Annotated in this window: 55 protein-coding genes, 1 tRNA gene and 1 pseudogene (1 of these 57 running past the window's edge); 23 read left to right on the top strand and 34 right to left on the bottom strand. The window is 35.4% G+C overall.

Features of this window, described 5'->3' with window-relative positions:
- A partial coding sequence (locus MHHB_RS06530; protein WP_131007053.1) for an S-layer protein occupies window positions 1–1279 on the bottom strand: 1279 nt, incomplete at its 3' end.
- A 45-nt stretch (window positions 1280–1324) separates the two neighbouring features.
- On the bottom strand, window positions 1325–2698 hold the full coding sequence (locus tag MHHB_RS02550) for an ABC transporter substrate-binding protein (protein WP_131007052.1): 1374 nt from the start codon (window positions 2696–2698) through the stop codon (window positions 1325–1327).
- A 130-nt stretch (window positions 2699–2828) separates the two neighbouring features.
- On the opposite strand from MHHB_RS02550, the gene MHHB_RS06455 reads away from it, so the two are divergent.
- The 4 genes from MHHB_RS06455 to MHHB_RS02535 all read left to right on the top strand — a co-directional run bounded on the left by MHHB_RS06455 (window position 2829) and on the right by MHHB_RS02535 (window position 5738).
- Window positions 2829–2984, top strand: a complete 156-nt coding sequence (locus MHHB_RS06455; protein WP_153801563.1) for a hypothetical protein — start codon at window positions 2829–2831, stop codon at window positions 2982–2984.
- A 115-nt stretch (window positions 2985–3099) separates the two neighbouring features.
- Window positions 3100–3405 carry a hypothetical protein gene (locus MHHB_RS02545; protein WP_131007051.1) on the top strand — a complete coding sequence of 102 codons (306 nt, stop codon included), beginning with the start codon at window positions 3100–3102 and terminating at the stop codon, window positions 3403–3405.
- Between the two features lie 153 nt (window positions 3406–3558).
- Window positions 3559–4608, top strand: coding sequence for a FecCD family ABC transporter permease (locus MHHB_RS02540; RefSeq protein ID WP_131007050.1), 1050 nt, complete (start codon window positions 3559–3561; stop codon window positions 4606–4608).
- Window positions 4608–5738 carry a FecCD family ABC transporter permease gene (locus tag MHHB_RS02535; RefSeq protein ID WP_131007049.1) on the top strand — a complete coding sequence of 377 codons (1131 nt, stop codon included), beginning with the start codon at window positions 4608–4610 and terminating at the stop codon, window positions 5736–5738. Before MHHB_RS02540 ends, MHHB_RS02535 begins: the two co-directional genes overlap by 1 nt.
- A 287-nt stretch (window positions 5739–6025) precedes the next feature.
- Here the strand turns inward: MHHB_RS02535 and asnB are convergent, their stop codons facing one another.
- The gene (asnB, locus tag MHHB_RS02530; RefSeq protein ID WP_131007048.1) at window positions 6026–7594 is read right to left on the bottom strand and encodes an asparagine synthase (glutamine-hydrolyzing); all 1569 of its coding nucleotides are present in this window, start codon (window positions 7592–7594) and stop codon (window positions 6026–6028) included.
- A gap of 52 nt (window positions 7595–7646) precedes the next feature.
- Window positions 7647–7826, bottom strand: coding sequence for a hypothetical protein (locus MHHB_RS02525; protein WP_131007047.1), 180 nt, complete (start codon window positions 7824–7826; stop codon window positions 7647–7649).
- A 268-nt stretch (window positions 7827–8094) separates the two neighbouring features.
- On the opposite strand from MHHB_RS02525, the gene MHHB_RS02520 reads away from it, so the two are divergent.
- On the top strand, window positions 8095–8598 hold the full coding sequence (locus MHHB_RS02520; RefSeq protein WP_131007046.1) for a UPF0254 family protein: 504 nt from the start codon (window positions 8095–8097) through the stop codon (window positions 8596–8598).
- A 118-nt stretch (window positions 8599–8716) separates the two neighbouring features.
- Here the strand turns inward: MHHB_RS02520 and MHHB_RS02515 are convergent.
- Window positions 8717–9420 (bottom strand): annotated as a pseudogene (locus MHHB_RS02515) (hypothetical protein).
- Window positions 9421–9511: 91 nt separating this feature from the next.
- Window positions 9512–10417, bottom strand: a complete 906-nt coding sequence (gene fhcD, locus MHHB_RS02510; protein ID WP_131007045.1) for a formylmethanofuran--tetrahydromethanopterin N-formyltransferase — start codon at window positions 10415–10417, stop codon at window positions 9512–9514.
- A gap of 246 nt (window positions 10418–10663) precedes the next feature.
- On the opposite strand from fhcD, the gene MHHB_RS02505 reads away from it, so the two are divergent.
- Window positions 10664–10779: transfer RNA gene (locus tag MHHB_RS02505), tRNA-Trp, on the top strand.
- Between the two features lie 29 nt (window positions 10780–10808).
- Here MHHB_RS02505 and MHHB_RS02500 read toward each other — a convergent pair.
- Window positions 10809–11723: a diadenylate cyclase gene (locus tag MHHB_RS02500; RefSeq protein WP_131007044.1), complete on the bottom strand. Its 915-nt coding sequence runs from the start codon at window positions 11721–11723 to the stop codon at window positions 10809–10811.
- A gap of 577 nt (window positions 11724–12300) precedes the next feature.
- On the opposite strand from MHHB_RS02500, the gene MHHB_RS02495 reads away from it, so the two are divergent.
- Both MHHB_RS02495 and MHHB_RS02490 read left to right on the top strand, forming a co-directional pair.
- Window positions 12301–12597 (top strand): DUF749 family protein, encoded by a 297-nt coding sequence (locus MHHB_RS02495; protein ID WP_131007043.1) that lies wholly within the window; start codon window positions 12301–12303, stop codon window positions 12595–12597.
- A 7-nt stretch (window positions 12598–12604) separates the two neighbouring features.
- Window positions 12605–13171, top strand: coding sequence for a DUF2096 family protein (locus MHHB_RS02490; RefSeq protein WP_131007042.1), 567 nt, complete (start codon window positions 12605–12607; stop codon window positions 13169–13171).
- On the opposite strand, the gene flaK is transcribed toward MHHB_RS02490, so the two are convergent.
- The 3 genes from flaK to surE all read right to left on the bottom strand — a co-directional run bounded on the left by flaK (window position 13139) and on the right by surE (window position 15382).
- Complete coding sequence (gene flaK, locus MHHB_RS02485) at window positions 13139–13861, bottom strand: preflagellin peptidase FlaK (RefSeq protein WP_131007041.1); 723 nt, start codon at window positions 13859–13861, stop codon at window positions 13139–13141. The two genes, MHHB_RS02490 and flaK, sit on opposite strands and share 33 nt — an antisense overlap.
- Before the next feature lie 14 nt (window positions 13862–13875).
- Window positions 13876–14511: a TIGR00288 family NYN domain-containing protein gene (locus tag MHHB_RS02480; protein WP_131007040.1), complete on the bottom strand. Its 636-nt coding sequence runs from the start codon at window positions 14509–14511 to the stop codon at window positions 13876–13878.
- A 73-nt stretch (window positions 14512–14584) separates the two neighbouring features.
- Window positions 14585–15382: a 5'/3'-nucleotidase SurE gene (gene surE / locus MHHB_RS02475; RefSeq protein ID WP_131007039.1), complete on the bottom strand. Its 798-nt coding sequence runs from the start codon at window positions 15380–15382 to the stop codon at window positions 14585–14587.
- 206 nt (window positions 15383–15588) lie between these two features.
- Here surE and MHHB_RS02470 point away from each other — a divergent pair, with 206 nt between their 5' ends.
- Window positions 15589–16374, top strand: coding sequence for a DUF7839 domain-containing protein (locus tag MHHB_RS02470; protein ID WP_131007038.1), 786 nt, complete (start codon window positions 15589–15591; stop codon window positions 16372–16374).
- Between the two features lie 470 nt (window positions 16375–16844).
- Here the strand turns inward: MHHB_RS02470 and MHHB_RS02465 are convergent, their stop codons facing one another.
- From MHHB_RS02465 to MHHB_RS02455, 3 genes are all read right to left on the bottom strand, one after another.
- Window positions 16845–18719 carry a molybdopterin biosynthesis protein gene (locus MHHB_RS02465; RefSeq protein WP_131007037.1) on the bottom strand — a complete coding sequence of 625 codons (1875 nt, stop codon included), beginning with the start codon at window positions 18717–18719 and terminating at the stop codon, window positions 16845–16847.
- A gap of 427 nt (window positions 18720–19146) precedes the next feature.
- A complete protein-coding gene (locus MHHB_RS02460; RefSeq protein WP_131007036.1) occupies window positions 19147–20325 on the bottom strand; it encodes a geranylgeranyl reductase family protein in 1179 nt (392 codons plus the stop codon).
- A 1-nt stretch (window position 20326) separates the two neighbouring features.
- Window positions 20327–20491 carry a 4Fe-4S binding protein gene (locus tag MHHB_RS02455; protein ID WP_131007035.1) on the bottom strand — a complete coding sequence of 55 codons (165 nt, stop codon included), beginning with the start codon at window positions 20489–20491 and terminating at the stop codon, window positions 20327–20329.
- Between the two features lie 263 nt (window positions 20492–20754).
- On the opposite strand from MHHB_RS02455, the gene MHHB_RS02450 reads away from it, so the two are divergent.
- Window positions 20755–21768, top strand: a complete 1014-nt coding sequence (locus tag MHHB_RS02450) for an adenylosuccinate synthetase (protein WP_131007034.1) — start codon at window positions 20755–20757, stop codon at window positions 21766–21768.
- Window positions 21769–21789: 21 nt separating this feature from the next.
- Entirely contained in the window at window positions 21790–23397 is a 1608-nt protein-coding gene (lysS, locus tag MHHB_RS02445; protein WP_131007033.1) for a lysine--tRNA ligase, read from the top strand.
- Between the two features lie 353 nt (window positions 23398–23750).
- Here the strand turns inward: lysS and MHHB_RS02440 are convergent, their stop codons facing one another.
- The 5 genes from MHHB_RS02440 to MHHB_RS02420 form a co-directional block, all read right to left on the bottom strand.
- Window positions 23751–24404: a DUF2258 domain-containing protein gene (locus MHHB_RS02440; protein ID WP_131007032.1), complete on the bottom strand. Its 654-nt coding sequence runs from the start codon at window positions 24402–24404 to the stop codon at window positions 23751–23753.
- Window positions 24405–24495: 91 nt separating this feature from the next.
- Window positions 24496–25041 carry a 2-oxoacid:ferredoxin oxidoreductase subunit gamma gene (locus tag MHHB_RS02435; RefSeq protein WP_131007031.1) on the bottom strand — a complete coding sequence of 182 codons (546 nt, stop codon included), beginning with the start codon at window positions 25039–25041 and terminating at the stop codon, window positions 24496–24498.
- A gap of 10 nt (window positions 25042–25051) precedes the next feature.
- The gene (locus tag MHHB_RS02430; RefSeq protein ID WP_131007069.1) at window positions 25052–25840 is read right to left on the bottom strand and encodes a 2-oxoacid:ferredoxin oxidoreductase subunit beta; all 789 of its coding nucleotides are present in this window, start codon (window positions 25838–25840) and stop codon (window positions 25052–25054) included.
- Between the two features lie 118 nt (window positions 25841–25958).
- Complete coding sequence (locus tag MHHB_RS02425; protein ID WP_131007030.1) at window positions 25959–26762, bottom strand: hypothetical protein; 804 nt, start codon at window positions 26760–26762, stop codon at window positions 25959–25961.
- Between the two features lie 12 nt (window positions 26763–26774).
- Entirely contained in the window at window positions 26775–27494 is a 720-nt protein-coding gene (locus MHHB_RS02420; protein ID WP_131007029.1) for a hypothetical protein, read from the bottom strand.
- Window positions 27495–27690: 196 nt separating this feature from the next.
- Between MHHB_RS02420 and MHHB_RS02415 the strand changes: the two genes are divergently transcribed.
- The 3 genes from MHHB_RS02415 to purE all read left to right on the top strand — a co-directional run bounded on the left by MHHB_RS02415 (window position 27691) and on the right by purE (window position 30989).
- The gene (locus tag MHHB_RS02415) at window positions 27691–28740 is read left to right on the top strand and encodes a bis-aminopropyl spermidine synthase family protein (protein WP_131007028.1); all 1050 of its coding nucleotides are present in this window, start codon (window positions 27691–27693) and stop codon (window positions 28738–28740) included.
- A gap of 364 nt (window positions 28741–29104) precedes the next feature.
- Window positions 29105–30400 carry a bifunctional L-myo-inositol-1-phosphate cytidylyltransferase/CDP-L-myo-inositol myo-inositolphosphotransferase gene (locus MHHB_RS02410; protein WP_131007027.1) on the top strand — a complete coding sequence of 432 codons (1296 nt, stop codon included), beginning with the start codon at window positions 29105–29107 and terminating at the stop codon, window positions 30398–30400.
- A 112-nt stretch (window positions 30401–30512) separates the two neighbouring features.
- Complete coding sequence (gene purE, locus MHHB_RS02405) at window positions 30513–30989, top strand: 5-(carboxyamino)imidazole ribonucleotide mutase (protein WP_131007026.1); 477 nt, start codon at window positions 30513–30515, stop codon at window positions 30987–30989.
- Here the strand turns inward: purE and MHHB_RS02400 are convergent.
- Window positions 30986–31597 carry a hypothetical protein gene (locus MHHB_RS02400; RefSeq protein ID WP_131007025.1) on the bottom strand — a complete coding sequence of 204 codons (612 nt, stop codon included), beginning with the start codon at window positions 31595–31597 and terminating at the stop codon, window positions 30986–30988. The two genes, purE and MHHB_RS02400, sit on opposite strands and share 4 nt — an antisense overlap.
- A 153-nt stretch (window positions 31598–31750) precedes the next feature.
- Window positions 31751–32719 carry a DNA repair and recombination protein RadA gene (gene radA / locus MHHB_RS02395; protein ID WP_131007024.1) on the bottom strand — a complete coding sequence of 323 codons (969 nt, stop codon included), beginning with the start codon at window positions 32717–32719 and terminating at the stop codon, window positions 31751–31753.
- 152 nt (window positions 32720–32871) lie between these two features.
- On the opposite strand from radA, the gene cbiT reads away from it, so the two are divergent.
- From cbiT to MHHB_RS02375, 4 genes are all read left to right on the top strand, one after another.
- Complete coding sequence (gene cbiT / locus MHHB_RS02390; RefSeq protein WP_131007023.1) at window positions 32872–33426, top strand: precorrin-6Y C5,15-methyltransferase (decarboxylating) subunit CbiT; 555 nt, start codon at window positions 32872–32874, stop codon at window positions 33424–33426.
- Between the two features lie 25 nt (window positions 33427–33451).
- Window positions 33452–35011, top strand: a complete 1560-nt coding sequence (glgP, locus tag MHHB_RS02385; RefSeq protein ID WP_131007022.1) for an alpha-glucan family phosphorylase — start codon at window positions 33452–33454, stop codon at window positions 35009–35011.
- Window positions 35012–35031: 20 nt separating this feature from the next.
- Window positions 35032–36264, top strand: a complete 1233-nt coding sequence (hmgA, locus tag MHHB_RS02380; RefSeq protein WP_131007021.1) for a hydroxymethylglutaryl-CoA reductase (NADPH) — start codon at window positions 35032–35034, stop codon at window positions 36262–36264.
- Window positions 36265–36674: 410 nt separating this feature from the next.
- On the top strand, window positions 36675–38885 hold the full coding sequence (locus MHHB_RS02375) for a DEAD/DEAH box helicase (RefSeq protein ID WP_131007020.1): 2211 nt from the start codon (window positions 36675–36677) through the stop codon (window positions 38883–38885).
- A gap of 308 nt (window positions 38886–39193) precedes the next feature.
- Here MHHB_RS02375 and MHHB_RS02370 read toward each other — a convergent pair whose 3' ends face one another.
- The 13 genes from MHHB_RS02370 to MHHB_RS02310 form a co-directional block, all read right to left on the bottom strand.
- Window positions 39194–40435: a methanogenesis marker 15 protein gene (locus tag MHHB_RS02370; RefSeq protein WP_131007019.1), complete on the bottom strand. Its 1242-nt coding sequence runs from the start codon at window positions 40433–40435 to the stop codon at window positions 39194–39196.
- Between the two features lie 174 nt (window positions 40436–40609).
- Window positions 40610–41047: a UPF0179 family protein gene (locus MHHB_RS02365; RefSeq protein WP_192893801.1), complete on the bottom strand. Its 438-nt coding sequence runs from the start codon at window positions 41045–41047 to the stop codon at window positions 40610–40612.
- 11 nt (window positions 41048–41058) lie between these two features.
- Complete coding sequence (locus MHHB_RS02360; protein WP_131007017.1) at window positions 41059–41376, bottom strand: UPF0058 family protein; 318 nt, start codon at window positions 41374–41376, stop codon at window positions 41059–41061.
- 347 nt (window positions 41377–41723) lie between these two features.
- Complete coding sequence (dnaG, locus tag MHHB_RS02355) at window positions 41724–43016, bottom strand: DNA primase DnaG (protein ID WP_131007016.1); 1293 nt, start codon at window positions 43014–43016, stop codon at window positions 41724–41726.
- Window positions 43017–43338: 322 nt separating this feature from the next.
- Window positions 43339–43590 (bottom strand): phosphoribosylformylglycinamidine synthase subunit PurS, encoded by a 252-nt coding sequence (gene purS, locus MHHB_RS02350; RefSeq protein WP_131007015.1) that lies wholly within the window; start codon window positions 43588–43590, stop codon window positions 43339–43341.
- A 24-nt stretch (window positions 43591–43614) separates the two neighbouring features.
- Entirely contained in the window at window positions 43615–44343 is a 729-nt protein-coding gene (purC, locus tag MHHB_RS02345; protein ID WP_131007014.1) for a phosphoribosylaminoimidazolesuccinocarboxamide synthase, read from the bottom strand.
- A 357-nt stretch (window positions 44344–44700) separates the two neighbouring features.
- Entirely contained in the window at window positions 44701–45747 is a 1047-nt protein-coding gene (gene asd, locus MHHB_RS02340) for an aspartate-semialdehyde dehydrogenase (RefSeq protein WP_131007013.1), read from the bottom strand.
- A gap of 19 nt (window positions 45748–45766) precedes the next feature.
- Window positions 45767–46276, bottom strand: a complete 510-nt coding sequence (gene comD, locus MHHB_RS02335) for a sulfopyruvate decarboxylase subunit alpha (RefSeq protein WP_131007012.1) — start codon at window positions 46274–46276, stop codon at window positions 45767–45769.
- 91 nt (window positions 46277–46367) lie between these two features.
- The gene (locus MHHB_RS02330) at window positions 46368–46550 is read right to left on the bottom strand and encodes a 30S ribosomal protein S27ae (RefSeq protein ID WP_131007011.1); all 183 of its coding nucleotides are present in this window, start codon (window positions 46548–46550) and stop codon (window positions 46368–46370) included.
- Window positions 46543–46854, bottom strand: coding sequence for a 30S ribosomal protein S24e (locus MHHB_RS02325; protein WP_131007010.1), 312 nt, complete (start codon window positions 46852–46854; stop codon window positions 46543–46545). The genes MHHB_RS02330 and MHHB_RS02325 overlap by 8 nt, the downstream gene beginning before the upstream one ends.
- A 14-nt stretch (window positions 46855–46868) precedes the next feature.
- Entirely contained in the window at window positions 46869–47345 is a 477-nt protein-coding gene (locus tag MHHB_RS02320) for a GTP-dependent dephospho-CoA kinase family protein (protein WP_131007009.1), read from the bottom strand.
- Window positions 47346–47358: 13 nt separating this feature from the next.
- A complete protein-coding gene (gene spt4 / locus MHHB_RS02315; RefSeq protein WP_131007008.1) occupies window positions 47359–47535 on the bottom strand; it encodes a transcription elongation factor subunit Spt4 in 177 nt (58 codons plus the stop codon).
- 19 nt (window positions 47536–47554) lie between these two features.
- Window positions 47555–48112 carry a DNA-directed RNA polymerase gene (locus tag MHHB_RS02310; protein ID WP_131007007.1) on the bottom strand — a complete coding sequence of 186 codons (558 nt, stop codon included), beginning with the start codon at window positions 48110–48112 and terminating at the stop codon, window positions 47555–47557.
- A 308-nt stretch (window positions 48113–48420) separates the two neighbouring features.
- On the opposite strand from MHHB_RS02310, the gene hmdC reads away from it, so the two are divergent.
- Window positions 48421–49959, top strand: a complete 1539-nt coding sequence (gene hmdC, locus MHHB_RS02305; protein ID WP_131007006.1) for a 5,10-methenyltetrahydromethanopterin hydrogenase cofactor biosynthesis protein HmdC — start codon at window positions 48421–48423, stop codon at window positions 49957–49959.
- Window positions 49960–50201: 242 nt separating this feature from the next.
- On the opposite strand, the gene MHHB_RS02300 is transcribed toward hmdC, so the two are convergent.
- Entirely contained in the window at window positions 50202–50426 is a 225-nt protein-coding gene (locus MHHB_RS02300) for a DUF167 domain-containing protein (protein WP_131007005.1), read from the bottom strand.
- Between the two features lie 636 nt (window positions 50427–51062).
- On the opposite strand from MHHB_RS02300, the gene MHHB_RS02295 reads away from it, so the two are divergent.
- From MHHB_RS02295 to cofD, 4 genes are all read left to right on the top strand, one after another.
- A complete protein-coding gene (locus MHHB_RS02295) occupies window positions 51063–51392 on the top strand; it encodes an MJ1244 family protein (protein ID WP_131007004.1) in 330 nt (109 codons plus the stop codon).
- 10 nt (window positions 51393–51402) lie between these two features.
- A complete protein-coding gene (locus MHHB_RS02290) occupies window positions 51403–51804 on the top strand; it encodes a DUF134 domain-containing protein (RefSeq protein ID WP_131007003.1) in 402 nt (133 codons plus the stop codon).
- Between the two features lie 13 nt (window positions 51805–51817).
- Window positions 51818–53419, top strand: coding sequence for a methyl coenzyme M reductase system, component A2 (atwA, locus tag MHHB_RS02285; protein ID WP_131007002.1), 1602 nt, complete (start codon window positions 51818–51820; stop codon window positions 53417–53419).
- Window positions 53420–54134: 715 nt separating this feature from the next.
- Window positions 54135–54555, top strand: the 5' end (the start) of a protein-coding gene (cofD, locus tag MHHB_RS02280) for a 2-phospho-L-lactate transferase (protein WP_131007001.1). It continues 536 nt past the right edge of the window; the window shows 421 of its 957 coding nt (coding positions 1–421); it begins with the start codon at window positions 54135–54137; its stop codon lies off the right edge, out of view.

Below are 54555 nucleotides of genomic sequence, written 5' to 3'. Positions count from 1 at the left end.
CCTCTAAGGTTTTAAAGTACTCCACTGCTGCCTTTGTACCCCACCTGTCTGAGCCTGCCAAAAGAACTACTGTATGGCCGTTGATCTTTGTCACCTCTATTACTCCTCTGTGCTTCCCTGGGTATTCGTTAGTTACCTTTACTGGAAAAATCTCTAAGTATTTTTTCACAATCGGGTTTGCCACCGGCCCTCCTATTAAGATACAATCTTCTTCTATATCGAGAGGTTTATTTGTTAGAACAAATGTTGTTTTTAAGTCCTTTGCTGACAGATTGACATCTATATTAGAACCTACTATTAATTTTGCTTTATGTACTATTTCTTTTATTTTTATTGATTTAATGTCTGGAGCTACATCTGGGTAAGGATTTTTAAATACTGGGGATCCGCCTCCTCCTGAGGATGATATACTACTTCCTGATGATGTGCTACTTGATAAGGTAACTACAGTGATGGTTGTGGTGTAGGTGTTATCACTTTCATTTGATTCATTTACGGTATCGTTTGAATCTACAACTGCTGTGATGTTGTAATCTCCAGTGTTGGTAGGAGTCCAGTTGAAGGTTAAGGTTATACTTTCATTCACATTTAATCCGCTTACATCTTGTGTTTTAGTATATACCTCATTTCCTGCGTCATCTTTAATGGTTACTTCCACTGGAAATGTGGTAGTTACGTTAGCAGTACCATCGTTGGCTATTGTTATGTTTATCTCAGTTGGGGTATTGTTGTATATTGGAGTGGTTGTAGTAATATTTTCTATTACTAGGTTTGGTGTAGGTACAGTTACAGTGATGGTTGTGGTGTAGGGTTTAATTACAACCGTTGCTGGATAAGTTGATACATTTTTATACTCGTATCCATCCTCTGTAGATATTACCACATTCTTCAGGGTTATATTTGTTTCTCCAGGATTTAACCCCTTGAAGGAGATAGTGGCTATTGTAAAATTACCATAAACTGGGTTAAAGAGCCATGCTAAGGATATGAATCCAGAGGAGAGATTTACCATTTTTAAATCAGCACTCTCTCCAATATTACTCAATTGAATATTACTTAAATTCAGGATATTGGAGTCATAACATATATAAGTTTCAAAACCTGCGCATTTCTCATGTTCAGCTTCAGGAACATTTTTTACAATTAAACTTAAGTTAAAAGTATCTCCAATATTTGCCTCTATATTGCTAGGTAGGAGTTCCACTGTGATGTTCTCCCCATAACAGATACCAACCAGTGACATTAGTAAAATTGGTATTAGTAAAAACTTCCACTTCATTCCTAATCACCTGATCGTTGTTTAATATAAAGTATTAAATTTAGCCTATTCTGCAGTGTAAGGTTTTGCAGTATTTGTATCTGGGTTGTATTTTAGGAAGAAGTGTGTAGTTCTTCCTTTGAATGCCTCAGGGTGTATTATAGTACCTAAATCCATCAGGACTTCGTCGGTGTTCATAAGCCCAAGTTGCCAGTAGTCATCACTTTCACAGAACAATCTACCATTTTTTACAGCCTTAAATGTCTCGTACCCTGGATGATCCTCCTTAAAGGTACTTAACCAGGTGGTTGATGATGGTACTATCCATACATCAGCGTTTTTTGCCCTCTCTGCAAAGGTTTCATAGTCTATCGTTGCACTACCTGTACCAGGATAGTCACTAAATATATATGATGCATGACAGAAGTCCGTTATTTCAGTGGCAACGTAGGATTGGGCCTCAGGTACGTAAGTACCTCCCCACTTTGGATAGTTTTCACCCCAGGCAACTAACACGTTTGGATCACAGTTATAGGTTTTTCTTTTAACATCGAAGGACCTCTTCTCAACTCTTGTAAAGTATCTCTTAGCAACATCCTCCTTGTTGTAGAATGCTGCAAACATCTTTACCCATTCACATCTTCCGAGACATGTTGGCTCCAAGTATTCAGCATCTGCTACATAGGTTATACCTAACTCTTTACACTTTTCAATTATTGCATCCCCATCGTATCCTGGATATACAAATATTACCTGGGGAGATATATTTACTATTTTATCCCAGTTTGGATTGTAAGTTGAACCAACGTCTATTATCGATCCATTCTCAAGGCTCCTGTTTATCTCCTCAAAGTACCATTTGTATCCACCACCCCACATAATCCCCTTTATTGAGGATATCACAGATTCACTGTCGTTTAGGGGCATCATAAGTGCAATCTCTGTTGAACTCATGACGACAACGTTCTTCAGTGGTACATTTATTACTATATCGTACTTCCCTTTAGCCCATTCGGGTATTGGTTCAGACTCGTTCTTCAGTAGAAATCTCTGACCTGTGGCATCTACAAATATCTTGTAGGCCCAACTATCCCCTTCGTAGGGATTTACTACATTGCCGTTCTTATCGTAGTAAGTTAAATTCATATGTTGAGCGTACTTTATGGGTTTTTTCAATTCATTGTAGTTTTTAAATAGATACACCACATCTGTAATGTCTATCTTATCATCGCAGTTTAAATCTCCATCTTCAAGAGATATATTTCTATGTTTAAATAGATACACCACATCTGTAATGTCTATCTTACCATCTTCATTTACATCTCCAAATCTGTAGTTGTAGTTACCTTCTGCAAATACAGGGGTTATTAATATTAGTACTAATAATAAAAATATTGCATTTAGTATTATTCTAGGACCAATATTTATACTTTTTGACATGCCACTCACCCAAAAATTTTTTATATTCTAATAATAGATAGTATATTCAATAACCATTTATATTTATATTTTACGGTTTATTTTACAATATTTAAAATTTATTTGGGTATAAAAATATAGGAGATAAGTTATGAAAAAAATATTCTATATACTCACATTATTTACGGTATTACTATTAACAGAAACAGTTTTGGCATTAGAAGATATTAGTTTAAACATAGATATGCCAAAAAAGGTACAGGTAGGTGAAAATTTTAAGATAGATATATATGTTAATTTAAATTAGGAATATCTCTGGTTTTGAGTGTAAAATCGACACTCCAATATACGGTGTAAAGTATATCAAATTTATAAATGCAACTGGGAACAGGGAAATAAAAGAAAAGGCTGGAACGTTCTATATGTTGGATTTAAAAAATAATTCAGTATTTATTTCATTTGCTATCTTTGATAAACCTTTAAATTCAGATTTTCATTTACTCACGGTAGAAGGAAAGGCATTAAAAGAAGGTATTGTACCTATTAAATTTGATGCAGTAGCTTCAGATGAAAATGGTAGAGCTATTACACTACCTTCTATAACCTATAACTTAGAGATAGTTAATAATAGTCAAAGTATCAACGAAAAAACAGAGAGTGGGAAAGGAAGTAATATACTTTCATGGATAATCGAGATTATATCGAACTTTTTAAAAAGGATCTTTTAATGATTAAAGGAAAGATAATTCATTTATCTTTTGCTGTTCTCTTATTATTTTAAAGGATCACTTCGAATCAATATATATTGTAAGTTGGAATTTTCGAAAAAGTAACTTTTATTTTTATTATCATTGTGATTACTAATATCAAAAGGTGAAATTTTGAAATACAAAAGATTTCTAATTGTATTTTTTATATCAGTAATTATACTCACTGTTTTATCCTATATTAGTATTAAAGAAGGTACTATTCCCATAAAGAATGATCAACTGGAAAAATATTTCTTAGAGGGAACTTCTAGAAATCCAATTGTTGATAAAATTATAGGGGAGTTGAGATTACCGAGAACAGTTGGGGCAATTGTTGTTGGAATGGGTATTGCAGTTGCAGGGATACTTATGCAGGGATATTTTAGGAATCCCTTAGCAGATCCCTATTTGATGGGTGTGGCAAGTGGAGCTTCCTTAGGTGTTGTGTTGTATATATTTACATCCCTACTTTTTAACTTAGGTTTTCCCCACTCACTATACGGCTTTATCCTTGCAGCCTATCTTGGTTCTCTGATTACTATGTTTGTAGTTATCAACATTGCAAGGGTTGTTAAACAGACTGCAACTTTACTGATAAGCGGTATTATGATAGGTGCCATAGCCTCTGGATTTACCACCATAGTAGTATATACTGCAGACTTTCTCGGTGAAGAGAGATCTGAACTCTCTGAGTATCTTATGTGGGGTATGGGATCTCTAAATAATTTAACTTGGGATCAGATATACATTATGACTGTGATAATCATCCCTGTAGTTATTTTAGCTTATGTATTGCTATCAAAAAAACTTGATGCTAACCTCCTTGGTGAGATGTACGCCCAGAGTGTAGGGGCGGATATTAAGAGTTTAAGAAGGTGGTTGGTAATACTCTCCTCCATATTAACTGCAACGGTGGTGGCCTTTACTGGACCTATAGCCTTTGTGGGGATAGTATGTCCTATAGTAAGTAGGATGATAGTGGGAACTTCAAAGCACCTCTATGTAATACCTACAACTGCTATCTTAGGTTCTATATTTGTAATATTTGCAGATATACTCACAAGGCCTGGAGTTCTAATACCTACATCCTCTAACAACCTACCTCTCTTATGTCCTCTATCCATAATAGGAGCACCTATAGCTATACTGATATACTTAAAGGTAAAACGTATGGGGATATAATGGAGTATTACAGACCCTTTATAGTATTTATTCTACTTATCTCCGTTGTAATACTTGTTATACTAGGTATGTATTATGGAGGGAATGCCAGATCTATTACCTTGGAAGATACTACAGATTTTATCCTATATCAAATGAAGGTTACATTAAACAGTATATACCATAAAATCACTGGAGAAGATCTGTTTTATATACCTCCTCTAAGTGAAAAGAAGAAATTTAAATATATACTATTAAAAGAAATACGTTTTCCCCAAATTTTCGGAGCCATCATCGTGGGGATAACCCTATCTGCATGTGGTTTAATGCTTCAGACACTCTTTAAAAATTTACTAGCTTCTCCCTATACCACAGGTATATCCAGTGGTGTACTATTTGCAGTTACCTTAGTAATATTTGTAAACAGTATTGCAAATCTCTTCAAAATTTTCAACATAGATGAGAAGATAGTTGCTGGTTGGTGTGGAGGTATACTATCTCTAATAATCCTTATCATAATAGCACTCAGGGTTAAAGATGTAAATGGTGTTCTAATCGTTGCCCTCCTCTTCAGTTATCTATTTAGAGGTATAAGTTCCTATCTAATAGCAAATGGGAAAGAACTCTCTATTCTGGAATACTATATGTTTATAGTTGGAAGTTTAACACGAGTCAATCTAAATAACCTTCCATCTCTTACTATAATTACTCTAATCTTTGTAATAAGTAGTGTATTTTTAATAAAACCTCTAAACGCCTTACTCTTTGGAGAATCTTATGCTAGGAGTTTTGGATTAGATGTAAAAAAGGTTAGGATAGCGATACTACTACTAACATCTTTTGTTGTTGGAGCCATAGTTCCTTACCTTGGACTTATGGCATTTGTAGGAATAGCTGCTCCTTATATGGCAAGGTCTGTAATAAAAACTTCAGATCATAGGTGGCTATTACCTACAACGATGCTCCTTGGGGTTATCTTGATGCTCATTGCTCATATAATATCTGTGAAATATTGGGTACCTATCTATTATCTCTATGGTATAAACCATCCTGCCCAGATTTTACCTGTAGGTTCTATCTTAGATATAGTAGGAGGGTTGTTGGTAATATACTTAGTATACAAGGGGGAGAAGAGTATAAAGATACAGTAGTCATAATGTAAGAATTGGTAAAGATAACTAGATTTCTGTTAATCTTTATTTATTAAAAATGTTATAAAAAAGAATGAATATACAGTCATTAACAGTTGTTATCTTCATTAGTCTACCCTAGATACAGGGAGAGAAGAGTATAACTTTGTTAATTCCTTCTCTTTAATAGCATAGAACCTCTATTAATGGAGATTTTTCGATATTTTTATTATTAGTTCTAATTTCCATTAGAAAATATTCCTGATTATTATTGTAATTAATATTATTTTTTTAATATATACAGCAACCTAGGTATGTATATCTTCCATCTTCTTTAAAATCACATCTCTGAGGAATATATTTATTTTTCTCTTCGAGTAGCCGTAACTTTTACCTACTGCATATATCATCTTCTCACTGCCACTGCCATATTGAGCCGCCTTCTTAGGCCTATTGGCAATATACTCTGGGATGTACTTCTTGGCAATATCCCTTAGGATTATCTTTCTCTCCCTTTCGTTTACCTTGTATTGTACAGGGAGGGAGAGCCCAACTTCAACTACACTCTTGTCTAAGAAGGGTACTCTCAACTCCACACTGTTTGCCATTGTACAGTGATCATCTCTTTCGAGGTTCATCCTGTAGATGTTCATCACATCTTTATAAAGTACCTTCTTAACTTCTTCCTCTCCCTTTGTAATAAGTATCCTCTGATACCTCTTATACCCTGCGAAGAGTTCATCTGCTCCCTGCCCAGATAGTACTACTTTTATTCCATCCCTTTTAGCCATCTCCGATGCCACGTATATAGGTACCCCCACTGAGAGTTTCATTAGATCTATTTCATCTATTGCATAGGCCACCTTCAGGAGATACTCCTCGTATTCTTCCTTATCTATTATTTTCTTTCTAAGTTTTAGTCCCAAATCTTCAGCTACCCTTTCGGCATACTCTACATCTTCACTGCCTTCTAAACCTGTAGTATAGAGGATCACATTGCAGTATTCTGACGCCATCTTTGCCACAAGGGTGCTATCTACTCCTCCAGAAAACACAACCCCTACCTTATCCAGTCCTCTTACCCTCTTTATCACCCCATTCCATAGGACTCTCTCCACCTCTTTTTTATATATCTCGTACTCCCTGTTGTCGTCACCATTTTTATACCTGTTGAAGTAATTTACCCTTATCTTTTGGACATCTCTAACTATGTAGTATCTGTTTTCGTCTAAGTCGTATATCATATGGCTGTTTGGATGGAGTGATACTACAGGATAGTTATATATTTCCTCAAAGGATAGATTATCTATACTTTTCAGTAGATACCACAGTCCCTTTTTCTCAGAGGCAAAGGCAAAGTATTTCTCAGTATCTATGTAAAAGAGAGGTTTTACTCCAAAGGTATCTCTCCCTAGTAGCAGTTTATTCTCTTCCTTGTCATATATACAGTATGCATACTCCCCATCTAACTCTTGAAGTATCATCTCCTCGTAGCAATGTACTATAATCTCACTGTCAGTATCAGTGTAGAAGTTATGTCTATCTTCCAAATCCTCCATAAGTTCGTAGTAGTTGTATATCTCTCCGTTGCAGATAACCCATACATTCTCATCTTCATTGGGAATAGGTTGACTTGCATTACCTACGATGGCTAACCTGTTATGTCCCAATCCAAGCCTGTTAGGTTTTCTAAGATTAGAACTTAGAGTATCCTCAAAATCCCTAAAGTATACAACTTCATCATCGAGCATCATTCCAGAACTATCTGGTCCTCTATGTTTTAGAATCTTCATAATATTAATGAGATGCTCTCTTAATCTGTCTCTAATACTAGAGCCTTCATCATCTTTTATAATAATTCCACTTATAGAGCACATATACACCCCTTAGGGTGTTAGATGTTTTAATATTGTAAAAAAGAAATAGAGATTATTTTAAACCTATCTCCTTTATTAATACTCCAATTTTTGAAGGATCTATAATATTTATATCTATTTTTTTATCTTTCACTGTGATCTCCAAGGTTTTTTGACCTCCAACCGATAGTTGAATACCGACGTTATTCTTCTCAAAGGTTTCTATTATATCTATTATTATCTCCTTGTTCATAGATACACCCCTTATTATTCACTTAGCTTTTATATTTAATATGTATAACTCATATTTAATTCTTTAGTAATTTGGAGGAATATTCACATTATTTTAATACTTATTTTTCACATTCAAAGTATAAAATTCCATCTGTACTAACTTTCCCTGAATATATAGTCGAATACCTAAAAAATAGTTTTCTCTAGGACCATAATTTATTATTTAAATTATTAGTATAAATAGAGAGTTAGATAATTAATAACTTTAGTCCCAGAGGGATAATACTATGCTCTCTGTTGCCACTGCAGAGTGTTTTACACATGGAAAAATAGGAGTTATTCTACATAAGATGGCTATGGGATACGAAGATGTAAAAGGACATCCTTATTACCCTATTTTTAATAAAAATATATATGTTATAGCATCGATGTTTCTACCTCAGAAGGATGTTATAGAAAGTATTCTAAATATAAAACTACCACCTTCAGATTACACATACAGATACGCCAAAGTATACAATGAAAAAAAGGACATTGAAGTAGCATATCTAATGGCAAAGGGATTGAAAAACAAGTTAAGGTGTAATATAGCAATAGGAACTACAGCAGGCATTGGCAGAGGAGGTATATGTATCCTTACAGATAACAGGAGGTATCTATTTACAACTGATATATATGGAGATATACTAACTGGGAAAAATTTAGTTGAAAGATCAGAAAATGGTGTATCTAAAACCTTAAATAAACTTGTCGAGATTTTAAGTAATGAATATAGTATAAGATTATTATAACCCCAATCCACATCAAAGTGATAGTTAAAAAATAAAAAAATAATAATGAAATAATAAAAATAAAACTAAATGTCTTCTTTTTAATCACTACTCTAATGGGAACTAAGGGTTTATAATTTTAATTTTGACAGATATAATCCTGTTCTTTATAAAAGTAGAGACCATGCCTCTTTAGGACAGTCTCTATATGTCTCTTTAAATCTTCATCCTTTGAAACTACACCATAGGGATATACATACGCCCTGTTATCTATATTTATACGAGGATACATCGGTTCTAAAAATACCTCCTCCAAGAGGGATTTCTTTAGATACTGAGTAGTTTTTGTTAAGTTTACAAGTACCGGTGGCACATATGGGGGATTATTTCTAGGGATAATCCACTCGGTACCGTAATATATAAAATAGTCAGGGTTTATCAATAGGTATATTTCCCCATGAATTTCCAGGGCGAGAGTCCAGGAAAAAACCCCCTTGTAAATCCTAAGAGTCTTCCCAAATAAGCTGTTTTAGGATTATTGTATCCAACCTTTAAGGTTCTACCTACTATCCTTGAAAGTGCTTCCTTGACATGGATATTTTTTGGATTTGTAGGGAGGGAAGTTTTAGGTAAGATATTTGTAGGTATATGATTTTCAGGTTTTATCATATGGAGGGCTCTTAAGGGATAAAAATAATAATGATTTTTCTTATTCAACATTACAACTCCTTCCAAAGGTCCGTTGAAATCAAACTTTATCAACTTACCTCTATAGGTATTAAAGGATTTATTCAGTGTAAATTCTCCGTAGGTGTTATTTTTTAACAGGTACTTCACCTTCAAATTAAATCCCCTATAAAATTTTTTTAAAATAATAAAAAATAAGAATAAAACAACTATTATGAAAAATTAGTATTAATAATAATTATTATAGTTATTCAAATAACTCCCTTAACTTTATCTGGTACTTACCTAACTTACCTCCGTAGTTACCTGCAGTTATCTTCTTAACACCTTTCACAGTTGTTGCCGCCAAGATACCTACCTTCATAGCCTTCTTAACAGACTCCTCATCTACTCCATCTATTACGATCTCGTATACCCCATTTACATCTTCTGGAACTTCAGAGTCCTCTACAACATCCCTGAGTGTTGGGCACATCTTATGGTTTGTAGTAGCAGTCATAAATTTATACTTTGGATTGGAAGCACCTACCTTACTACCAGAAGCAACTATTCCTCCTGGGAATGGAGTTATCACCTTCTCCACAGATCTGATGGCATTCACTGCAGCCTCTGCCGCCACCAGTGCAGTCATATTACTGTCTGCCATTATGAAGAAGTTCCCCCCTGCAACTCCTTTTTTAATACCGAACTTATCCTCTACTATGAATTCCCCTCCCATTATAGGTATCCTATATACTGTCCTATCTCCTAACTTATCCTTCTTCTCGTAACCGTCTCCAAAGAACTTCAACTTAAACCCTACCTTGACATGCTCTTCTGCATCCTCGCCCATAGCATCGAATACTGCAGTTGTAGGTGCAGTTAAGACACACTGTCCCAGTCTCTCCAAGAGTTGCTTTTCCAACTCTGATTTCTTAGGATGACATATCTCTATTATAAAACCAGGTCTTCCATCTGGAGTCTTTGTTGGAGGTACGTATTTCTCAATCCCTGCTTCTGCAGGGCACATTATCACTGAACATCCAAACCCTGTAGCCTCTGTTGCCGCTATCTTTGCAAGTCTCTTTGTAGCTGCAGTTATTAAAACCCTTGAAACCCATATAGGAAATGCCTCGGCAAAGGTGTCTTCTATATATACTCCATTTATTTCCATTCTACCACCTTATCTATTTTGTTATGTTATAATAATACTTTTTAATATTATTTAAATTTTTATTTAAATTTTTATTTTACTTCTATGGGCCATCAATATAACAACGTATTAAAAAGATGTTATAGAATATTTTGATAACTACTTTATAGGATCAGTGATGGATAAACATTGTTGCTTATATCAAAAACTTCATGAATCCGAAAGATATATATACTACTAATTCCTATTCTTTTAAGGGATGTTGGTGGGGATATGGTGTAGTCTGGCCTATCATCGGGGACTCCAAGTGCCTATATGGGCTTGGACCAACCCCGAGCAGGAGAAATCCCCGGACCTGGGTTCAAATCCCAGTATCCCCACCATTTTTTAATATCAAGGTATATCTATATATTTAGATACATGGAATGAAACATTCACGATCCAACCTGTTGGGATCAATCTCGACAACCATCTCTCCATCTTTAAATATCCTAACAATACCTCCAGAGTCAGAGACTGTAATAGCTACTGCTTCTGTGTGTTTTGAAATTGCTGCAGCAGTGTAATGCCTGGCTCCAAGACCTAGAGGTAGATTTAAGGTACAACTTAAGGGCTCCAAATACCTACCTGCAGATATAACTTCCCCTCTATCACCGATTATAAAGGCACCATCTATACCTGCAAGTTCCTTTATTGTGCCCCTTACCCTTTTATCGAATATTATAGCATCATGTCCCTTAAAAGGGTTGAGTATAAGTTGGCTGGACATTTTAAGGACCTTTTCACTATCTCCTACTACAAACATGGCTCCAACAGGTTTTCCTTCCTTTCCCTCAATGGATAGCTCCATGGCTATATCCAATACCTCGCTAACTACCAACCTCTTGATACTTTCCAGGGAGTTGATAAACCTGTAGAATCTCAGTAGGAAATCGTTAGAAGATACCTCTATTAGAGAGATAGTATCTATATTACCAGATGCTCTGGGAGTTCCTAGTATAGCTACTACAGTATCTCTCTCTTTAACGAGGCTGTTCTCAAAGAGTTTTATCATGGCCTGTTTTATCATTGCGGATTTGTATTTGTTTCTATACTTTAGAAGTATTGGTATGATCTCCTTCTCATTTTTTAAATAGGAGTAGGTATCTTCATTTGGTGTAGTTACAACTACTTTTAAGTTTTTTCCCTCATTTTTTCCACATTCTTTATTTAGATATTTTTTAAGTACTTTATAAGTTCGACCTGTCTCGGTAAATACCAGTAGAACATCTCCTATTTCCCGAGCTAAAGAGAAACCGTGTTTTACAATAGACTCGATTTTATCCATGGAACCACCGTACTTCGATTTCACCTAAATTTCAACTTCGTAATTAAAGATTTGCGTATATTCTTATAACTGTAGTATAAAAACTACACTAATTTTATTTTGAAATTTTATTTCAACCTAATATTAATGGTAGATCTCTTCTAACTGACTTAATAACAATAACTTTTAATATTGTTTAAATATTTAACATCATTTTATATGATAGACTATATAATCCACTATTTTTATATTTTAATTATTTTAATAGGAATGGTTTTAAGACGATTAATTAAAAAGGAGGAGAATTATGAAAAGATGGTTATATCTTTTTTATTTTTCTGTTATTACTCTTAGTATCTCTCAGTGGCTGTATCCAAAAATCAGATAGATAAGGTAATCAGTCTAACTGATGAAAGAGGAATTTTCGTTAATCCTTTCTATTAAATGATTTTTAATAACTCTTTTTCTTTTTATTATTATAATTTTTTATATAATTTTATTCGATTATGTGGTTTTTTGATTAATTTTTTATAATCTCCATTAGTATTAATTAATTAGGATTTTTGAAATAATATTAATAATCTTGTAGGTGTGAGGTATGGACGAGTATATGCATACAGCAAAACTTATAACTATTCTCTCTGTTGAGGAAGGGCTAAAGACAGAGTTAGCACATAATATAAGAGTTAGGGCCAGTTTAGAAAATAGAGTGTTAAAAAAAGAAGATACTATAGCAGTACTCAATATAGTAGGTACTACAAGCTATCAGGTTTTCTTCATAGATGACAGGAACAGTTTAGATGTTATAAAGTCAGAATTAGATAAAATGGGTGTATTGCTGAACTACGATTCAGAGAAGATTCTACAGAGATATATCCAAAAAAAGATGAAATAGTGATACTATGGAGAATAAAAGAAGTGCTTATGGTGTAGATAAACAGTGGGTAGTGTTAAATGAACTCGCCTTCCTTCTTGTCCGCCAAGGTAAAAAAGTGCCTGAGGAAGTTTTTTCCATACTGAGAAATGCAAAGAATATAATCTCCTACTATCTTTTAGATGAACACACCTCTTTTAACACACTGCTAAAAGCTAACAACGAACTAGCAAAGGTACAGTCTATACTCTTTACACTCTGTGAGGAAGATACAATAAAGGAATACATGGAAAAGCTTACTCAGGCTATGATGGATAAGTTAGATGTAGAGTTTCCCCTCGATAGAAATCTATTCAATACAGAGGTTAAAAAAAGAAATAACATCCAATCTATAAGAATAAGATTAGATGGAGAACTTCAGCCAGAGATTCTAAGCAACTTCAGTGAGTGGTACGGTGTAATATTCGAGTACAGTAAGGAATTTGAAAACTATATAGTAATCGAAGGGGAGGAAAATAGGGTAAAAAATGCACTGAAGAATTTCTCCACTGTTTGGAAATTTTTAAGGAATAATTCTACAGCAGGGAAGTATTAGATAGATTATATAATCCCCAATGTAAGGAGTTATTATATAAGATATAGTAACAGGTACTATAAAAGGTATCATAGGTGTTACATATATCTCTTCTTCGTCATCATACTTCGAAAAGTCATCCTCCTCAGAAGATGGGAAAAGTTTAATGTCGTCTTCCTTTCCCATTATCAGTCTATTTTTACCTCTAATATCTTTGACTTTAACCTTCTCACCAAAGGAGAGTGCAATTAAGTGTCTAATGTCCTTAGGTTTATGTCCTCTTATAAGATTTTTTATAAGTATTATTATAGGCAAAAATACCATCAAAAACATCCCGTTGATAAATACCATTATAGGGAAGGAAGGAATATATCCTATATTTAATACACTTCCAAAGGCTGTGTGTATCGGTGTAGTATATTTAGGTACTAGGGCTCCCATTCCTGCCAACAATTTACCATCTCCCCCTCCAACTCCAAATAGAAACATTATATACCCCAATATAAAACAGAGGATAAATCCACAGAGAGAACGTAATATATAAGTAATATCTCCACTAACTACAGTTAGATAAAGATGGGACATTACTCCAACAATAGACATAAATATCCAGAGGTGATCTTCAACCTCTCTACTTCTAAGATCTTGGATAGCTCCTATTACAAGACATATTAAGCCAATGAGATAGTTGTAAAATATTAAATCTACCATAAATCCCATCTTTATTATTTTTTAGTATTTTTTAAAATCTTGTCTATTATACCTTTAGAATCTTCATTATCAGTCTTTATTTCATCATCTTCCTTCTCCACTTTTTTCTTCTCCTCTAAGTTATCCTCCTCATTGCTCAATCTCTTCTCCTTTTTTTTCACTACTTTCTCTCTGTCAAATGTGAAGTCATCCTCTATTTTAATTACATGATCCGCAATATTCTGAATCGCTAAACTGAAACCAGGTTCTGCACCGATTACTATAATTTTTTTACCATGTTCTTTAGCCTTTCTCATGGCTGGGAGAAAATCTGCATCTCTTGTCATATAGGCGATAGTATCTATATTCTTGTTGAATATCAACTCTGTACCTTCTACAGCCATTTCAACATCTACATCTCCAGCAGTAACTCTTGGTTCAAAACCTTGATTTGCAACAGCCTCAATTAACTTATCAGATGCATACTGGTTTAGATAGACTCTACCTATTACAATTTTACCAAATTTACTTAAAACCTCTCGTATCTTATCTAAATCAATGTTGAACTCCTTTCTTAACATATTGGGCCCGTCTATCAACAGTGCTATTCTATCTTTACCCTCACTCTCACTACTTTTTTTAATACAGATCTTTTTCAACTTCCCCCACATAGTATCACGCACTGTATTTTTAATTCACATGTATATAATAAAATGTAATAGATTAATGATTAAAACTTGCAATCTACGGGAAGTTTAATATTCTTTCGTACTTTCTTTTAAAATCTTCAAGATTCTTTATTGTGGTATCTAAGGTTAGGGGAGTTAATGATATATGCCTCTTCTTCCTTAAAACATAGACATCTGTACCTTCTTCGTCATCTTCTACAGGATCTCCTCCTATCCAGTAGTACTCTCTACCTCTAGGATCTTCCCTCTCCTCTATACGTGTGGTATACATCTTCCTTCCCAACCTTGTGATCTCAATAGGTGTATTTTCAGTAGCGTTCTCTGGAATATTTAGGTTTATCACATCACAGGGGAAGTCATTTTCAAAGTACTTTTTAACTACTTTAACCACTATCTTAGAGGGAGTTATAAAATCTATTGGTATCTCTCCCTCTTTAAACTTTAGATGGTCTTTTGTAATCTGGAGAGAGCATGCCAATGCCTTTGCCCCATGGTGGGCCCCTTCAAATGCAGCCCCTAAGGTCCCCGAAGTTGTTATTTCTGTACCTAAGTTTTCCCCCACGTTTATACCCGAGATAACTATATCTGGCACCTTCTTCAATATCTTGTAGATACCTAAAATGACACAGTCTGTAGGGGTACCTGATACTGCATACCCATAATCCCCATCTGCCAGTTTTGTTTTGGTAATTCTTAGAGGTACAAAGAGACTTATAGCCCTACCTATACCACTCTGCTGATTTGTAGGTGCCACTATAGTAACCTTGGCATCTAACTCCTCAGATAATACAGACTTTAAGGCCAATAAACCGTTAGAATATATACCATCGTCGTTAACTAAGAGTATATCCATACGATCACCGTGATAATTTTTGCTTTATTTAACAATCTCGCATTCCGTATGATATATCTCTCTCCTGTTAGTAACTTAGATAAAAAGAGTGGATGGTAAAAATCTATACGCGTTAGATAATTAAATTTTATATATTTTTATAAATAGTATTAAGTACTATAAAAATTTTTATCGTTCTTTTTTAGTCTTCTATAGACGGTGGTTCTATGAAAAAAAGGAATATTACAGAGCTTCAGATACTCTCAGAGATTGTAAGAAAACAACCCCACATAAAACAGAAAGAGATATCAGATGCCTTAGGGATAACTGTTCAAGGAGTATCTGAGCATATAAGAAATCTACTTAAGAAAGGATATATAAAATCTAGAGGTAGAGGAGAGTACATCCTTACCGATAAGGGTATGAGGGTATTAAAAACCTGGATATCCCAATTTAAGAATTACCTCGAGGAGATTAATAGGGAGATATACAGGTACAAGGATATATGGCCTGCTATCGCCTATGAAGACATAGAAGACGGTGATAAAGTATATTTATTTATGAAAAAGGGCCTACTTCACGCCTCAAAGACTGTTAAAACCTCATCTACAGCAAAAGTTGTAGAAGGAGGTAAAAAAGGAGAAGACATTGCCGTAACTAACATAGAAGGTATAATAGAGATGAATAAAGGAAAGGTAATAGTCTTAAAAATACCTCCTCGGATAAGTGGTGGTTCTAGAAATGTAAATTACGATCTCATAAGAAAAGTTTTAGATAATAATAAGGATGCTATAGTGGCAAGTATGGGAACAGTTTCCTACGTAGTATCTCAGAAGTTAAATATAAAACCTGATATAAGGTTTGCAGTACCAGAAGGTATTGTTAAGGCCTGTGAGAGAGGCTGTGATGTTGTATGTTTAATAACAGGAAAGATGACGGAAAAAGTTGTTAAAATTTTAGATGACAACAGAGTAAAATATACGGTATTAGATGTTACAAAAAGCAGTGATTAAACAATAATTTTAATTATAACATAAAGATAATCAAAATTATTATTATAATATATGTAAAAAAGGATTAACAGAAATCCCACTCTGTTTCCCCAGTACTCTGATATAAAGACTATATTTTTACCCTTAGTCTCTATATTTCCATATTTTTCTTTATCACATTCTCGGGGCTAAACCTCTAAGTCCTCCTATCATCTTCTCTATCTCTCTTTCCAATTTCTTTTTTACCTCTTCAATATTTCCCAAGTATTTACCTTGGGCTTAAACAGTAGGAATTCCCTAATCTTTATCTCAGTGTTCAGAAACCCAAAAAGGTAGGATCCTGTTAAATCTTTTTTCAAGAGGTTTTTTGCATCTTTTTGTTATTTCTATTATTTTTAATTTTTATATTATTATTTTTTCACTTTTTATTATAATTTATTTTAATTTTTTTAAATTAAATATTCTTTAAATTATGCTGAAAACTAAGATATTTAACACCTGTATATTATTTCTCCACAGTTTAAAGGTTTTTTAAAGGGTAGATCTACCTTTTTCAAGGTTTCAATAAATTTTATTACATTTTCGTCCTCCAACTTTTCAGATCTAATAAGAAAATCATAGTACTCTTCACCTATTGGTATAAATCTTAAGTTGTACATCTCTGCAACAGTTTCAATACCTACTCCTATATCTACCCTACCTGTGGCAACTGCCATTCCAACTGCAGAGTGGGTTTTCGCCTCTATATTATAACCTTTTATTTTACTTTTGTCAATACCTCTCTCCTCTAAGAACTTATCAAAGAGTATCCTTGTACCTGAACCCTTATTTCTGTTTATAAACCTGTATCTATCAATGTTTTTTAAGATATCCTCTAAGGTTTCCAAGGGAAGGTCCCTTCTAACCATAAAACCCTGTCTCCTTATATACCCTCTAATAAGTACAGCATCTCTAACTTTGTATTTCTCTAAGAAGGGGATATTGTACTCTCCATCCTCTCCAAGTAGGTGTATTCCAGCAATGTCTCCCTCACCTCTCTTTATAGACAACAATCCTCCTATGGAACCTACATTGATAGTCTTTGCATAGATGTTGCTTTCCCTAAGTATGATATCTACACCTATACAGTGACTACCTATAATACTCAATCCAAACTTTATATTTCCAAAGAGGTGCACCTCCACAGGTTCGTCTTCCAGTATCTCCTTACCTTCTTCTATAACAATATATCCATCACTGTAGGTTAAGGAGGTGATGGCTCCACTACCCTTGAGGACTGGATAAACAGCATACCCTTTACTACTCCTAACTACAGATACAGGTAGATATTCTACTCTTCCCTTTGCAGATATATATCTAAGTGGAAAGTGTCCCCTTATACTTCTCTTCTCCCCTTCAAAGAGTACATTAAACACTGTTAAACAGGATGTGGGATAACCTGGGAGACCTACGATCAGCTTAGGGATGCCATCCTTCCCAGGTATGCTACCTATTACAGTTGGCTTACCAGGTTTTATCTTCATTCCATGGATGTATATCTCTCCTCCCAATTTTTCTATTACATTAGCAGTTAGATCACTACTTCCCGCAGAAGTACCACCACTTAGGATTACTATATCGTTGTTATCTTCTATAGCCCTCTTAATAGTTTTTACAAGATCCTCTTCCTTATCTCCTACGATGCCGTAGAATTTGAAATCCCAACCCCTCTCCCTTATAGAAGCTGCTAAGGTGTAAGTATTAACATCGTATATCTTACACTCCCCCAGAGGTCTTCCAGGATCTATCAACTCATCTCCAGTAGATATCAATGCCACCCTCAACTTCCTCTTAACCTTTATCTTCTTCTTTCCTATAGCTGCTAATGCCCCAATATCCCTTGGAGATAGTACTGTGTCTTTTCTCAGGACAAGTTCTCCAGCCATGATGTCGCTACCACAGTACTGTATATTCTCATGAGGTGCAACGCCCTGGTATATCTTTACAGTGTCTCCTTCTTTCTCTGTGTATTCAACCATAATCACAGCATCACAGCCCTTTGGTATAGGTGCCCCGGTTGCTATCTCCACAGCCTCTCCACTTTTAACCTGGATATTTGGAGTATCTCCAGCCCTTATACGCCCAACAACCTTAAGTATCACCGGGTTATCTTCATCAGCCATATAGGTGTCTTCAGATCTCACAGCATAACCATCCATAAGGGCCCTGTCAAAGGGAGGTACATCTATCTCTGCAACAACATCTTCTGCTAGTGTCCTGTTTACAGCCTCTAATAGATCTATCTCTTCCCATCCTATTTTATCTAAGAATTTTTTTACTATCCTCTTTCCTTCCTCTACACTTGAGAGTTTTAAGAACCTTTTAATAATATCCCTCCTGAGAAAAGGTTATAAAAGATCTAGCCAGGAAATTGCTGTAAGATTTTACTTTTTTAACATTAACTTTTATATTTTTTATATTTTTAATAATTATTATTTTCTTAACAGTTATTGCTAATAATTTAAAAATATTACCCCGGGATCTTTTCTGAACACTAAATAAATATTTTACAGCAATATATTAAGAGATATCCAGAATATAGGAGTTGTTTCTCAAACTATACTTTTGGTGAGAATTAGGGTTTTTAAAGATTTAAAAAATCCTATTCATCAAAAATAATAAAAAATAGTAAAATAAGATTAAATCATCATTACCTATATCTATCAGGAAATTCTATCACTACTGTCCATAATTACAGTGAGACCAAACTGAAAAGAGAACACTTTGTTTTTAAAATCCTTTGTATAGATAGTTTTATCCTATTATATCCTTGAAGTACTTTAAAAGTGAAGGGGCTTTCTTTATGACCTTAAATATTATCTTTTTTACATCTATATCCTCTAACTTATCGTCTATAACCTCGGCTATGATATTTAAATCTTCCTCATTTAACTTCTGTAGGATATTTTTATACTTAAGTTCTGTCATTAAGGTGTTGTAGAACTTTTTCTTCCATCTCCTCTCATATTCCATAAGGGTTTCTTTGGAGTAATCCTCTTTCTTAACAGCCTTACTTGCCACCTCCCCAGCTATGGAACCACAACTCATAGCTAAATATATACCTCCACCTGTTAGGGGACTCACCTGTCCAGCGGCGTCTCCAACCACCATAATGTTATCATCTACAGTTCTTTCTATAGGACCTCCAACTGGGACACCACCACATTTAAACTCTACAGGTGTTGCATCCTTTAACCTATCTTCCAGTATAGGATGTTCCAAGAACTCGTTTAGATAGTCTATAGCCTTTTTACTTTTATCTATTACACCTAAACCCACATTTGCGGTATCTCCCTTTGGGAATATCCAGGCGTATCCCTTTGGACTTAGATCTCCAAAGTAGAATTCCATCATATGTTTGTCTAGGAGTTTAACCCCTGTCATCTCGTATTCTGCACAAGAGCATACCTCCATGGGGTTTTTTTTACACCTTAAACCTACCATCTCCGCTACAGAACTTTCCATCCCATCTGCAGCAATTACTATTTTAGTCTTTACAGTATATTCCTCCCCCAGATGGATAACTTTAACTTTAAACCCATCTTTGTATGGATATAGATCTACCACCCTACTTTTAACTGCTATCTTGGTTCCAACCTTTGCACTCCTTATAGCTAGGTACTTATCGAATATCTTCCTCTCTACAACGTATCCCTCTGTCTTACTCCCTCTAATCTCTACCTTCTTCCCGTTAGGTGCTATGAGATAACCTCCCTTTATATAACTTCTTACAAATTCTTCACTGAGAGGTATGTTGAACTCCTCCAACTTTGGTATAGCCTCTGCACACCTTACAGGTTCCCCTATTTCCTGGGATTTCTCCACAAGTAATGTTTTTACTCCATTTTTAGAGGCGTAATAGGATGCCATACTTCCTGCAGGCCCTGCACCTACGACTACAACATCGTATTCATCTTTCAATATCCACCTCATGTTATTCCTCCAATGCCTTTAATGGACAGACTATTATACATGCTTTACATCTTTTACATCTATCCTCGTATATAACAACTCTATTCTCTATCAACTCTATAGCCATACTTTTACATACCCCTACACAGGCTCCACAGTATCCACATCTCTCGTAGTTTATTCTCATATTATCACATAGGTTTCTTACATATTCTTTCAAGTGTTTATGAATATAGCCTATAACATTTATTCGTATAAATTATTTTTATCATTTAACAATTTTTATTATTATTTTTTAATAAATTTTAATAAATTAATTTTTTTAATAAATTAATTATCGTCGATAATTTGTCCATGGCCACGATATAATTATTCTAGTTATATAACAGTAATCTTTAAATAAATTTATTAACCAAATAGGTTAAGGTTAAATTTTAAGGAGGTTAGTGAATGACATGCACAATAGTTGTAGGTGGTCAGTGGGGAGATGAAGGTAAAGGTAAAATCATCAGTTACCTATGTAGTAAAGATAACCCTTCTATTGTAGCAAGAGGAGGAGTAGGCCCAAATGCAGGACATACTGTAGAGGTAAACGGTAAAAAATACGGTATAAGGATGGTTCCTACAGGGTTTCCCAATAGGGCTTCTATACTGGCTATTGGGGCTGGGGTGCTGGTAGATCCAGAAGTTCTTTTAAAGGAAATAGAAATGCTTAATGAGTTCAGGGTAGGAGAGAGATTAATAGTAGATTACAACTGTGGTATTATAGAGAGTAGACACAGGGAGATAGATAGATCTGACAATCATCTAGCTAAAGAGATAGGTACCACTGGGACAGGTTGTGGTCCTGCAAATGTAGATAGAGTTATGAGAGTATTGAAACTTGCCAAGGATGTAGAATCCCTAAAACCTTACCTTGGAGATGTTTCTGAGAGAATAAACGAGGCCTTAGATAGAGGAGAAAATGTTCTAATAGAAGGTACCCAAGGTACTTTACTCTCTCTCTACCACGGGACCTATCCTTATGTAACTTCCAAAGATACAACAGCTTCCTCCTTTGCAGCAGATGTGGGGATAGGGCCCACAAGAGTAGATGAAGTTATAGTTGTCTTTAAATCCTATCCAACAAGGGTAGGAGAAGGTCCTTTTCCCACAGAGATGCCCATCGAAGAGGCTGAAAGGCTGAACCTCGTAGAGTATGGGACAGTCACTGGACGTAGAAGGAGAGTGGGCTACTTCGACTATAAACTGGCTAGGAGAGTCTGTAGGTTAAACGGTGCTACCCAGATAGCGATTACCTGTTTAGACAAGTATGACAGGAGATGTTATGGTATTACAAGGTACGAGGATCTCTCCGAGAAGGGAAAGAGTTTTATAGAAAAGATAGAGGAAGAGACCGGTGTCCCTGTGACCCTCGTCTCTACCGGACCTGAATTACATCAAACTATTGATAGAAGAGAATAAAATAAAAAGAAGGTGGAGTCTTTGCACTGGGCAGATACTACTGCAAAGAGGGTAATTAAGAAGAGGGAAAATCTTGAGAAGTACGTTGTAGCCTGTGGTATAACCCCTTCAGGACATATACACATAGGGAATGCAAGAGAGGTAATCACTGCAGATGCCATTTACAGAGGGCTTCTAAACCAGGGAGTAAAGGGAGAACTTATATTCATAGGAGACACCTATGATCCCCTTAGAAAGGTATATCCTTTCCTACCTGAGAGTTACGAGAGATACGTAGGTATGCCCCTAAGTGAGATACCCTGTCCCGAAGGTTGTTGTGAAAGTTATGCCCAACACTTTTTAAGACCGTTCTTAGAGAGTTTAGATGATTTAGGTATAGAGATGACAATCTACTATGCAGATAGGTGCTACAAGGAAGGAATCTACGACGAAGCCATTATACTGGCGTTAGAGAACAGGAACAAGATAAGGGAGATACTTAACAAGTACAGGAGTGATCCCCTCCCTGAGGACTGGTATCCTCTAACTGTTATATGTGAAAACTGTGGTAAATTAAGCACTACTAAGGTAATAGATTACGACCAGGAGGAGAAAACTGTTGAATACCTCTGCTCCTGCGGACACAGAAATACAGTGGAACCATTTAAAGGTAGGGTGAAACTACCTTGGAGGGTAGACTGGCCTGCAAGGTGGAGTATATTCGAGGTTACAGTAGAGCCTATGGGCAAGGATCATGGAACCTCCGGAGGATCTTACGATACGGGGATAAAGATAACCAGGGAGGTATACAACTATCAGCCTCCCGAGAAGGTAATCTACGAGTGGATACAGTTAAAGGTGGGAGAAAAGGCAGTGCCTATGTCATCATCTTCTGGAGTAGTATTTGCAGTTAAGGACTGGCTAAATATATGCCATCCAGAGGTTTTAAGATATCTCATACTTAGGAGCAAGCCTTCAAAGCATATAGACTTCGATCTAAAATCTATACCTAACCTTACAGAAGATTACGACCAGTTAGAGAGGAACTACTTTGAGTTAATAAAAAGATTGGAAAATGGTGAGGAATTAAAAGAAGATGAAAAGGACAAGATAAGAATATATCAGCTATCTACTCCAAGGATACCAGAGAAACTACCACTCCAGGTGCCCTACAGATTCTGTGCAGTTATATCCCAGATAGCCTACAGGGAAGATAGAGAAGAGATAGATATGGAGAAGGTGCTGGATATTCTAAAGAGAAATAATTATCCTGTGGATAACATAGATGACTACGACTTTGAGAGATTAAAAAATAGACTCTACATGGCTAGAAATTGGGCATTAAAATATGGAGAAGTACTGAACATAATTCCTCTTGAAGAAGCTATAAAGGAATACAATAAATTAAGTGAAAAACAGAAAGAATGGATAAATGTATTTAGAGATAAACTGAAAGATATTGAGTTCCAGGGACTCCTTATCCATGAGCTTATATACAGTACTGCAAAGGAAATAGGATTAAATCCGAGGGAGGCCTTTTTGGCATCCTACAGGATACTCCTAGGTAAGAATTACGGACCTAAGTTAGGAAGTTTTCTCTCATCCTTGGATAGAGAGTTTGTAATTAGGAGGTATTCATTGTTGGAGTAAAAAAGAGAGGGAATTATAAGGAGAGTGGAGTATATCCCAAAATAAAATTTTATAATAATAATTATTTTTATTGAAACCTCAGTTATCATCAAAAATGTGAATAAAAGAATAATAAAAATAAAAAAATGAATAAATCATTGAATATCCAAGAATCTCCCTGAACACCTAGATAAAAACGAAAATTCTGAGATAGTATAAGCGATATCCAACAGTTTGTATTTAAGGCAATTCTCTTTCTCAAGATTTATAAGCAGATAGAAGGATTTCTATCTATTCTTCTTTTTAACGACTTCTCCAAATAAGAGACATATTCCTATTATAGTTGAAACCAAACTGAGAAAAATTAAAAATATTTACTCCTTAATAGTTATCATCCCCTTGATCTCATTTACAATCTTTTCAGCAGTCCCTTCGTCAATCTCTCTTCCTTTCTGTTCCACAACCTCAACTAACACCTGTTTAAGATCTTTACCTGTCTCTATCTTCATCTTCTCAATAACAACTGGATTAGGTTTTATTAGAGCTCCTCTAACTAACCCCTCTCCATTCAGAGGTGTTAATATCAGAGTTCCAGCGAAGTCATCACCTACTTTTATAAAATAGACTGTATCTCCTAAGTCAGTTTTTCCGGCCTTTTCAATCTCAAATTTCATCTCTTCAATCTCCTCAAGTTCCTCTATTCTACTAATGGCATCTTCTACCACTGACTTAATTTCCTCCATTGCCATTCTCTTAAATGCCTCTATCTTTAGAGTATCCCACTTCCAAACAACATTACTATCAGCCAACTCGTACTCAATCATCACCCTAACTACATCTCCCTTATCAAGTTTAAGTTTATTTACAAGTATTTCGTATAGTAACTTATTCAACTCTCCAGAAGCCTTAGCAACCATCTTTGGATCTATTTCCTTATTCTTTATAGAATCTTTTAACTGGGCAAAAAGGGTACGTCTTATCTTATCTGCATAGGCCCCTACTATTATATATCCAGAACTTAGTTTCATTTATAACACCTTATATAAATATTTTATAATTTTAATTATAATATAATATTATATAAATATATAAATTATATAAGTCTTTATTCATTATTTATTAATATTCATTAATATAATCATACCCCTTCTCAAATGCTATTAAGTTCTTCTTCTCGGTACCCTTTGGCACACTGTCCAATATCGCCTTTCTCATAGCTTCCTTTGAAACTACTCCTGTTATCCTAACTAGAGCTCCAAGCATTACCATATTTGCCACTATTTTTAAACCTATATCCTTATAGGCTATATCTGTAAATGGGATCTTGTATAATTTCACATTTCCATTGTAGAAGTTCTCAGGCACTGTAACTAAATCCCTATCTACAATAACTGTTCCCTCATCCTTTATATCTCTCCCGTATTTATCAAAGGCCTGTTGGGACATACACACCAATACATCTGGTTTTATAACCTTAGGATAGTCGATCTCCTCTTCGGATATTACTACCTCTGACTTACTGGCACCCCCTCTCGCTTCAGGCCCATAAGATTGTGTCTGCACTGCATTCTTACCGTCGTAGAGTGCTGCACTTCTCCCCAGTATCACACCTGCCAATACGACCCCCTGGCCTCCAAAACCAGATATCCTAACCTCTTTTCTCATTCTTTCACCTTTAATTTCTATGCTCTTTGATAAGATTAATCATACTTTCTGTAAATTCTGGTTTCTCAATATCTAAGAACTCCCCAACTATTATCTTATCCTTTAACTCTTCTTCAGGTAAATTTTCAGCCTTTCTTATATGTATAGAGTGTTCCTTAATGTACTTCAATATCTCTACGGCACTCCTTGAGATATTGAACCTACCATAATAGGTAGGACACTGGGCTATAACCTCGATGAAGGAGAAACCTTTCTTAGTCAAACCCTTTTTTATACTGTTGGATAGTTGTATAGGATGGGCTGTAGTCCATCTAGCCACGTAGGTTGCACCTGCTGCTATAGCTAATTTACAGAGATCCATACTGTTTTCTATATATCCATAAGGTGCTGTAGTTGCTCTCTTTCCAGAGGGGGTTGTTGGGGAAACCTGTCCCCCGGTCATACCATATATATGGTTATTTATACAGATGACAGTTAGATCTATGTTCCTTCTACAGCCGTGTATAAAGTGATTTCCACCTATAGCCGCCAGATCCCCATCCCCTGTAAATACTACAACCTTCTTATCTGGAAGTGCCAACTTCACACCAGTTGCATAGGCGATAGGTCTTCCATGTGTTGTATGGAGGGAATCACAGTATAGATACCCAGCTATCCTAGAGGAGCATCCTATCCCAGAGAGTGCTATGTAGTCCTCAGGTTTAATGTTCAACTTATCTAAAGCGTTTGTAAAACAGTTTATTACAATCCCAATTCCACAACCTGGACAGAAGATATGAGGTAGTCTATCTTCCCTCATATATTTTATACTTGGATGAACCACTCTCTCACCTCTTTAAATAAAAATATAAAAAAATTAAAAAAGTTAATTATTATCAACCTTTTTATAAATTTTATATATTTATTTATATTGGATTTTATTTAGATTGGACAGGTCTTTCCATCATCACAACATGGGAGAGCTCAAAGATGGCACCACCTAACTCGTTACCTATGTCTTGAAGCTCTAAACAACTGATCTCTATTCTCTTACTCTCTATAGATATAACAACAGGTACAAATTTATAGGAAATTTCCACAATATCTACAGGCCTACAGAGCATCTCCACACCTATTACCCCATAGAATCCCACATCTTTATAGGGTCCCTCCTTCTCCAACTCCTTGGTAATAATCTTATTTATAACGATGTTATCTTTATTAAGGGAGAACAACATCCTCTTAACAACCTCTTCTTCAGATACTCCAAAACCCTCAAAAACAGCCTTTACTCTTATAAGTCCCTGCTCCTCAAAGTCGTCTATATCTTCCTCGTCGTATATTCCCTTTTTGTACTCCTCTATATCTATCTCTATCTTATCCTGAGTCTGTACGTTAAATGCAACGTTGTATTTCTTGTAAAACCTCTTAAAAAAATCTATAATATAAGCTAACGCTTCTCCAAACTCTTTAGGATCTAAAACCAACTTTGGAGGTTCCACTACATCCACATCTGCTGCATAATTTACAGAGAACTTTATATAATCTAGGAATGTATCAAATTGCACCTTCAACTCTGCAATAAATGTGTAGAAACCTTCTCTCTCCTCCCAATCTTCATCAACAGAGAGAACTTCACATCTGTATTCCTTTTTTATCTTCTCCAGTAGGTTATCAAACTCTTTCTTTGCTAACTCCTTATTCTTTCCCTTAACTTCTTGATAGGATATGATTTCAATCATTCCCTTCACCAACTACAGGATCCTTTTGACTCTTTTAACAATACCCGGGTAGAGATCTATAACATTTCCATTTAAAAAGGCACTCATGGTGCATATTACCCCTGGAGGTAATATCTCCACAGGCGATCCACTCCTAACTAAGTAAAGGTTTTCAAAACTTAACAATCCTCCGAATATTAAACCTGCCAACTTAGGGAGATCCTGTAGATCTTCAAAGGTTATTACCACTACAGGATCGTCCGTCTCCTTTCCAGTATAGCCTACGCCAGGTATCTTTTTCGGATTTTCACTTACACTGATACCAACGTCATATCCGTACTTTATTCCTATATCTTCCACAAAGAGTGCCATCTCATTTACTATATTTTCCCCTCCGTAGGTATCAAATGATACTACTATGGAATCGCCGTAAGGTGAACCTGCTTTAGCTACTGCGTAGGATATACCTTCTTTCGCCCCTTCAGGATTATCAGATATACCATTTAGATCCTTAAAACCCTTAGCATGTTTTCTAAGTAGATTTACTACAGATCTATTTACACCTTCTATTAATTCTTCAGGTGTAAAAGAAGTAATTACTATGTCATCTCCAGTTATATTGGATATGGCAGATTTTACACCTTTAGGTAGGATTAGGGGTAATTCTCTTGATATTTTCTCTGTTATAGTAAGATCCACATCCACATCTGTAGATGAAATATCTACCCCTATAGAGACTATATACATAGTCATGATATAATCCTCGTAATTTTTATAGAATTAATATATATGTGGAGATTTTTATAACACTTTCGACTATTAAAATAATACATATAATAATTATAATTTAAATAGACATAAAAGAACATTGGAATAACAAATACGTTAAATTTAAATTTATCTAAGTACGGAAGATTTCTTTATCTTTAAAATCTCTGGAGGTGCTAAGGTGAAAGAAATTGTAATAAAGGTTAGGGAGAAAACAAATATTCCAGTCTACGAGAGAACTGTGGAGAACGTTATAAGTGCAGTTCAGAGTAGTAGTGATATATGGAGGATTGTAGATCTAAGTGAAGAGCCCTTGCCCTTAGTTGTCACAATCCTGGAAGTGCTTAACGCCCTTGGATATATCGAGTTCAGAAATGGAGTGTTTCTAACAGAAGAAGGAAAGAGGTTCGCCGATAGATATGGGATAGGTAGAAGGGAAGATTACACATGTCCCTACTGTAAAGGGAAAACTGTAGATATTGAGGTTTTCAAAGATCTCCTTGAGAAATTTAAAGAGATTGTTAAAAATAGGCCAGAGCCTAAACATGAGTTTGATCAGGCCTATGTAACTCCTGAGACTACTGTGGCAAGGATTATTCTCATGCATACGAGGGGTGACTTAGAAAATAGGGAGGTTTTTGTCCTTGGAGACGATGATCTAACGAGTATAGCCCTTATGCTCTCAGGATTGCCAAAGAGAATAGCTGTCTTAGACATCGACGATAGACTGACCAAATTCATAGAAAAAACTGCAGAAGAAATTGGTTATAACAATATAGATATATTTGCCTTCGATCTTAGAAAACCTCTGCCAGATTATGCTCTTAGAAAGTTTGATACCTTTATAACAGATCCTCCAGAAACTGTAGATGCAATTAGGGCCTTCGTTGGTAGAGGTATTGCCACCTTAAAAGGCCCAGGTTGTGCCGGTTACTTTGGAATAACAAGGAGGGAAAGCTCTTTAAACAAGTGGAGGGATATTCAAAAACTCCTTTTAAACGAGTTTGAGGTTGTCATAACTGATATAATTAGAAACTTCAACGAATACGTAAATTGGGGATATGAAGAGGAAACAAGAGCCTGGAAGTTAGTCCCTATAAAGGTTAGGCCAACTTACAACTGGTATAAGAGCTATATGTTTAGAATACAAACCCTAGAAGGTTCAAAAGGTTATGAGGAGGAGATAAGGGAGGAAGATATCTACAACGATGAAGAGGCTTCAACTACATAGTGCTTATTTTTACTTATTTTTAAATAATTTCCATTAAAAATCTTTATATAAAAAATAATTACGAAGAGAGATTTATGAAGAAGGTGTTTTAAAGAATAAAAACTTCCTATCTTGGATATATCTACTACAACTGTTGAATACCCTTTATAATCCCGATAGAATTTTTTCTTATTATTTTCTTATTATTATCTCTCTATTTTTAAACAATTTTTTCTAATGTTAAAAATTATAAGAATAAAAATAGAAAGATCTTCAGATTTTTAAATACTTGAAAAAACATATAAAAAGAGTAGAAAAATCTTAATCTTATAATAATCTTGTGACATCCCTAGGCACGTGAAAGAGATGATTTTAGGTGATTTCAATGACTCCTGAGAAAGCTGTGATCCTTGCTGCAGGTTTTGGAACTAGGTTAGGTACAATAACTGAAGAGACACCTAAAGGTCTTCTAAAAGTTGCTGGTAGAGAGATAATCTATAGAAGTATGAAGATACTTCAGGAATTAGGAGTTAAAGAGTTTATAATTATTACAAATAGAAAATACGAGGATAAATTTAGGAAATTTGTTGAAGAGAATAACTTCAAGGCCAGAATAGTGATAAATGAATATCCTGAAAGAGGAAACGGGTATTCTCTCTATTTAGCGAAAAGTATAGTTAATGAAAAATTCCTTCTTCTAATGAGTGATCACATATATGGAAAGGCTTTCCTCCAGGAGGCTGTAAAAGGAGAAGGTCTTATAGTAGATAGAAATCCAAGGTATGTTAATATAGAAGAAGCGACAAAGGTTAAAATTAGAAACAACCAGGTGGAAGATATTGGGAAGCATCTTAAAGAATTCCATGGGGTAGATACTGGATTCTTTATACTCACACCAGATATATTCCGTATCATTGAAGGGATCCTCTCGGATAGGGATGTTCTGGAGTTAAGTGAGATTGTAAAGAGAGCGAAACTTAGAGTAACCTTTGTAGATGGACTCTTCTGGACAGATGTTGATGTACCAGAAGATATTAAAAAAGCAAAGGATCTTATAGTAAAAACCTCTGTAAAGGGGGTTGGAGACGGTTTTATTTCAAGATATCTCAATAGGAAGATTTCCACAAGGGTAAGCTCTCTCCTAGTTGACTATATAACTCCAAATCAGATAACTGTAATAACCTTCCTACTTGGTATCTTCTCGGCACTACTAAATTTTATCAGCGTTCCTTTAGCAGGGATTATGTATCAGATAAGTTCTATACTTGACGGTGTTGATGGGGAGATTGCACGTGCCAGTATGAAGACAAGTAGATTTGGAGGTTATGTGGATTCAATCCTTGATAGATACGTGGATTTTACATTTTTGCTCCTCTTAGCTTACGTCACAATTAAAGAACCTATCTGGTGGGCAATAGTAACAATAGCCATCTTCGGCTCTGTGATGGTTAGTTACTCAACAGAGTGCTATAGGGCAGTATATGGGAAGAGTATATATGAAGAGATTCCTACAATGAGATATCTCATTGGAAAAAGGGATGAAAGGGCATTTTTAACTATGTTATTCTGCTTAATAGGAGAAATAAAAGCTCTTTTTGTTCTATTAGCAGTTCTGACAAACCTTAGAGTAGCATTGACAGTGTGGTTAGTGTGGAAAAAGCATAAGGTAAACTCTCCTTAAACCCTATCTTTAGGTAGAGAATTCACTTCTATGGGAAAAGTACACCAAAAAGATATAAATAATAACTATAAAGCTATTAATAATATTAATTAATATAATCAGGAGTGAAATCATGATATGTATAATAATGGGTAGTGAAAGTGATTTAAAAATCGCTGAAAAGGGGATATCTATTTTAAAGGATATGGGAGTGGAGTTTGAGGTGAGAGTTGCTTCTGCTCATAGGACTCCAGATCTAGTGGAAGAGATTGTAAAGAACAGTAAAGCCAAGGTGTTTATAGCAATTGCAGGACTTGCAGCACATCTTCCAGGTGTTGTAGCCTCCTTAACAACGAAACCTGTAATAGCAGTTCCAGTAGAGAGTAAGTTAGATGGAATGGATGCTCTCCTGAGTTGTGTCCAGATGCCACCTGGCATACCAACTGCAACTGTAGGAATAGACAGAGGTGATAATGCAGTGCTTTTAGCCCTTGAGATCTTAGCTCTCTCTGATGAGGAGTTATCTAAGAAGTTAGAAGAGTACAGAAAAAAACTGAGAGAGAAAGTTATAAATTCAGACAAGAGAGTTGGAGAACTCTATAAACATTAGTTTTCCTCAGATGCACACCACTTACATTTTCTATAACCTAAATCACGGGCATCTTCTTCAGTGTAGAAGTATATCTTGTTATTTTCTTTTATCTTTTTCCCATAGGGGCACCTATTAGAGGTGTGATAAACCTTTCCATACTTAGATGCATATATCCCTGTAGGTGTTGGAGATAAGAATATATCCCTTTCAAAGTTTCTCTTCTCTATCAGTTTAAAATTTTTTATATCCTTAAGGCGTATAAGGTAAATGCCTTTGAATATTTCAACCCTTCCTACAACCTGTATGAGATCATTCTCTTTTATACTAGGTGTATAGCTATATATATACTCTATGAGATCTTCCTTTACCTCCTTGGAGGGATATATTCTAAGATCTCCTCCAGTATCATCTATGATTTTTATATATTTGATATCTTGGATCTTTCCGTATCTATCCCTTGTTACCTCCATACTCTGGATAAATCCTGTCACCTGGACGTAGTCCCCTTCTTCTATACTCCCGATCTTCTTCTTCTCAGGTTTAAAGTCGTAGAAGTTTAAAAATACTATACCTACTAAAACAGTGATTAGACAGATGTATTTTATTTTATCATTTGTAAGTTTCATATTTTCTATTCAATCTTCTTTTATGTCCTCTACTCAAAGTTTTAATCCTTTAGACATCCTGTGGTTCATGCTTGGAATAATAAAAACCATAAGAGAGGGCTTAAACAGTCCTCGTTACACCTAACAGGACGTAGTTAGGATGTATCTCTTTTCTTAATCATGGACCCCCTTCTCAGTTATCCTGAATATAGCTTCAGAATCTGGGAGATGTGGAGAATCGTATAACTTAGCGATTCTCTTGTCTCCCTTGCCTTTTCTAAGGAAGAACCTGAAAGTTGCAGCATGACCCACGATATGTCCACCTATGGGTTGCTCTGCAGGTCCAAAGAAGGTATCTAACCTTGATGCAACCTGGTTAGTTACAAGCACTACACAGTTGTAGAGATCTGCCAACTTATTCAGGGTAGCCATATGTCTTCCAAGTTTCTGCTGTCTTTCTGCAAGTTTTCCCATACCTGTATACTCGTTTCTGAAGGTACTTGTTAGAGAGTCTACGATGATCAATTTTATATTGTTACCTGATCTGATAAGTTCCTCTACTTTTTCTGCGTAGAGCATCTGCATATCTGAGTTATAGGCCCTAGCAACAAAGATATTGTCAAGGACCTTCTGACCGTCTATTCCTAAGGCCTCAGCCATCTGTATGATCCTCTCAGGTCTAAAGGTACCCTCGGTATCTATATACACTGCTTTTCTATTCTCAAACTCATTCTCACTTAACACTTCCTTATCAGCTATTATCATATCGTCACACTGGAGATTTACACAGGCTTGGTGCATAATTTGGGTTTTACCACTTCCAAACATACCTGCAAACTCTATGGTAGACTGGCTCTCCAACCCACCGTTAAGTATCCTATCTAACTCTTTACTACCTGTAGATAGTTTCCATACAGTCTTCCTCTGTTTTAAGAGATCGGTACCACTTTTAAATCCTAAATCACACAACTCTCTTGCATGAGCTATTATTTTAGCTGCCGCCTTTTCGCTTATACCATCGATTTCAGCAAGTTCGCCAATTGTAGCAGTTGCTATTTTCATGAAATCAGTATATCCAGCTTCAATAAGTTTCTCTGCAATTGAGGGACCAACTCCAGGTATATCAGTTAATTTATCTGCCATAAGAGTCACCTAATTATTTCTGAACTATTATTAATATTAATTAGTAATAATTATTATATTATATCAAAATAATTATTTCAAAGCAAATTGGTAGAACAACTATAGATAACTCATTATTTATAATTTTTGCATTTATATATATAGGTGTAAAGATGCTTAGAGACGAGGATTTTTTTAGAATAGAAGGAGTTCCAATAACTAAGGAGGAAATAAGGGCTATAAGTATAGGTAAATTACAATTGAAGCCCACTGATGTTGTGGTGGATATTGGATGTGGTAGTGGAGGCATGACTGTGGAGATAGCGAGAAGATGTAAGTTTGTCTATGCCATAGATTATTCTGAAAATGCAATAGTGACTACTAGGAAAAACCTGGAGCTCTTTAATATTAAAAACTGTAAATTGATAAAGGGAAAGGGAGAGGAAGTTATACAATCCCTGAAGTTCAATAAGGCCTTTGTAGGAGGTACAAAGAATATATATAAAATCTTGGATATACTTACTCATAAGAATACGGAAAGTATTGTAATAAATACTATAGTTCTTGAAAACACTGCAAAGATATTAAATTACTTTGAAAATATAGATAGATACAACGTGGAAGTTGTAAACGTTGTTGTAAGTTATGGTAAAAAGATAAATAACGGCCATATGATGCTTTCTAAGAATCCTATAAATATCATTACCTGCAGATTGATAGACAGATGACTACAAAAATTTGAAAGGGGGATGTATGAAACCTACTGCCTATTTTTCTATGGAGTTTGCCATAGACCAGGCTCTAAAAACATACGCTGGAGGATTAGGCTTTTTAGCAGGATCCTTTTTTAAAGCTGCTAAGAGGTTAAATTATCCAATAGTTGGAGTCTCTATACTTTGGAGTTACGGATATTACGATCAGGTAAGGGATAGGGAAGGTAGGATGAAGGTAGAATATGTTAGGAAATACTACGAGTTCTTAGAGGATATTAAATTAAAGGTACCTGTAACTATAAACAACACTACAGTCTGGGTAAAGGCTTACAAACTTGAGGAAGATGTATTCAACACCTGCCCAATATACTTTTTAACAACAGATATTCCAGAGAACGACTATCTCTCTAGGACTATATCATATCATCTTTACGATGGAAACAACCTCACTCATATAGCCCAGGAGATAGTTTTAGGAATTGGGGGATACAAGGTAATAAAAGAGTGTGAAAATGTTAAGTTGTTCCATATAAATGAAGCTCATGCCCTACCTTTAGGTTTTAAACTACTGGCGGAGTACGGTCTTGACTACGTTAGAGAACATCTCGTATTTACTACCCACACTCCAGTACCTGCAGGTAACGAGGTCCAGGATATCCATCTACTTAAAAATATGGGATTCTTCGATACTGTAGATATAACAACTGCTGAAAAACTTGGAGGAAATCCCTTTAATTTAACTGTTGCAGCACTGCGAATGTCAAAGAGGGCAAATGCTGTCTCAAAACTGCATAAGAAAACTACAGAGAAAATGTGGGACTGGGTAAAGGATAAGTGTCCAATAATATATATAACAAATGCTCAGGATAGACACTACTGGCAAGACCCTATTATAAGGGATGCTGCAAAGGAATACGACTATGAAAAACTGAGAGAGAGGAAAATGGAACTTAAAAAACAGCTCTTTGAGGAAGTTGCGGACCAGACTGGGAAGATTTTCGATCCCGAGATCATGACTGTAGTATGGGCACGGAGATTTGTAGATTACAAGAGACCTTATCTCCCCCTCTATGATGAAAACAGATTGAGAGAACTTTTAGAGAACAGGAAGATACAGATAATCTGGGCAGGTAAACCTCATCCAAACGATACTAACGCCCAGATAACTTTCAACTGGATAGTATCAAAAACGAGGAATTTGAAAGGTGCAGCTATACTTACAGGATACGAATTGAAGTTAAGTAAGTTGTTAAAACTAGGTTCTGATATATGGCTTAATACCCCAAAACGTCCAAACGAGGCTTCTGGAACCTCTGGAATGACAGCATCTATGAACGCTTCTATTCATATGAGTACCTTAGATGGTTGGCATGTGGAGTGGGTAGAGATGTACCCAGAGGACAGTTTTACCATAGGAGATGGTATAAATGTAAGTGATGAGTTCGAAGCTAAATGTATGTATGAACAGTTGGAAATCGCTGCAGATATGTACGATACAAAGGAGTGGTGGAAAAAGGCCTGTAACTGTGTGAACCATATTGTAGAGTTTTTCGATGCTGAAAGGATGGTTAAAGAATATGCCACGAAGATGTACGTTTAGAAATAGAAACTGGGGATACTATGGACGATAAAAACATGGTTGAAATTATCGAGAAGTTAAAGAAGGGGGAGATTAAACCCTATCAACTTGAAGAGATGATGGATCCAAGGGACGCTGTGGAAGTCAGAAGGAAGTATATAGAAGAAGTAACTGGAGTGAAGTTAAAACATGTTGGAAGATACTCCATAGATGAGAAGGAGGCTATAAAGAAAAACATCGAAAATATGATAGGTGCTATCCAGATACCTTTAGGTTTTGCAGGGCCTTTGAAGATAAATGGAAAGTATGCCAAAGGGGAGTTTTACATACCTCTATCTACAACAGAAGGTGCTCTTGTAGCTTCAGTTAACAGGGGTTGTAGTGTTATAAACAGATGTGGAGGGTGTACAGTTAGGGTGATAGATAACAAGATGACAAGAGCTCCAGTATTCAAAACTTCTTCTGTGGTTGAGGCTATAAAGTTGAAGAACTGGATACTGGAGAACTTCCATAGGATAAAGGAGGTTGCAGAGAGTACAACGAAACATGGTAAGTTGATATCTATCCATCCCATCATGATAGTTGGAAGGTATGTCTATCCAAGGTTTACCTACACTACTGGAGATGCCATGGGTATGAATATGGTAACGATTGCTACAGAGAAGGCCTGTGAATTTATAGAAGAGGAAGTTACCAAGGAAGAGAATTGTGGTATCAATGTACATACAGTTGCACTAAGTGGTAATTTTTGTACAGACAAGAAACCTAGTGGAGTAAATATGGTGGAGGGAAGGGGTAAAACTATTGTTGCAGAGGTGTTTTTAAAGGAGGATGTGGTGAGGAGGTATCTAAAAACCACATCAAAGGCCATAGAGCAGGTTAATTTATATAAAAACCTTATAGGTTCAGCAGCCTCTAACTCTATGGGATTCAACGCCCACTACGCCAATATAATAGGAGCTATATTCCTGGCAACTGGACAGGATGAAGCTCACATTGTGGAAGGTAGTATAGGTATAACTGTTGCAGAAGCTGAGGAGAATGGATTGTACTTCTCAGTAACACTACCAGATGTGCCTTTAGGAACTGTAGGAGGAGGTACAAGAGTGGAGACACAGAAAGAGTGCTTAGAGATGCTGGGATGTAGTGGTAGCGGTAAGGCCCTTAAATTTGCAGAGATCGTTGGAGGGGCAGTTTTGGCTGGGGAGTTATCTCTCCTTGGAGCCCTTGCTTCTGGACACTTGGCGAGAGCCCATATGCAGTTAGGTAGGTAAAGAAATATATTAGGGCGATAGACGGATCTCTGATAATCTTTAATAAAATTAAAATAAGTAAAATTTTAAATACCTTAGTTTCCACCAAGATAGTAATTAGAAGTGACAATATAATAATTATTATCAAAAATAACAAAAATCTTAAAAAAATAATATAAATCAGGTTAAATCGGATACTAAAAAACAGACAGGATTTAAATTTTTATTTTTTATAAGCCTTTTTTGCCGTTTTTTATTATTATTTTTAAACTATCTCTTTATGAGAAATTAGTTTTTAAATTTTTTAATTATTATTTTTTATCGAACAGTTTGTTGTTTAGTACAAATTTTTGTTTAAAGGTTTTATTATAAATAATATAGATTGTTATTTCTTTATTTATGATCACTATTACGGTTTTAAGGTGAATTCTATGTACGTAAATCACCCTCTTATAAAACCTAACACGGTAGAATCTAGGACATATCAAGAACTGATCGTGGCAAAGGCTCTGGAGAAGAATACCTTATGTGTGTTAGGTACAGGTCTAGGAAAAACAGTTATTGCCACATTAACAATTGCAGGGGTGTTATATAAGAGAGATGGGAAGGTTCTAATTATAGCCCCTTCTCGTCCCCTGGTGGAGCAACACTACAACAGTCTAAAGAGTTTTTTGAACATCTCTGAGAAGAAAATAGTAGTCTTAACTGGAAAGATATCTCCTGAAAAGAGGGAGAAACTCTGGAAAACAGGGAAAATATTCATCGCAACTCCTCAGGTCGTTGAAAACGACATCGTAGCAGGAAGAGTGCCAATTGACGAATTTGTCCTCCTTATAGTAGATGAAGCACACCATACAACCGGTAATCACTCCTATACATTTGTAGCTTCTGCATTTAAAGGTAAGGTGAGAGTCCTTGGATTAACTGCATCTCCAGGATCTGATATAGATAAGATACTTGAGGTATGTGAGAATCTTGGGATCGAACATGTGGAGATAAAAACTCCAGAAGATCCTGATGTGAAAAAGTATGTTAAAACTGTGAAAATAAAGACCGTAAAGGTAAAACTGCCTAAGGAGTATTTGGAGTGTATAGAGTTAATTAGAGAAGCTCTAAAGGAGAGGTTGAAGATACTTAGAGACTGTAAGATAATACCTTCTACAGAAGTAAATAGATCTGAACTTCTATCACTGCAAAAAAGGGTTATGGAGATTGAGGATAACTCTAAGTACGAGTTGATAAGAGTAGTATCTGAAGCTATAAAGTTAGACTATGCAGTAGAGATATTGGAGTGTCAGGGAAGGGACGTATTCCTAAATTACTTCGAAAGACTAGGTAGTCAAAATACCAGATCTGCCAAGGAAATCGTGAGAGACAGTAGGGTGATGAAGGCTGTATATAAGTTGAGAACCTTGGATATAGATCATCCAAAGTTGGATAAACTTCTGGAGATAATAAAGAACATCCTAAGTAAAAATGAGAAGGAGAAAATTATAGTATTTGTCCAGTACAGGGACACTGTAGAGAAGATTATGAATCTCCTTAAGGAGAACAATATCGGAGCGCTGCCCTTCATGGGTCAGTCTAACAGGGGAGGCAGAGGAATGTCCCAGAAAGAACAGATAAGAACCTTGGAGAGATTTAAGAGAGATGAGAGTATAAACGTCTTGGTATCTACAAGTGTATCTGAGGAAGGTATAGATATAACAAGTGTTAACTATGTGATATTCTACGAGCCGGTGCCTTCTGAGATAAGATTTATCCAGAGGAAAGGGAGGGCTTCCAGGGGTGAGGGGGGAGAGTGTATTATTCTTATAACTGAGAATACAAGGGATGAGGTGTATTACTGGTCTGCAATACAGAAGGAGAGAAATATGAAAAGGATATTAAGGGAGATGGTGAAGACGTTGAATAAAAAGTTGAAGGAGAAAAAGATAGAGGAGTACAAAGGTCCCCTTGATATATATATAGAGGCTTCTTCTAAGTTAGAGGAGGATAAAAAGGAAGATATAAAGAAAAAACCTAAAATAGTAATAGATCACAGGGAGAAAAATATAGGAAAACTTCTATTTGAGAGGGCAGAGTTAGAGTTTAAAAATTTAGATTTTGGGGACTATATACTCAGTGATAGGGTAATTGTAGAGAGGAAGACATCTGAAGATTTCGAAAACTCCATAATAGATAAGAGGCTCTTTAAGCAGTTGAAGGAGTTGAAAAATTACGAGAAACCTATTTTAATCATTGAAGGAGATAGGTTCGAGAGACTTGAAGAGAGTGCAATAAAGGGTGCTATACTGTCTATAGTTTTAGATTATCATATCCCTATTATATTCACTAAGAATATCGAGGAGACTGCAGACGTCCTGTTAAAGTTAGCAGAGAGAGAACAACTTAAAAATAAGAGACCTGTGGAGATTAGAACTGGAAAGAAACCTATGTCTCTAAGGGAGAGACAGAGATTCATAGTTGAGAGTTTTCCAGATGTTGGACCTGTAACTGCAGAGAACCTACTTCTAAATTTTGGTACCATACAGAATATAGTTAATGCATCTGAAGAGGAACTTATGAAGGTGGAAGGTGTAGGCAAAACAACTGCAAAGAAGATAAGAGAAGTACTCACTGAGAAATATACTAAGTCTTAAAAAAGAAAAAACTGTCTGAGTTAATACATGTGAAAAAGAATTATAATTATTTTGTTATCATATTATTTTAATTTTTATTATTTTTTTATTATTTTTATAATAAAACAAGATGAACGGTGCGAATTTCGAAAAAATCCGGAAGCAAATCCAAAACCCAGAAGCAAAAATGTATAAACACGATATCCCAAGAAGTGCTAATTTCTTTTATGTTTATGTTGGTGCAATTTTACATTAAAAAATAAGGAAATAAAATATACGGTTACATTTTGAAAAGAAAAAAATAAAAGACTAAAACCAAACTATAATTTTTATCCTTGCTCTTTGAAGTACTTATATCCAGAAGATAGAAGTGCCGCACCTACTGCACCTATATGTTGGGAGTAAGGTGGCACTATTATCTTCCTACCAAGTATTTCCTCTAATGCCAATACCATACCCTTTAAGAGACTACTACCTCCTACAAGTATAACAGGATCTCTTACATCTACCTCCTGTAGTTGTTGCTCGTATATCTGCTCTGCAACTGAATGAGCTGCTGCAGCTGCCACATCTTTTGGATCAGTACCTTCTGCTAAGGCTGTAACGAGATCCTGGATACCAAATACTATACAGTAACTGTTCATTCTTACCTTTCTCCAGTCTCCCTCTGCAGCGAGATCACCTAACTCCTGGATAGACACACCTAACCTCCTTGCAGTTATCTCGAAGAACCTTCCACTGGCACCTGCACAGATACCTCCCATGGTGAAACTGTCTGGTATGGCATTATTAAGGGAGATAGCCTTGTTATCCATACCTCCAATATCGATAACTGTTGCTTCCCCTTCCTGTTTATCTGCTAAGAAGGCAGCACCTTTGGAATTTACTGTTAATTCTTCCTGTATAAGATCTGCCTTGAAGTAGTCTCCTACTGTATGTCTTCCATATCCTGTAGTTCCGATGGTTTCAATGTCTTCCATCTTTAGCCCAGCCTCTTTCAGAGCCTCATTCACAGCCTCCTTTGCAGACTCTATAACATCCTTTGTATAAATCCATCCCTTCCCAACAACCTCGTTATCTACCATCACAACAGCCTTTGTAGTTGTAGATCCACTGTCTATACCTAGGCTTATACCTTCCTGTCTCTTTCTAACTAACAGTGTCTTCCTCTCTACAATAGTTACTAAAGCCTCCATCCTTGTCAACAACTCCGATGCCTTTGTTCTCTCTGTAAAAGAGTACATAACAACAGGTAGGTCTGTGTGCTCCTGGATAAGCCTTCTAACCTCGTTTCTCACCAGGGCACCTTCTGCACATCTGAAGCATGTAGCTATAAATACAGCATCTACATCTGTGTTTCCTTCTATTATAGACATAGCTCTGGCAAACATAAGTTTTAAATTTGGAGAAGCTACTTCAAAACCTAACTCTTCATTAACTTTATCTATGTAATCTAGATCTACTTCGGGAAATACTATCTCCCCTCCAACCTCCTTTGCAGCCTTTTCAATTTCAACCTGAACTCCACTGTACTCAGGACCACAAGTTATTTCTGCTATCCTTACCGCCACAGTATCACCGTATAATTGATAAAAAATATTTTATAATAACAACAATATAACATAACTACTACCATTATATAATATGATATCCCACTGCAATGATGAGTGCCGACTTCACTGATCTGTGATGACATCGGGGACAGCTGAGCAGTTATATATTTTTACTCTTTTTATAAAAATCTTTCAATCTACTGGAGATACGATTACTTTCCTCAGGGAGTATCCTCTGGGACAGGTTATCTTATTTTTAAATACCTTTACTATTTTGAACTTCTCGGGTAGTCCTTCTGGATTACATAAAAGGTAGTTTTCACAGGTTATGTTGTTGCATTTTATACTGTCAGATAGAGTTAAACCTTCTAATGCTTTCCTCGATTCTATCAACATAGGTATTTCCCGGGATACTTCGATCTCTACAACCTTAACCCCACATTCGTGAATCTTACATGGATGGTCTGTAGATCTGACACTACGGATCCTATACCTCCTCCCCACAACCATGCCCTCATGACAGATTTTTTTAAACTTACAATTCTCACACTCCTTTAACATTCCACAATAGATGAATTCATTTCCAGTCTTTGCCAATTTACTTCCGATTAATGTAATCTTTTTCTCCATACTAATCCCTATTATATTTTTTTAATTTTATTTTCTATCCTTCTCTGCCTAATAAGTTCTTTTTCTATTCTCTCTCCTGTGCTCTTTAGCCTGCTAGATACACTCCTTGGGACGTTACCATAGTCTGATAACACCTTGGCTATACCACTTGCCAATAGAAATATGGCATAAGTATGTTCAGACTTCGTCCTATGTATGTGATGGGGATATATTTTGAGGTTGTCGTAGGATGTAAAATATCTATCAATTAAATCACCGTATTTTCTCTTCAATATCTTTCTCATATACACTAAAAGTTGGTGTAGTTGGATAAGTTCGTCTTTATGCATACAATCACCTAAAAAGAAGGAAGGTTTTTTATCTCTTATCTTATCTTTTTAACCGTTTATAACTATCTTGAATTAATTTTAATTATAGTTCCTCCCAAAGTATAAAAATTATTATATGGACTGAATAACTTATCAGGGATCTAATAATTAATATTTAAATAATATTATTATAAAAACTTAAGAAAAATCATATACAAAATCAAAATATAGAAAGATTTCTAAGATTGTCAAACTATCTAAAAAAGAATGGCATATAAAAGTAGAAACCTGTTTAAAAAAGAAAATAAATAACCCTGTACCTATGCCCTCGTAGGACGGTAGAATGATCTCTATCTGATCTCTTTCCTTCAGGAAGAGGAAGAAGATAGATCCTCGTATCTCAAGATCTTTAAATTAGATGGTTTTTTAGTTATATGTATCTCCCTTCCAATTATAACTAAGTTAGAATTGACACTGTTGAAAAATCTATCTATAACTTTCTGAGTTATTGGAGTATCTGAAATAAAGAAACGAACATTATTGAGTAGATCCTCTGACAACTCTTCCATGGATAACACCTTCTCGAAATTTGAAGATATCAACTTTACCTTGTTGGTACCTTTGATTTCGTCAATGGAAGATACGATATACCTTAACTGTAATTCATGATCTCCACTGTTCAGTATCTCATAAGTTAATACTTCTTTGTTAAAAGTATCAGTACTTTCTTTATCAGAAGCTTCATTTAAGGTATCTTTTACCTCCCTCAAGATGGTATTAGTACCTCCCTCTTCTTTCGTGACATCTGTCACATCCTTGTACATGTTGTTATTGTTCCTATTCAGTTGTTGTAAATATTGCTCTACCGGTACTTTTAACTTTAAATATTTCAATACTTCTTTTTTAGAGAGTTCCTCCACTTCTTTGCCTTTAGGAGCCCTTGCGATATAATCTATATCACACCTCTGGAGAGATTCTCTCAGTATAAGTTCCCCTCCTCTATCTCCATCGATAAATATGGTAGTAATCTTCTTCTTAGATAATTCTACTATAGTTTTAGGTATAGAAACACCTCCAACTGCTATCACGTTCTTGATCCCACATCTCAGTAGATTTAAAACATCTGCCCTCCCTTCCACTATTATGATGCTATCTGAACTGTCTATATTAGGACCTGCAGGCAACTTCTCTTCACCGTATTCCACTATCTCCCTGGTTCTAATATATTCTCTGATCTCTTCAGATATGTCGTGAATATCTACCATACTATCCATAAGGATTTCTAAAAGTTCCTTCGCCCTATTTGTAATATATTGACGTTTCTCAAGACGGATATCTTTTATATCTTTCACCTCTAATTTGGCCGAACAAGGACCTACCTTATCTATCGTCTCCAATGTCGCAGCAATAATAGCTGTCTCAACCCTGTCCAAACTAGATGGTAAGATAATTTTTGCATAGGATTTTCCGTCGTTGTTGTTGATAACTTCCACATCTATCCGTCCAATTCTCCCACTCTTCTGGAGATCTCTCAGATCTAAATCACCACCTAGTAACCCTTCAGTCTGTCCAAATATGGCACCTATTATATCATTTTTTTCTACGTACCCATCAGCAACAAGTTCAGCGTATATAATATACTTAGTAGTGCCAAAATCCATATAACATCCCTCCTTGATGCCAACAGCATCTCGCCTTTTAAATTTTATATAAAACTTATAATTATAACAATCTATTTAAAATTATTTTAATTATAATCCTCATAAATTCAAATATAGGAATTAAAGTAGGCATAAGTTGTTGAGAATAAAGTCCAAAATTAGAAAAAAATAATCTAAACAAAAAATCAATAGAAAAATCCCTGGCTGTTGAACATGTAAAAAATCGATCTCGTCCTATTTCCTGAGAAACCTTAAAAACCAAAAGGTGGAATCACTGATATTTTCTCCTTAAAAGTATAGAAGTAAATATAAAATAAAAGAGTTAATCTAATTTCTCCAATTCAATCTCGTAATCGTGAATCACTGGGTTTGTGAGTAATTTCTTACACATCTCTTCAACCCTTTTCATCACCTTATCCCTATCCTCATCTTCAATAAAGAGTTCTATACACTTAAAGGTATTTACATCTTTTACCTCCTTGTATCCTAAGAAGTTCAAAGCTCTTAGTATAGTCCTACCTTCTGGATTCAACACACCTTTTTTTAACTTGACAGTTACTACCGCCCTGTACATCCTAACAACCTCTCTTATAACTTTTTATATACACCCTATTCTCTTTGCTACAATCTCGTATTTACTTACAACATCTCCCAAATCCTTTCTGAATACATCCTTATCTAAAACATCCTTGGTCTCCTTGTCCCACAATCTCATAGTATCTGGACTTATCTCATCGGCAACAACGAGGTGTCCATCTTTTGTCCTTCCTATTTCTATCTTAAAGTCTACAAGGATTATCCCCTTTTCATCGAAGAATCTCTTAAGTGTATCATTTACCCTTAGAGCCAGCTCTCTCAACTTTTTCAGCTCCTCCTCTGTAGCTAAACCTAAGGCAATAGCAATATCCTCGTTTAACATAGGGTCTCCATATTCATCACTCTTGTAGTCAAACTGTACAATAGGCCTCTTTAACTCCTCTCCTTCTTTGAAGGGGTACCTCTTACATAGACTTCCCGCCGCAATATTTCTTACAATTACCTCTATAGGTATGATCTCCACCTTCTTGGCAACCATATATACAGGATCTATATATCCCAAGTAGTGGGTAGGTATGTCCTCTTTATTCAGCACCTCAAACAGCTTGGAGGATATGAGAGCGTTAAGGTGTCCTTTTCCCTTCTTTACATCTCTCTTCTTTCCATCTCCTGCAGTTATATCGTCTCTAAACTCAATAAGTACACTATCCTCATCGATTTCATATATAGATTTTACCTTACCACTGTAAAGTGGCTCCCTTTTAAGTATCTCTTTGACGTCTATATCCATCCTTTTCACCTTTTATATATTATATCGTCGTTTTTTATTAGATTTTTTATAAAAAAATATCTATAATTAATATATTTGGATTTATAGAAGATGAATTAAAAACTTAGTTTCTATTCCATTTAAAACTAACCTTAACAGTAATTCTTCTTACAGGCGTTATTATCCCAATCTGGGGTTATTTACAGAAGAAAAGAAATTATCCCTTTAAATTTCCATAAAAATAAAAAATCCCCTGTCCCAAATGAAACTTCGAAAATTCTGGTATATCTATTTATAACAACTATGGGTATCAACAGTAGGATTTCCAATTTCAGGAATAGAGAAGAGATACCATCTGTTTATATTTTTAAAAAATAGTTAAAGGTACTTCTTTATGTAAAGCTCAGCGTTCAATATACTTGCTCCCGCAGCTCCTCTTATAGTATTATGCTCTAAGGCTGTATATTTTACTGTAAATATATTATCCCTTCTAATTCTCCCTACTGTAATAGACATACCTCTACCGTTATCCCTGTCCAACCTTGGCTGGGGCCTATCTATCTCTTTTCTAATGACTATAGGTTTTGCATAGGTTGGAAGGTTGTAGTCCTTTAAAGGGTCAAAGTTATCCATAACCTTTACTATCTCTTCAGGTTCTGCATCTTCTACAGTTTTAACAAATATGCTCTCCAAATGGCCATCTATTACAGGAACCCTATTACAGGACACTCCTATCTTGAAGCTGGCATAGTGGAATTTACCATTCTTCAAATCCCCAAGTATCTTTAAACTTTCACTCTCCATTTTTTCTTCTTCATTTTTGATATAAGGTATTATGTTGTCCAAAATGGCCATCGATGGAACTCCCCAATATCCTGCTCCACTAACAGCCTGCATCGTTGTAATATTTACCATCTCTACTCCAAATTTATCCATTATAGGCTTCAAGGTGATAACAGCACAGATTGTGGAACAGTTGGGATTGGTTACTATACCCCCATCCCATCCTCTATTTTCTCTCTGGATCTCCAACACCTCAAAATGTTCAGGATTTACCTCGGGCACAACTAAAGGGACATCCTGCTCCATCCTCATAGCAGAGGCGTTGGAAAATACTAACTTACCTCTTTTGGCAAACTCAGGCTCTAACTCCTTTGCCAGATCTGAAGGTAGGGCCGAAAAAACAATATCCACGTCCTCAAATGCTTTATGATCTGGATCTGTAGGGACAACTAACTTTTCCCCAATATCTTCAGGTATAGATTCTGGAAGATACCAATAACATGCTTCAGAGTATTTTTTACCTGCACTTCTCTCAGAAGCTGCAAGGACCTCCAACTCAAAAAAGGGGTGGTCCTTAAGTAGTTGGACAAACCTCTGTCCAACACTTCCAGTGGCCCCCAAGACACCTACCTTTATTCTCATAACCATTCACCATTAAATTTTATTCTTTACTGTCATACTCCCAATATAGAGCATCAAAGATTACTGCAACAGGATAACTTATAACATGGGCGTAATCTACTCCGTATTTGATGATCTTATAAGCCTCTTCTGGAGTTTTTGGACAGTAGTATGGTACCTCTACAGTATCCAGTAGTTTCTTAGTCCATCTTCCCATAGGGATTTGGGCAGGTATCTTCTCCTTTAGATCACCTCTATGGCTTATTATAAAGAGTATAGGTATCTGATATATTTTACAGAGAGAGCCTATACTATTTATGGAGTTTCCAAGACCTGAGTTCTGCATAAGAACAGCACATCTCCTACCTGCAAGATGGGCCCCTGCACAGAGTCCAATCGCTTCTTCTTCTCTAGTAGCAGGTATGTATGTCAGATCATTATCTTTTTCTACAAGGGAGATAAGATTCTTCAGATTGGCACAGGGCACGCCAGTGATAAAGTCTATATTACTATCTCTAAGCCCCCTATAGATAGCCAAACTTCCTTCCATAATATTATCCTTGAATACTAATTTATTTTATATTTATTTAATTATTATATTTATTTTAATAATTATTATTAAAAAATAAAAAATTTAACATTTATTTCTTCTTCTCTGGTTTTTTCCACTCTGTGTATCCACACCTTCCACAGGAGTATCTATTTAAGTGTTCTGCCATAAATACCCCAGGACCACATCTTGGACATGTCTTCTTCAACCTTATTACCTTCCCATCTTCTATTTTGTAATATTTATATTTCTGGACATTTTGATGCTTAGCCATTGTTTTCACCTTCACTTTCTTTTTCTTCTTCTATCTTATTCTTCTCCAATGTAGATTTTTTCTCTACTATTTTCATAGTATTTTCATCGGAATATATCTTTACATAGCATTTGGATTCCATTATACCAAATTCCTGATCTATCTTATCTACGATCACCAAATTTTTATCTACGTTGTACATCGCTGCTATTTTCAACTTTATATCCTTTATTGTAGGTGTTGGGCCTTCGTATCTTATTAAAAACTTGATTTCCTTTCTATTCAACAGAGGATTTTCCCTTTCAGAAAGTATCTCGATCTCCATCTTATCACCTTATTCTATTTCTTTATCATTAGCGAGAATATTTTATTAACTCTCTTCTTTAAATCTTCATCTACCCTTAGCACTACTACACCCATATTAGGTTGTCCATAGAGTACATAGGTACCATAGGGGAAGTACTTTATAACAGGTAGTGCTAGGAGATCTTCTTCTCCTTCTACCTTTATGGCAGTATTTCCCTCCTCCACCTTGGAGAGATGTCTAATAATCCCCAGAGCTTCGTCAGATATACACCCTGGGGGATTTTTCACCTGGAAAACTCTACTAAATCTATGTTCTATAGAGACTGGTATATTTCTCCTAGTTTTTAAGTCAAAAATGGATAGATGAGGTATGATATTCTTAGATAAGAGGTTCTTGGTAGTGATATCTCCAATGGAAATAACCTTTCCATTTATATAAGGTAATTCTTTATATATTTTTCCAAAGGGTTTTTTGAGAACCTCTCTCAACTCCTGGGTAATTATATACATGAGTTTCCCTACCCTATTTTACACTCAATGCATACTTTCCTTTAATATCTATTTTAACCTTTTTCGCTATTTCAGATCTAAGGGGATCTAGCACTATCAACAACCCTCTCCAGTTCTCAGAGACCTCTGAGTTACATATGGGACATCTGTCCTTATCTGTTAAGTACTTACACTTTAAACAGGCTTTCATTGGATCACCTGCCTACACCTTACCCTTTTTTCTTTTTCTTCTCTTCCTCTATCCACTCTATCTTCCCCAGTCCAGGCTGTCTCATCGTTAAGGCTATCTTACTTCCCCTCTTTTTAGTTTCCCTCAAACTTACCGCTATAATTCTTGCCCTCACTATATCTCCTTTCTTTATAATCTTTCCAGTATCTCTTCCTACCATCATCTCATTTTTTGGATCGTAAGAGACGTAATCATCCATAATCTGGGATATATGAACTAGGCCATCTAAGGGACCTAATCTTACGAATATACCGAACTCTACAACATCTACAACTTCTCCTTCCACAACTTCGTAGAGTTCAGGTATATAGCATAAGGCATCAAAAACTACAGGATGATAGGCTGCACCGTCCCCGTATATTACTTTACCTTCACCTATTTCCTTTATATCACCAATGGAAAGGATAAGACCTATATCTTTGTCTAAAATTCCCTCGTATTTTTCTACTAGTATATTGTGTATACTCTCTTTAAGGGAATTTCCAAACATAGTTGGGGGTACTCTAACAACATCAGAGATAGTTACCACTTTATACAATTTACCACCTTAAAAAATTATAAGAGAAAATAGAGAGAATATAATTAAAATAAGAATTAAAAGAGTAATATATAATAATATTATCTTATTTACAATTGGAATATATATAGTTTTTTATAATTATTTTAAAAGTTATATTTAAACAAAAATACAGTAATATCTTAAATTTCCATCCAACCTCTGTTAATCCTTATTCTTAAGAATTTCGCCTTCTTTATTATTTTATATTTATTATTATAATCTTTATCAAAATGTAACAAAATAAACAATAAATCCGGGAATATAAGAGATTGTAAAGATGTGTTAATATGAGGGACTTAATAAAAGAGGCTGTCAACAGTTTAGATGCATCTTTAGAGTTAAGAAGAGAGGTTATTAAAAAGATACTGAAGGAAAAATTGTCTGAGAGTGACATAATAGAAGTAGTAGATGCTGTGGACGACCTAAGTATAGAGGATATCCAAAAACTTGGGAATAACCTTAGAAGGTTTCCTTTAGGTTGTGATCTGGTGGAGATTGGGGTAGGTCCCTGTGCATCTTCATTGACACTGAGGGAACTCTTAGAGAACTGTATCTTAACAGACTATATGGGTTTTCCCCTCCATATATGTGCCTACGCTCTTGGGGATATAGGGGAGAGAGAAGGTATATCTCCATTAGAGGTTTTTAAGAGGATCTATGAAAAGGTGAAGGTACCTATAGATCTCGATCACTTTGGTATGTATGGCCCTATGAGATTTCCGAAGGAAATAACTCACTGTTATGGAGAGTGCTACTACCTTGGAGGACCCTTTAGAGAGTGCCCAAGGAACAGGATATATGAGAGACTAATAGAGAAAGAGAAAAAATACTCTCACGAATTCCACCAGTTGATAGAACTTGCTTCTACAGTGTGTATAAATGTCGTAGAGGAACAGGGGGGAAGGGGACATGCCCCTCCCTTGGAGGAGATGAAGATTGTGGCTGAGGCATGTAAAAGACATGGTAAAGGACTGGGGGGGATTTTCCATATTGGAGATGGACATGAGGATCTGATAGAAGGTATTAAGTTCTGTATTCAGTTGGATGTGGATGTGTTTGTCATCGAAGGAGCTCCCTTTAACTGTGCAAAGGATAGATTAAGAGCATTTGCAAAGGCGATCACTGTAAGTCGTATACTTGTTAAGGGAGGAGTTGTAGGCACAAATGGAGCCTACGAAGATGAATGTAGGATAGGACTTAGAAGTGGACTAAATGTAATACTCAGTGGTTTCAAAGACAACCACCATGGTTATATGTGTGGCTACTCTCCAAGGAGTGCTAAAAGGGGAAACTTTGGACTCCCTCGAGTACTGAGTATAATAAAGGAGGAGATCGAAAGTAATAAGCTGGGCACCACTCTACTAGATAACACCCTATCAAAGGCCATAGTAAGAGGGTGTAAGTTTTTAAACTATAGGGGGGAAAGTATAATATATCCCAACACCTTAGGTGGGTTCTTCATAGGTGATGCTCATTGGATGGCATTTAGAAATAGTGGTCTCTACAGGATGGAGGAATACAACAAAACGTTGGATGATATTGAAAGAGTTGAGAAGTTAGGATTACTGGGAGGTAGATATATAGCCTGGGCAATGTCCAAGGTTTTAGAACCTGAAGAGGTGTATATCAGTGATCTAGATCCATGGGTAGAGAAGGTTACTGTAGAGATACTTAGGGATACTGGAATAGAAGCTTACAGATGCAATGGAAAGGATGAAGAAGTTTTGAAAAATGCGGATATAACATATATAACTTCTTTTATACCTGAAATAATACTGAGAATTAAAAGAAAATTCGGAAAAAAGAGTTTAATAAGTTTGATATAAAATATTATGAGTGCAGCTTGGAGTCATTCATGGGAAGGATGGAATATTGTTGAAGCTTCAAAATATTCTAAATAACTTTTATCTTTAATAGAATTGATAGCTATTCTCTTTATATCCCTCAATCTCAAATCTCTTTTCTCTAAATCGTAGCAAATCTCTTCTAATAATTTGTCATAATTTTTGCATTAGGCTTATGGACTAAATTTTTTCCAAAGCTATACAATATTATCCGAGGAATTTTATCAAAATAAAATTTTTATAATCTTATTTCTTGAAAACTTCCCTCTAATTATCTCAATATTTCTTTTACTAACCTTGAAATGTTTTGACAAAACTTCTATAAGTTCCTTATTAGCTTTTCCATCTTCAGGTGGAGATTTTAAATATATTTTTAACATGTCTCCCTCTTCTACTACCTTTTGTCTTTTTGCTTTAGGAATGACCTTAACGTTTATAAACTTTTCCATAATAAACCCTATTAAAATTTGCTATCAAAAAATAACACATATCGGAATTAAAGAATCTATAATTTCAAGTTAATAATATTATTGATAATAATAGGGCCAAGGGCCACTGCACTATCATTTTTTTAATAACTATAATAAAATTGTTATTGTTATTGAGGTTAATATTGAGATCAACAATGTAAAAGCCCTTTCTACTATTCCACCAGCTTCCTATTTCGCTACGGCTTAATATTTCAATTGATCCAGGGTATCCTAATCATCGGATGTTGTCTATAAAGAATTAGTATTAAAACCTTAAGTACCGATCCTGTTAATCTTATTTTCCATATAAATCCTGATAAAAATACAATAAATTTATAAAAATAATAAAAGTAAATAAAAACATAATGCTTAAAAAAGAACATTCTTCTTAATTTAGCAACTATATAACAAATTGTAATTAAAGTTAAAACTGACTTGTCGATCTTCTCGAGGAGGGGAGAAAGAGATATTTTAAGGTGGAAACTATAAGAATTTTAGGGTTGGTAAGTATTCTAATATTGTTATCTTCGACGTTTCTTTTACTAAACTTTATAAGTTTATATATAATTAATAATATTAACTAATTTTACCCATAGGTGTAATAACGGTGATATTATGAAGATACTTTTATATGTCTTTGTGGAAACTGAAAACATCGGGAAGGTTATCAACGCCCTATCTGAAGGAGGTATATCAGGATTTTTTCTAATGGAATATAAAGGATTATCTCCTCAAGATTGGAAAGGTTTTTTAATAGATGAAGATCCTGAAAAGGCTATAAAGATAGTTAACGACATATCCTTTAATGCTGTAATGATAGGTACTGTAGTTAGTGAGAAAAAGAAAGAGATAATTAAGAGATACATTCACGAAAAACTCTCAAACTGTAGATACACCATACTAGAGGTACCTGTTGAAAATATCGAAGTCAATATGGTAAAATAATGGGATGGCTATGAGGTTTAGAAGGAGGAAAGGTCGTCCAAGGATACCAAGATTCATCTCTGAAATACCACATATTAGGGAATTTGCACCTAGAGTCATAGATGAATCTGGAGAAGGTGATGATGAGATTATAAAACTTACCTACGAAGAGTTGGAGGCTATAAGGTTGGTGGATTACTTAGGATTCTCCCAGGAAGAAGGAGCTGAGTTGATGGGAATATCGAGGCGAGTTTTCTGGGATATCCTAAAATCTGCTAGGAGGAAGATAAGTGATTTTCTAATAAACGGTAAGGTGTTGAAAATAGAAGGGGGAAATTACAGGTTAAGGGAGTGTGGTATATGTAAACTAGGTGGTAGGATGAGACACTGTGTCTTTAAACCAAAAAATCACTGTCGTAGATTCAACCAATAAAAAAGGTGGTAGGATGATACTGTTGGAAGTTAAGAACGTCTCAAAGAGATTCGGTGATAACTTAGTATTGAAAAATATAAATTTCTCACTTGAAGAAGGTGAAGTTTTAGGTATATTGGGGAGAAGTGGTGCAGGTAAATCTGTACTACTCCATATGTTAAGAGGTATGGAAGGGTACGAACCTACAGAGGGTAAAGTGATATACTATGTAACAATGTGTGATAACTGTGGAGAAGTAGATGTACCTTCTAAGGATGGCCAGAGGTGTGAAAAATGTGGAAAGGGGACATTAAGTAAAACTTCCATAGATCTGTGGGGAGACGATGAAGGTGTCTACAATCTGAAAAAGAAAATCGCTATAATGCTTCAGAGAACCTTTGCATTGTATGGAGAGAAAAGTGTAATTGAGAATATTTTAGAATCTTTGTATTCTGCAGGTTTTGAGGGAAAAGAGGCTGTAGAAATCGCTCTAAAACTTATAAAGATGGTAAAGTTAGAACATCGAATTACCCATATTGCAAGGGATCTTAGTGGAGGGGAAAAGCAGAGAGTTGTCCTTGCAAGACAACTCGCCAAGAAACCTGTGATATTCTTAGCAGATGAGCCTACTGGAACCTTAGATCCTAAAACTGCCAAGTTAGTGCATGAAACACTGAAGAATGCAGTTGTCAAAAAGAACATAAGTATGATAGTAACCTCCCACTGGCCAGAGGTAGTTGCCCAACTTTCGAATAGGGTTATATGGTTGGAGAATGGAGAGGTTAAGAAGGTAGGGGATAGTAAGGAGGTTGTAGAGGAATTTATGTCATCTTTCAAGGAATTCAAAAAATTGGAGATGGAAGTGGAGATAAAGGAGAAACAGATTGTACTGGAGAATATAGAGAAGAGATACTGCTCCGTTGATAGAGGGGTAGTACATGCAGTAAATGGAGTCTCTTTGGACATATACGAGAAAGAGATATTTGGTATAGTGGGAACCAGTGGGGCTGGAAAGACAACGTTGGCTAAGATAATAGGAGGAGTTATACCTCCATCGAGGGGGAAGTATCTATTTAGGTTAGGAGAGGAATGGATAGATATGACAAAACCTGGGCCTATGTATAGGGGAAGGGCAAAAAGGTATATAAGTATGTTATTCCAGGAGTATGCACTGTATCCATATAGAACTGTGCTCTACAACCTTACGGAAGCCATAGGTTTAGAACTCCCTGGAGAATTTGCAAGGATGAAGGCACTACATACGTTAATATCTGTAGGTTTTACTGAAGAGGAGGCGGAAAAGATATTAGATAAATATCCTAAGGAGTTAAGTGTTGGAGAGAGACACAGGGTAGCCCTTGCCCAGGTACTTATAAAAGAGCCAAGGGTTGTGATATTGGATGAGCCCACCGGGACCATGGATCCATTTACAAGAAATATGGTGGCAGAATCCATCCACAAATCGAGAAAGGAGTTGGAACAGACCTATATTATAGTATCCCACGATATGGACTTTGTATTGAATGTATGTGATAGGGCCGCACTTATGAGGGATGGGAAGATCGTTAAGATAGGAAAACCAGAAGAAATTGTTAAAATACTCACTGAAGAGGAGAAAGAGGATATGGGATTATGATTTTTTTAATATAACATAATTACAACATGCCTAATAAAAATTTATGTAGAAAAATGATAATAAAAATAATATAAAATATTAAAAAATATAAAATAACGGAAAAGATAGTTTTAAAAATAAATGATTCTCTTTCTGTCCCTTTATCGGATTTTTATTATTTGTCCCTTAGAATAGAAGTTCTGGAAAAGCAGAAAAGGATTTTCAGTTAATCCATCTCTTTAAGAGTTTTTACACTTTTTTCATTCTATTAATTTTTTTATATCTTTATTACTCCTTATAGTAGAAAATAGTATTTGATATGTTTAAGATATTCGAGAAGTTTTTGAAGTTTAGTATATTAAAACCCTAACTTTCATTAAAAGATAAAAAATAATAAATTACCTTCGTTCCTATTAAAGTAATAATTAAAAAATAAAGGTAAAAAGTAATTAGTAAATAGGGAGTATGAATTTGTATTCCAAGACCTTTCCTGAATACCAATAAAGAAGTTATATTAAAAATCCCAGTGGATCGTTTTTTTCTTCAATCTTAGGAAGTAGATATATTTGTTTACACTTTCTTTTTAATAATTTATTATTTTTTTACCTTATATTTTATCATAATTATATTTTTTAAACTATCAGTCGATGAAAAGGATTGTTTAATATATAATATATTAATAACAAAGAGTAAATTGGATTTATGGAATTGTATAACAGAATAGACGGAGGGAATCATGAAGATAACTCTACTATCAGGAGGTACAGGTACTCCTAAACTTCTGCAGGGATTAAAGAGAATAGTTGATGAGGAAAACATTTCTGTAATTGTAAATACTGGGGAAGACATATGGGTTGGTGATCTTTACATATCTCCAGATATAGACACTGTATTGTACACATTTTCAGATCTGATAAACGAAGAAACGTGGTATGGGGTTAAGGACGATACTTTTATCACACATGAAACTTTAAAGATGTATGAATCTGAGGATTTCTCTGAATTCCTGAGGATTGGAGACAGAGACAGAGCTCTGAAGATCCATAAGACTTACTTTTTAAGGAGAGGTTATCCCCTCTCCAAGGTTGTAGATATGGAGAGAAAATTGTTGAATATTAAAGGTAAGGTATTTCCAATGACAGATGACAGGGTGGAAA

The organism is Methanofervidicoccus abyssi (assembly GCF_004310395.1).
GTDB lineage: Archaea > AGJL01 > Methanococci > Methanococcales > Methanococcaceae > Methanofervidicoccus > Methanofervidicoccus abyssi.
The sequence above is the reverse complement of the archived record's forward strand: the minus strand, read 5'-3'. Positions and strand labels throughout refer to the sequence as shown.

Coding starts and splice junctions, on each gene's coding strand:
- MHHB_RS02290 (WP_131007003.1), top strand. CDS start 51,403: ATGAGGTTTAGAAGGAGGAAAGGTCGTCCAAGGATACCAAGATTCATC.
- MHHB_RS02430 (WP_131007069.1), bottom strand. CDS start 25,840: ATGAGGGAAGATAGACTACCTCATATCTTCTGTCCAGGTTGTGGAATT.
- hmgA (WP_131007021.1), top strand. CDS start 35,032: ATGGACGATAAAAACATGGTTGAAATTATCGAGAAGTTAAAGAAGGGG.
- MHHB_RS02450 (WP_131007034.1), top strand. CDS start 20,755: ATGACATGCACAATAGTTGTAGGTGGTCAGTGGGGAGATGAAGGTAAA.
- comD (WP_131007012.1), bottom strand. CDS start 46,276: ATGGAAGGAAGTTTGGCTATCTATAGGGGGCTTAGAGATAGTAATATA.
- MHHB_RS02480 (WP_131007040.1), bottom strand. CDS start 14,511: ATGTGGGGGAAGTTGAAAAAGATCTGTATTAAAAAAAGTAGTGAGAGT.
- MHHB_RS02360 (WP_131007017.1), bottom strand. CDS start 41,376: ATGCATAAAGACGAACTTATCCAACTACACCAACTTTTAGTGTATATG.
- dnaG (WP_131007016.1), bottom strand. CDS start 43,016: ATGGATTTTGGCACTACTAAGTATATTATATACGCTGAACTTGTTGCT.
- atwA (WP_131007002.1), top strand. CDS start 51,818: ATGATACTGTTGGAAGTTAAGAACGTCTCAAAGAGATTCGGTGATAAC.
- MHHB_RS02455 (WP_131007035.1), bottom strand. CDS start 20,491: ATGAGAATAAACTACGAGAGATGTGGATACTGTGGAGCCTGTGTAGGG.
- MHHB_RS02325 (WP_131007010.1), bottom strand. CDS start 46,854: ATGGAGATCGAGATACTTTCTGAAAGGGAAAATCCTCTGTTGAATAGA.
- MHHB_RS02470 (WP_131007038.1), top strand. CDS start 15,589: ATGAAAAAAAGGAATATTACAGAGCTTCAGATACTCTCAGAGATTGTA.
- MHHB_RS02365 (WP_192893801.1), bottom strand. CDS start 41,047: ATGGAGAAAAAGATTACATTAATCGGAAGTAAATTGGCAAAGACTGGA.
- MHHB_RS02400 (WP_131007025.1), bottom strand. CDS start 31,597: ATGAAACTTACAAATGATAAAATAAAATACATCTGTCTAATCACTGTT.
- MHHB_RS02535 (WP_131007049.1), top strand. CDS start 4,608: ATGGAGTATTACAGACCCTTTATAGTATTTATTCTACTTATCTCCGTT.
- flaK (WP_131007041.1), bottom strand. CDS start 13,861: ATGGTAGATTTAATATTTTACAACTATCTCATTGGCTTAATATGTCTT.
- MHHB_RS02435 (WP_131007031.1), bottom strand. CDS start 25,041: ATGAGAAAAGAGGTTAGGATATCTGGTTTTGGAGGCCAGGGGGTCGTA.
- MHHB_RS02525 (WP_131007047.1), bottom strand. CDS start 7,826: ATGAACAAGGAGATAATAATAGATATAATAGAAACCTTTGAGAAGAAT.
- MHHB_RS02425 (WP_131007030.1), bottom strand. CDS start 26,762: ATGATTGAAATCATATCCTATCAAGAAGTTAAGGGAAAGAATAAGGAG.
- purS (WP_131007015.1), bottom strand. CDS start 43,590: ATGTACAGGGCGGTAGTAACTGTCAAGTTAAAAAAAGGTGTGTTGAAT.
- MHHB_RS02440 (WP_131007032.1), bottom strand. CDS start 24,404: ATGAAACTAAGTTCTGGATATATAATAGTAGGGGCCTATGCAGATAAG.
- MHHB_RS02490 (WP_131007042.1), top strand. CDS start 12,605: ATGGAGAATAAAAGAAGTGCTTATGGTGTAGATAAACAGTGGGTAGTG.
- asnB (WP_131007048.1), bottom strand. CDS start 7,594: ATGTGCTCTATAAGTGGAATTATTATAAAAGATGATGAAGGCTCTAGT.
- MHHB_RS02300 (WP_131007005.1), bottom strand. CDS start 50,426: ATGGAAAAGTTTATAAACGTTAAGGTCATTCCTAAAGCAAAAAGACAA.
- MHHB_RS02320 (WP_131007009.1), bottom strand. CDS start 47,345: ATGTATATAATTACCCAGGAGTTGAGAGAGGTTCTCAAAAAACCCTTT.
- MHHB_RS02375 (WP_131007020.1), top strand. CDS start 36,675: ATGTACGTAAATCACCCTCTTATAAAACCTAACACGGTAGAATCTAGG.
- MHHB_RS02520 (WP_131007046.1), top strand. CDS start 8,095: ATGCTCTCTGTTGCCACTGCAGAGTGTTTTACACATGGAAAAATAGGA.
- radA (WP_131007024.1), bottom strand. CDS start 32,719: ATGGCAGATAAATTAACTGATATACCTGGAGTTGGTCCCTCAATTGCA.
- MHHB_RS02330 (WP_131007011.1), bottom strand. CDS start 46,550: ATGGCTAAGCATCAAAATGTCCAGAAATATAAATATTACAAAATAGAA.
- glgP (WP_131007022.1), top strand. CDS start 33,452: ATGAAACCTACTGCCTATTTTTCTATGGAGTTTGCCATAGACCAGGCT.
- MHHB_RS02545 (WP_131007051.1), top strand. CDS start 3,100: ATGTTGGATTTAAAAAATAATTCAGTATTTATTTCATTTGCTATCTTT.
- MHHB_RS02420 (WP_131007029.1), bottom strand. CDS start 27,494: ATGACTATGTATATAGTCTCTATAGGGGTAGATATTTCATCTACAGAT.
- MHHB_RS02295 (WP_131007004.1), top strand. CDS start 51,063: ATGAAGATACTTTTATATGTCTTTGTGGAAACTGAAAACATCGGGAAG.
- MHHB_RS02550 (WP_131007052.1), bottom strand. CDS start 2,698: ATGTCAAAAAGTATAAATATTGGTCCTAGAATAATACTAAATGCAATA.
- MHHB_RS02500 (WP_131007044.1), bottom strand. CDS start 11,723: ATGGATAAAATCGAGTCTATTGTAAAACACGGTTTCTCTTTAGCTCGG.
- purE (WP_131007026.1), top strand. CDS start 30,513: ATGATATGTATAATAATGGGTAGTGAAAGTGATTTAAAAATCGCTGAA.
- fhcD (WP_131007045.1), bottom strand. CDS start 10,417: ATGGAAATAAATGGAGTATATATAGAAGACACCTTTGCCGAGGCATTT.
- MHHB_RS06455 (WP_153801563.1), top strand. CDS start 2,829: ATGAAAAAAATATTCTATATACTCACATTATTTACGGTATTACTATTA.
- surE (WP_131007039.1), bottom strand. CDS start 15,382: ATGGATATACTCTTAGTTAACGACGATGGTATATATTCTAACGGTTTA.
- MHHB_RS02495 (WP_131007043.1), top strand. CDS start 12,301: ATGGACGAGTATATGCATACAGCAAAACTTATAACTATTCTCTCTGTT.
- MHHB_RS02410 (WP_131007027.1), top strand. CDS start 29,105: ATGACTCCTGAGAAAGCTGTGATCCTTGCTGCAGGTTTTGGAACTAGG.
- hmdC (WP_131007006.1), top strand. CDS start 48,421: ATGAGGGACTTAATAAAAGAGGCTGTCAACAGTTTAGATGCATCTTTA.
- spt4 (WP_131007008.1), bottom strand. CDS start 47,535: ATGAAAGCCTGTTTAAAGTGTAAGTACTTAACAGATAAGGACAGATGT.
- MHHB_RS02460 (WP_131007036.1), bottom strand. CDS start 20,325: ATGAGGTGGATATTGAAAGATGAATACGATGTTGTAGTCGTAGGTGCA.
- asd (WP_131007013.1), bottom strand. CDS start 45,747: ATGAGAATAAAGGTAGGTGTCTTGGGGGCCACTGGAAGTGTTGGACAG.
- purC (WP_131007014.1), bottom strand. CDS start 44,343: ATGGATATAGACGTCAAAGAGATACTTAAAAGGGAGCCACTTTACAGT.
- cbiT (WP_131007023.1), top strand. CDS start 32,872: ATGCTTAGAGACGAGGATTTTTTTAGAATAGAAGGAGTTCCAATAACT.